The sequence below is a fragment of the Xenorhabdus ehlersii genome (genome assembly GCF_003610465.1).
Lineage (GTDB): Bacteria > Pseudomonadota > Gammaproteobacteria > Enterobacterales > Enterobacteriaceae > Xenorhabdus > Xenorhabdus ehlersii.
The window spans coordinates 461,374-519,044 of the sequence record NZ_RAQI01000003.1 but is presented as its reverse complement, the minus strand read 5'-3'; the positions used below and the strand labels follow the sequence as shown (position 1 = coordinate 519,044).

General features: G+C 42.1%; 52 protein-coding genes, 2 tRNA genes and 1 pseudogene (2 of these 55 only partly in view). 28 read left to right on the top strand and 27 right to left on the bottom strand.

What is annotated here, in order from left to right; genetic code table 11:
- From tyrR to pspA, 6 genes and pseudogenes are all read right to left on the bottom strand, one after another.
- Positions 1–449: pseudogene (gene tyrR, locus BDE27_RS12860) on the bottom strand (transcriptional regulator TyrR); it reaches 1,133 nt to the left of the window's first position.
- A gap of 128 nt (positions 450–577) precedes the next feature.
- Positions 578–1,666, bottom strand: a complete 1,089-nt coding sequence (locus BDE27_RS12855) for a YcjF family protein (protein ID WP_099132881.1) — start codon at positions 1,664–1,666, stop codon at positions 578–580.
- A complete protein-coding gene (locus BDE27_RS12850; protein ID WP_099132880.1) occupies positions 1,663–3,060 on the bottom strand; it encodes a YcjX family GTP-binding protein in 1,398 nt (465 codons plus the stop codon). Before BDE27_RS12850 ends, BDE27_RS12855 begins: the two co-directional genes overlap by 4 nt.
- Positions 3,061–3,170: 110 nt before the next feature.
- Positions 3,171–3,533 (bottom strand): envelope stress response membrane protein PspC, encoded by a 363-nt coding sequence (pspC, locus tag BDE27_RS12845; RefSeq protein WP_099132879.1) that lies wholly within the window; start codon positions 3,531–3,533, stop codon positions 3,171–3,173.
- The gene (gene pspB / locus BDE27_RS12840; RefSeq protein ID WP_099132878.1) at positions 3,533–3,760 is read right to left on the bottom strand and encodes an envelope stress response membrane protein PspB; all 228 of its coding nucleotides are present in this window, start codon (positions 3,758–3,760) and stop codon (positions 3,533–3,535) included. The genes pspC and pspB overlap by 1 nt, the downstream gene beginning before the upstream one ends.
- 32 nt (positions 3,761–3,792) lie before the next feature.
- The gene (pspA, locus tag BDE27_RS12835) at positions 3,793–4,464 is read right to left on the bottom strand and encodes a phage shock protein PspA (protein WP_099132890.1); all 672 of its coding nucleotides are present in this window, start codon (positions 4,462–4,464) and stop codon (positions 3,793–3,795) included.
- A 218-nt stretch (positions 4,465–4,682) separates the two neighbouring features.
- Between pspA and pspF the strand changes: the two genes are divergently transcribed.
- From pspF to fabI, 7 genes are all read left to right on the top strand, one after another.
- Positions 4,683–5,690: a phage shock protein operon transcriptional activator gene (pspF, locus tag BDE27_RS12830; RefSeq protein ID WP_099132877.1), complete on the top strand. Its 1,008-nt coding sequence runs from the start codon at positions 4,683–4,685 to the stop codon at positions 5,688–5,690.
- A gap of 280 nt (positions 5,691–5,970) precedes the next feature.
- On the top strand, positions 5,971–7,710 hold the full coding sequence (gene sapA, locus BDE27_RS12825) for an ABC transporter substrate-binding protein SapA (RefSeq protein ID WP_099132876.1): 1,740 nt from the start codon (positions 5,971–5,973) through the stop codon (positions 7,708–7,710).
- A complete protein-coding gene (gene sapB / locus BDE27_RS12820) occupies positions 7,707–8,672 on the top strand; it encodes a putrescine export ABC transporter permease SapB (protein WP_099132875.1) in 966 nt (321 codons plus the stop codon). Before sapA ends, sapB begins: the two co-directional genes overlap by 4 nt.
- Positions 8,659–9,546 carry a putrescine export ABC transporter permease SapC gene (gene sapC / locus BDE27_RS12815; RefSeq protein ID WP_099132874.1) on the top strand — a complete coding sequence of 296 codons (888 nt, stop codon included), beginning with the start codon at positions 8,659–8,661 and terminating at the stop codon, positions 9,544–9,546. The genes sapB and sapC overlap by 14 nt, the downstream gene beginning before the upstream one ends.
- Entirely contained in the window at positions 9,546–10,538 is a 993-nt protein-coding gene (sapD, locus tag BDE27_RS12810; protein ID WP_099132873.1) for a putrescine export ABC transporter ATP-binding protein SapD, read from the top strand. Before sapC ends, sapD begins: the two co-directional genes overlap by 1 nt.
- The gene (gene sapF, locus BDE27_RS12805; protein ID WP_099132872.1) at positions 10,539–11,348 is read left to right on the top strand and encodes a putrescine export ABC transporter ATP-binding protein SapF; all 810 of its coding nucleotides are present in this window, start codon (positions 10,539–10,541) and stop codon (positions 11,346–11,348) included. It abuts the gene before it with no gap.
- Positions 11,349–11,554: 206 nt separating this feature from the next.
- Positions 11,555–12,343 carry an enoyl-ACP reductase FabI gene (gene fabI / locus BDE27_RS12800; protein ID WP_074019434.1) on the top strand — a complete coding sequence of 263 codons (789 nt, stop codon included), beginning with the start codon at positions 11,555–11,557 and terminating at the stop codon, positions 12,341–12,343.
- A gap of 54 nt (positions 12,344–12,397) precedes the next feature.
- Here fabI and pdxY read toward each other — a convergent pair whose 3' ends face one another.
- The 4 genes from pdxY to anmK all read right to left on the bottom strand — a co-directional run bounded on the left by pdxY (position 12,398) and on the right by anmK (position 16,745).
- Entirely contained in the window at positions 12,398–13,276 is an 879-nt protein-coding gene (pdxY, locus tag BDE27_RS12795) for a pyridoxal kinase PdxY (RefSeq protein WP_099132871.1), read from the bottom strand.
- A 105-nt stretch (positions 13,277–13,381) separates the two neighbouring features.
- Positions 13,382–14,653 carry a tyrosine--tRNA ligase gene (gene tyrS / locus BDE27_RS12790; RefSeq protein ID WP_099132870.1) on the bottom strand — a complete coding sequence of 424 codons (1,272 nt, stop codon included), beginning with the start codon at positions 14,651–14,653 and terminating at the stop codon, positions 13,382–13,384.
- Positions 14,654–14,878: 225 nt separating this feature from the next.
- The gene (gene pdxH / locus BDE27_RS12785) at positions 14,879–15,532 is read right to left on the bottom strand and encodes a pyridoxamine 5'-phosphate oxidase (protein WP_099132869.1); all 654 of its coding nucleotides are present in this window, start codon (positions 15,530–15,532) and stop codon (positions 14,879–14,881) included.
- Between the two features lie 103 nt (positions 15,533–15,635).
- Positions 15,636–16,745: an anhydro-N-acetylmuramic acid kinase gene (gene anmK, locus BDE27_RS12780; RefSeq protein ID WP_099132868.1), complete on the bottom strand. Its 1,110-nt coding sequence runs from the start codon at positions 16,743–16,745 to the stop codon at positions 15,636–15,638.
- A 351-nt stretch (positions 16,746–17,096) separates the two neighbouring features.
- Here anmK and BDE27_RS12775 point away from each other — a divergent pair, with 351 nt between their 5' ends.
- Positions 17,097–17,570, top strand: coding sequence for an outer membrane lipoprotein (locus tag BDE27_RS12775; RefSeq protein WP_099132867.1), 474 nt, complete (start codon positions 17,097–17,099; stop codon positions 17,568–17,570).
- An 83-nt stretch (positions 17,571–17,653) separates the two neighbouring features.
- Here the strand turns inward: BDE27_RS12775 and slyA are convergent, their stop codons facing one another.
- Together slyA and BDE27_RS12765 are read right to left on the bottom strand one after the other, a co-directional pair.
- Positions 17,654–18,091, bottom strand: a complete 438-nt coding sequence (slyA, locus tag BDE27_RS12770; RefSeq protein WP_099132866.1) for a transcriptional regulator SlyA — start codon at positions 18,089–18,091, stop codon at positions 17,654–17,656.
- 678 nt (positions 18,092–18,769) lie between these two features.
- Positions 18,770–19,009, bottom strand: a complete 240-nt coding sequence (locus BDE27_RS12765; protein ID WP_099132865.1) for a DUF1289 domain-containing protein — start codon at positions 19,007–19,009, stop codon at positions 18,770–18,772.
- A 242-nt stretch (positions 19,010–19,251) separates the two neighbouring features.
- Between BDE27_RS12765 and gloA the strand changes: the two genes are divergently transcribed.
- Positions 19,252–19,659: a lactoylglutathione lyase gene (gene gloA, locus BDE27_RS12760; RefSeq protein WP_099132864.1), complete on the top strand. Its 408-nt coding sequence runs from the start codon at positions 19,252–19,254 to the stop codon at positions 19,657–19,659.
- Between the two features lie 179 nt (positions 19,660–19,838).
- A complete protein-coding gene (gene rnt / locus BDE27_RS12755) occupies positions 19,839–20,498 on the top strand; it encodes a ribonuclease T (protein WP_099132863.1) in 660 nt (219 codons plus the stop codon).
- Between the two features lie 71 nt (positions 20,499–20,569).
- On the opposite strand, the gene BDE27_RS12750 is transcribed toward rnt, so the two are convergent.
- Positions 20,570–20,944, bottom strand: a complete 375-nt coding sequence (locus BDE27_RS12750) for a Grx4 family monothiol glutaredoxin (RefSeq protein ID WP_099132862.1) — start codon at positions 20,942–20,944, stop codon at positions 20,570–20,572.
- Between the two features lie 364 nt (positions 20,945–21,308).
- Here BDE27_RS12750 and sodB point away from each other — a divergent pair, with 364 nt between their 5' ends.
- The gene (gene sodB / locus BDE27_RS12745; protein ID WP_099132861.1) at positions 21,309–21,887 is read left to right on the top strand and encodes a superoxide dismutase [Fe]; all 579 of its coding nucleotides are present in this window, start codon (positions 21,309–21,311) and stop codon (positions 21,885–21,887) included.
- A gap of 504 nt (positions 21,888–22,391) precedes the next feature.
- Entirely contained in the window at positions 22,392–23,417 is a 1,026-nt protein-coding gene (purR, locus tag BDE27_RS12740; protein ID WP_099132860.1) for an HTH-type transcriptional repressor PurR, read from the top strand.
- A 3-nt stretch (positions 23,418–23,420) separates the two neighbouring features.
- On the opposite strand, the gene punR is transcribed toward purR, so the two are convergent.
- Entirely contained in the window at positions 23,421–24,329 is a 909-nt protein-coding gene (gene punR / locus BDE27_RS12735; protein WP_099132859.1) for a DNA-binding transcriptional activator PunR, read from the bottom strand.
- 123 nt (positions 24,330–24,452) lie between these two features.
- On the opposite strand from punR, the gene punC reads away from it, so the two are divergent.
- Entirely contained in the window at positions 24,453–25,634 is a 1,182-nt protein-coding gene (punC, locus tag BDE27_RS12730; protein ID WP_099132889.1) for a purine nucleoside transporter PunC, read from the top strand.
- A 317-nt stretch (positions 25,635–25,951) separates the two neighbouring features.
- Positions 25,952–27,103: a cyclopropane fatty acyl phospholipid synthase gene (cfa, locus tag BDE27_RS12725; protein WP_099132858.1), complete on the top strand. Its 1,152-nt coding sequence runs from the start codon at positions 25,952–25,954 to the stop codon at positions 27,101–27,103.
- A 79-nt stretch (positions 27,104–27,182) separates the two neighbouring features.
- Here cfa and BDE27_RS12720 read toward each other — a convergent pair whose 3' ends face one another.
- Positions 27,183–27,827, bottom strand: coding sequence for a riboflavin synthase subunit alpha (locus BDE27_RS12720; RefSeq protein ID WP_099132857.1), 645 nt, complete (start codon positions 27,825–27,827; stop codon positions 27,183–27,185).
- A gap of 287 nt (positions 27,828–28,114) precedes the next feature.
- Between BDE27_RS12720 and BDE27_RS12715 the strand changes: the two genes are divergently transcribed.
- From BDE27_RS12715 to BDE27_RS12690, 5 genes are all read left to right on the top strand, one after another.
- Positions 28,115–29,488, top strand: a complete 1,374-nt coding sequence (locus BDE27_RS12715) for an MATE family efflux transporter (RefSeq protein ID WP_099132856.1) — start codon at positions 28,115–28,117, stop codon at positions 29,486–29,488.
- A 160-nt stretch (positions 29,489–29,648) separates the two neighbouring features.
- Positions 29,649–29,725, top strand: a tRNA-Val gene (locus BDE27_RS12710).
- Between the two features lie 34 nt (positions 29,726–29,759).
- Positions 29,760–29,836 (top strand) — tRNA-Val (locus tag BDE27_RS12705).
- A gap of 519 nt (positions 29,837–30,355) precedes the next feature.
- Positions 30,356–31,765 carry a pyruvate kinase PykF gene (pykF, locus tag BDE27_RS12695; protein ID WP_099132855.1) on the top strand — a complete coding sequence of 470 codons (1,410 nt, stop codon included), beginning with the start codon at positions 30,356–30,358 and terminating at the stop codon, positions 31,763–31,765.
- A gap of 410 nt (positions 31,766–32,175) precedes the next feature.
- Positions 32,176–32,412, top strand: a complete 237-nt coding sequence (locus tag BDE27_RS12690) for a major outer membrane lipoprotein (RefSeq protein WP_047770169.1) — start codon at positions 32,176–32,178, stop codon at positions 32,410–32,412.
- A gap of 90 nt (positions 32,413–32,502) precedes the next feature.
- Here the strand turns inward: BDE27_RS12690 and BDE27_RS12685 are convergent, their stop codons facing one another.
- The 3 genes from BDE27_RS12685 to ydiJ form a co-directional block, all read right to left on the bottom strand.
- Positions 32,503–33,570 (bottom strand): L,D-transpeptidase family protein, encoded by a 1,068-nt coding sequence (locus BDE27_RS12685; RefSeq protein ID WP_099132854.1) that lies wholly within the window; start codon positions 33,568–33,570, stop codon positions 32,503–32,505.
- A gap of 167 nt (positions 33,571–33,737) precedes the next feature.
- Positions 33,738–34,151 carry a hotdog fold thioesterase gene (locus BDE27_RS12680; protein ID WP_099132853.1) on the bottom strand — a complete coding sequence of 138 codons (414 nt, stop codon included), beginning with the start codon at positions 34,149–34,151 and terminating at the stop codon, positions 33,738–33,740.
- Complete coding sequence (gene ydiJ / locus BDE27_RS12675; RefSeq protein WP_099132852.1) at positions 34,148–37,219, bottom strand: D-2-hydroxyglutarate dehydrogenase YdiJ; 3,072 nt, start codon at positions 37,217–37,219, stop codon at positions 34,148–34,150. The genes BDE27_RS12680 and ydiJ overlap by 4 nt, the downstream gene beginning before the upstream one ends.
- Positions 37,220–37,431: 212 nt before the next feature.
- Between ydiJ and ydiK the strand changes: the two genes are divergently transcribed.
- Positions 37,432–38,541, top strand: coding sequence for an AI-2E family transporter YdiK (ydiK, locus tag BDE27_RS12670; protein ID WP_099132851.1), 1,110 nt, complete (start codon positions 37,432–37,434; stop codon positions 38,539–38,541).
- Positions 38,542–38,988: 447 nt separating this feature from the next.
- Here ydiK and ppsA read toward each other — a convergent pair whose 3' ends face one another.
- Positions 38,989–41,367, bottom strand: a complete 2,379-nt coding sequence (gene ppsA / locus BDE27_RS12665) for a phosphoenolpyruvate synthase (protein ID WP_099132850.1) — start codon at positions 41,365–41,367, stop codon at positions 38,989–38,991.
- A 188-nt stretch (positions 41,368–41,555) separates the two neighbouring features.
- Here ppsA and ppsR point away from each other — a divergent pair, with 188 nt between their 5' ends.
- From ppsR to BDE27_RS12630, 7 genes are all read left to right on the top strand, one after another.
- The gene (ppsR, locus tag BDE27_RS12660; protein ID WP_099132849.1) at positions 41,556–42,419 is read left to right on the top strand and encodes a posphoenolpyruvate synthetase regulatory kinase/phosphorylase PpsR; all 864 of its coding nucleotides are present in this window, start codon (positions 41,556–41,558) and stop codon (positions 42,417–42,419) included.
- 157 nt (positions 42,420–42,576) lie between these two features.
- A complete protein-coding gene (locus BDE27_RS12655; RefSeq protein ID WP_099132848.1) occupies positions 42,577–43,623 on the top strand; it encodes a 3-deoxy-7-phosphoheptulonate synthase in 1,047 nt (348 codons plus the stop codon).
- A gap of 297 nt (positions 43,624–43,920) precedes the next feature.
- Positions 43,921–45,996, top strand: coding sequence for a TonB-dependent hemoglobin/transferrin/lactoferrin family receptor (locus BDE27_RS12650; RefSeq protein WP_099132847.1), 2,076 nt, complete (start codon positions 43,921–43,923; stop codon positions 45,994–45,996).
- Between the two features lie 75 nt (positions 45,997–46,071).
- Positions 46,072–47,145, top strand: coding sequence for a hemin-degrading factor (locus tag BDE27_RS12645; protein ID WP_099132846.1), 1,074 nt, complete (start codon positions 46,072–46,074; stop codon positions 47,143–47,145).
- Complete coding sequence (locus BDE27_RS12640) at positions 47,142–47,960, top strand: heme/hemin ABC transporter substrate-binding protein (RefSeq protein WP_099132845.1); 819 nt, start codon at positions 47,142–47,144, stop codon at positions 47,958–47,960. Before BDE27_RS12645 ends, BDE27_RS12640 begins: the two co-directional genes overlap by 4 nt.
- On the top strand, positions 47,957–48,958 hold the full coding sequence (locus BDE27_RS12635; protein WP_099132844.1) for a FecCD family ABC transporter permease: 1,002 nt from the start codon (positions 47,957–47,959) through the stop codon (positions 48,956–48,958). Before BDE27_RS12640 ends, BDE27_RS12635 begins: the two co-directional genes overlap by 4 nt.
- Positions 48,958–49,752 (top strand): heme ABC transporter ATP-binding protein, encoded by a 795-nt coding sequence (locus BDE27_RS12630; protein WP_099132843.1) that lies wholly within the window; start codon positions 48,958–48,960, stop codon positions 49,750–49,752. Before BDE27_RS12635 ends, BDE27_RS12630 begins: the two co-directional genes overlap by 1 nt.
- A 115-nt stretch (positions 49,753–49,867) precedes the next feature.
- On the opposite strand, the gene BDE27_RS12625 is transcribed toward BDE27_RS12630, so the two are convergent.
- Positions 49,868–50,410: a hypothetical protein gene (locus tag BDE27_RS12625; protein WP_339352838.1), complete on the bottom strand. Its 543-nt coding sequence runs from the start codon at positions 50,408–50,410 to the stop codon at positions 49,868–49,870.
- 334 nt (positions 50,411–50,744) lie between these two features.
- Here BDE27_RS12625 and BDE27_RS12620 point away from each other — a divergent pair, with 334 nt between their 5' ends.
- On the top strand, positions 50,745–51,140 hold the full coding sequence (locus BDE27_RS12620; protein ID WP_099132841.1) for a helix-turn-helix domain-containing protein: 396 nt from the start codon (positions 50,745–50,747) through the stop codon (positions 51,138–51,140).
- Between the two features lie 118 nt (positions 51,141–51,258).
- Here BDE27_RS12620 and lplA read toward each other — a convergent pair whose 3' ends face one another.
- The 7 genes from lplA to arnA form a co-directional block, all read right to left on the bottom strand.
- Positions 51,259–52,275 (bottom strand): lipoate--protein ligase, encoded by a 1,017-nt coding sequence (gene lplA / locus BDE27_RS12615; protein WP_099132840.1) that lies wholly within the window; start codon positions 52,273–52,275, stop codon positions 51,259–51,261.
- A 74-nt stretch (positions 52,276–52,349) separates the two neighbouring features.
- Positions 52,350–52,853 (bottom strand): C40 family peptidase, encoded by a 504-nt coding sequence (locus BDE27_RS12610; protein ID WP_370588255.1) that lies wholly within the window; start codon positions 52,851–52,853, stop codon positions 52,350–52,352.
- A gap of 40 nt (positions 52,854–52,893) precedes the next feature.
- Positions 52,894–53,280: a 4-amino-4-deoxy-L-arabinose-phosphoundecaprenol flippase subunit ArnF gene (gene arnF / locus BDE27_RS12605; protein WP_099132839.1), complete on the bottom strand. Its 387-nt coding sequence runs from the start codon at positions 53,278–53,280 to the stop codon at positions 52,894–52,896.
- Positions 53,277–53,627 carry a 4-amino-4-deoxy-L-arabinose-phosphoundecaprenol flippase subunit ArnE gene (arnE, locus tag BDE27_RS12600; protein ID WP_099132838.1) on the bottom strand — a complete coding sequence of 117 codons (351 nt, stop codon included), beginning with the start codon at positions 53,625–53,627 and terminating at the stop codon, positions 53,277–53,279. Before arnE ends, arnF begins: the two co-directional genes overlap by 4 nt.
- Positions 53,624–55,285 (bottom strand): lipid IV(A) 4-amino-4-deoxy-L-arabinosyltransferase, encoded by a 1,662-nt coding sequence (gene arnT / locus BDE27_RS12595; protein ID WP_099132837.1) that lies wholly within the window; start codon positions 55,283–55,285, stop codon positions 53,624–53,626. The genes arnE and arnT overlap by 4 nt, the downstream gene beginning before the upstream one ends.
- 5 nt (positions 55,286–55,290) lie before the next feature.
- The gene (gene arnD, locus BDE27_RS12590; RefSeq protein WP_099132836.1) at positions 55,291–56,184 is read right to left on the bottom strand and encodes a 4-deoxy-4-formamido-L-arabinose-phosphoundecaprenol deformylase; all 894 of its coding nucleotides are present in this window, start codon (positions 56,182–56,184) and stop codon (positions 55,291–55,293) included.
- A gap of 41 nt (positions 56,185–56,225) precedes the next feature.
- Positions 56,226–57,671: the 3' portion of a bifunctional UDP-4-amino-4-deoxy-L-arabinose formyltransferase/UDP-glucuronic acid oxidase ArnA gene (arnA, locus tag BDE27_RS12585; RefSeq protein ID WP_099132835.1), read on the bottom strand. 540 nt of this gene lie beyond the right edge of the window; the window shows 1,446 of its 1,986 coding nt (coding positions 541–1,986); its start codon lies off the right edge, out of view; the stop codon is at positions 56,226–56,228.

Below are 57,671 nucleotides of genomic sequence, written 5' to 3'. Positions count from 1 at the left end.
AGTTGTGCTGAATGTAGTTGATGATGCTCACTTTCAAGCCAGCTAAGGAAATTGTAATTGCTAATCAAATGACCAATGTTTTTTTGGCTAATTTTTTCTTTACTGACACCAAACAATGCCAAAGCCGCGGAGTTAGCCAGTTCAACATTGCCTTTCATATCAATAGAAAAGATAGGTTCAGGAACTGATTCCAACAGCATCCACATCGCCCTATGCTCTTTCTCTGACGGCATAAAGGCAACTGTTCTGACATCAATGACGCCATTGATACGGCGAATTTCTGCCATCAACTCACGGAAAATATTGAAATCAATTTGAGTGAAATTAAGGTAAATACGACGTGTAGGAGAAATTTCAATTCCTTTCAGGTCAATATTTCGTAAAACCAGTAAATCAAGTAATTCGCGGGTTAACCCAATTCGATCCTGACAAGTAACTTCCAATCGCATTTTTCTGACCTTATTTACACGATGTTCTTAACTGTCTGAAATGTTACCCGTTACTATCCAATAGATGAAGCCCTTGTCAGCAAAAGTTTACAAGAAAACAAGATGTCACTCTGGTATGACAAACGCTATTAATTTGTTACTTTGCCGGTATCTGTATCTTTGGCTGTTCTTTTGTTTTTCATTGGTAACGTACTTTTAAGCTGAGTAAGTAATTGGTGACGAAAATCTCCTAACTTCGGTTTATCTCCATCAATCCATGGCAAAGGCCGACATAATTCCATTGCCTTGATGCCCAAACGGGCTGTAAGCAACCCTGCACCAATCCCTTGTGCAGCACGTGCAGAAAGACGAGCTGCAATGTCCTGTGACAACCAGTCCATACCCACTTCTCTGACTAATTCTGATGCTCCTGCAAAGGCAATATTCAGCAATACTAGCCGAAATAAGCGAATGCGGCTGAAATAACCTAACTCGATGCCATAAAGCACTGCAATACGATTAATGAGTCGAATGTTTCTCCACGCAATAAAAGCCATATCCACGATAGCCAATGGACTGACCGCGATCATCAAAACTGATTCCGCAGCTGAGCGGCTGATCTCTTGCCTGGCTTGTATATCCAAGACCGGCTGAACTAATTTACTGTACAGCATGACAATTTCACGATCATTGTGGGTTTCATGCACAGCAGCCTGCCAACGCTGTAATGCTGGATGTTGTTGATCAATTCCGGCCTGTTCTGCTAATTTTTCACAAAATTGTTTTCCCTTGCCGATGCCGTGGCTTTGCAATAGCGTTTTTGCAGTATCTCGCTCTTCTGTACGCTGCCGCAAATAGTAAAGGCGTCGCCATTCTTTGATCACACTGCCTATACCCGCCAACACAATCATGCTGCCTGCCGCTGCGATCCCCAGAGCAATCCAATCATGCTGCTGCCATGCCTGGTATATCCACTGAACACACTGTGCGGCAACACTCATCCCCAACAGCAGTACAGCACCGGAAAAAACTTTTCGCCAAAAACTGTGTTTCGGTTTCAGTGCTGCATTCACCGCACCTTCAAATTCGCTTTCCTTCTCTTCCACTTCTAGTTCTGACATAACCGGATAGAATTCTTTTTCCTGCCCAGTGAATTCTTTTTTTGCTTTTAGTGGTGGTTCGGACGCTGTTTGTACAAGATCGTCAAAATCCATTCGCGGTTTCAACGGTTCGGTCATGTTAGTTTGTCTCCCAATAAAAATTCCATCACGCTATCCATGCGAATATGGGGTAACGGTGTGTTAACATCGACGGGTTTTGGCCGGAAGGATTCGAAATTAAACCCCTGTTTTTGCCAGAATTCACTATTCGGCAAGCGCTGTGGCACTTCTCCCGGAAAAAATGTCAATAACTTATCATCTGACAAGCGATTGCCCTTGATAGCAGGGATTTTTTCACCTTTATGCATAACAATGCCGCTCTCTGTTGCCTGAACAGATGCAAGTCCCACACAATCCATGCTGATCCCTTCAAACGCTGCATTTTGCCACGCTTCCTGTACCAATTGTTGTAAGAGTGAAACGAGATTGGCATGTTGATCTGGCGTAATATGATCAGCTTTGCTAGCAGCAAACAGCAATTTATCGATGCAAGGCGAGAATAAACGACGAAACAGTGTTCGTTTACCATAATGAAAACTCTGCATAAGTTGTGTCAATGCAAGCCGCATATCATTGAATGCTTGCGGGCCACTATTCAATGGTTGCAAGCAATCCACCAAAACTATCTGCCGATCAAAACGCAGAAAATGCTCTTTATAAAACACTTTAACGATATGATCACAATAATAAGCAAAACGCTCGCGCAACATGCCTATGTTGGTGTGTTTATCCGCCCTTGCCAGTTGTGGTTCCCCGATCCTGTCAATATCTGGCCACGGGAAAAATTGCAGCGCGGGTGCTCCCGCCAGATCACCCGGCAAGATAAAACGGCCAGGTTGGATAAAGTAAAAACCCTGCTGCTTACATTGATGCAGGTAATCCGTATAAGCCTGAGCGATTTTAGCAAGTAAATTTTCATCAGCAGGCGCTAGTGGATCACATTGCTGACATAACGCTAACCATGACTTAGCCCAATTCGCCCTTTCCCCTTTCAGTAATCCGTGCATATGCCGTGACCACGCCAGGTAGTTTTGTTCCAGCATGGGTAAATCCAATAACCATTCGCCCGGATAATCGACAATTTCCAGATAAAGGGTGGTAGTTTCCTTGAGGTAACGAAACAGGGAATCTTCAGAACGATAACGCAATGCTAAGCGTATTTCACTCACGCCACGCGTTGGCGTCGGCCAGTGAGGAGGTGTGTCATATAATTCTGTTATATTTTCATCATAGGTAAAACGAGGCACCCCAAAATCTCGCTGTGGCACCCGCTTCACACCAAGCAAGCGCCCATCGCGCACGGCAGAAAACAGCGGCAATCTGGCTCCACCGTGAATATGCAAAAGTTGGTTTACCAAGGAAGTAATAAATGCGGTTTTTCCACTGCGACTTAATCCTGTTACCGCCAGTCGCAAATGACGGTCCATTCCACGATTAACGAGAGCTGTTAGTTCGTTTTGCAACCGTTTCATGTTTCTCCTAAATGGGAATACCGTGAATCAGTCTCATCCGGCCTGTAACCTTGGCAAAATTTAATCTTATTTCCGCTGTTACAGACCAGATCCCATGCTATCCACTGCGCTCAGAGCTGGCGGAAACGGCTGCGCACATTGTAAGTATCAGAAGTCACATAGCGTTCCATTTGACGCAAACGTGCTTCGCTTGTCTTCAATTGGTAATCTATTTCGTCCAACATCTTCTGTGATGATGGCCCTCTATACTTTTCCTCTGCTGAATATCCCGCAGGTGCGGGATCCATGACAAAGGTTAAGATAATATAAGCCAATACCGTTATGCCAAATAGACCAAAGAACAGCGATAATACCGCGATAGTACGAATAAGCGGAGCGGGTACGTCAAAATAGTCTGCCAGCCCGGCACAAACTCCTTTAACTACCCCCTGCTCTGGCAGACGATAAAATTTTCGACGGTATTGATTTGACATTATGACTGTCTCCAATTTGGATGCTCTGCGTCAAGGATATCTTCTAACGTTTTGATCCGTTCTTGCATACGCCTGGCATTCTCGGTCAACTGTTCTAAACGCTGAATTTCACTGTTCCCTAACTGATCCCGATTGCTGTTGCGGTTGCTGTAATGCAGCCACAACCAAATGGGTAAGACAAAAAGCACAAAAATGATCAGCGGGATACCAAGAAATATATAGCCCATTATCTTTCCTTAGTTATGTATGACATATGTCATCATTGAGAATCTTTGATATTCATTTTAGCTTTCAAGGCCGCTAATTGTGCACTGATTTCATCATCTGCCTTCAATTCTGCAAATTGCTGATCGAGTGATTTCTGTTTACCTAATCCAAAAGCTTCTGCTTCCGCTTCCATATGATCTATCCGGCGTTCAAACTGTTCGAAGCGCGCCATTGCCTCATCGATTTTACCACTATCCAACTGACGGCGTACCTGGCGCGAAGATGCTGCGGCCTGATGACGCAGTGCCAATGATTGTTGTCTCGCACGCGCTTCTGTCAATTTATTTTCCAGCTCAGTCACTTCGCCTTTGATGCGTTCCAGTGTCTCATCCAGAATGGACAATTCGTGTGTTAGCGTTTCAACTAAGCTACTGACTTTCTGTTTTTCAATTAACGCTGCACGCGCTAAATCTTCTTTACCCTTGCTTAGTGCCAATTCAGCTTTCTCTTGCCAGCCATCGATTTGGTTTTCACCCATGTTGATACGGCGCAAAAGCTGCTTTTTCTCTGCCAGGGTACGGGCAGAAGTCGAGCGGATTTCCACCAGTGTGTCTTCCATTTCCTGAATCATCAAGCGGATCATTTTCTGTGGATCTTCTGCTTTATCCAGCAGAGAAGAGATATTGGCATTCACGATATCAGCAAAACGAGAAAAAATCCCCATAGTCATAAACCTCTTTCATTAGAATGTATATATGTTATGCCTGTGTATTGTTAAATACGGATATAAGATACACGGTAAGGCACTTAACTAAATACAAGATACATGCCAACTTTTTTGTTTTTCTTATCCAATTGAAATTACTAATATAATTTTTTCTTTGCTTTTTTATTACAATTAGCTAACTTAGTCAAATTAACCAATTTTTGGCGAAAAATACCATGCCCCAGTTCATTGACAACCTATTAGGTGAAGCAAATTGTTTTATTGAAATTTTGGAACAAGTCTCCGCATTAGCGAAGTTGAACAAACCTGTTTTAGTTCTGGGAGAACGAGGAACAGGTAAGGAGTTAATTGCCCGACGTTTACACTATCTTTCTCCACGTTGGCAAGGCCCTTTCATTTCCCTGAACTGTGCAGCACTCAATGAAAATCTGCTTGACTCAGAACTATTTGGTCATGAGGCGGGTGCATTCACGGGTGCTCGTTCAAAACACCAAGGGCGCTTTGAGCGAGCCGACAGCGGAACCTTGTTTCTTGACGAACTCGCTACTGCCCCCATGCAAGTACAGGAGAAATTACTGCGTGTCATTGAATATGGTCACCTGGAGCGTGTTGGCGGTACTCAGTCATTACAAGTTGATGTACGCTTGATCTGTGCCACCAACGAAGATTTACCTGTCATGGCTGCCCGTGGGAAATTCAGGTCTGATTTGCTCGACAGACTCGCGTTCGACGTGGTTCATATCCCACCACTGCGCCAACGGCAACAGGATATTATGTTACTGGCACAGAATTTTGCGATTCAGATGTGCCGTGAGTTAGATCTGCCATTTTTCCCCGGATTTACTGACGAAGCCAAACAACAGTTACTTTCCTACCACTGGCCTGGAAATGTTCGCGAATTAAAAAATGTCATCGAACGCTCTATTTATCGGCATGGTAATAGTGAAAATGAATTAAACACGATCGTCATCAACCCCTTTTCACCATCACAGCAAACTGTTCTCCCATCCACTGAGAGTAAGATGATCAATGAATTCCTTCCCAAATTACCTCTCGATTTAAGACAGTGGCAAAACGACAGCGAAAAGAGTTTAATCATACAAGCTTTGACAGAAAGCCAATTTAATCAGAAAAAGGCCGCTGACAAACTTAATTTGACTTACCACCAGTTCCGCGGGTTAATCAAAAAATACGGTATTGATGTTAATGGCAAGGTAGAGTAGACAGATAAAGAAGATAGTAGAAAAAAAGTAGCCGGCACCCGAGCCGGCTAATAAAAATACTGGAAGCAATGTGAGCAATGTCGTGCCTTATTTGAGATACATACTTGCTATTACAAGGTGTCTCCCTGAAAGCACATGCGAATGATAATACTTATCAATTACACTTGTAAAGTATTTTATTGAGAATTTTTCTCATTATCGTGATCTGTCCGTTGTTTTTGAGCAGAAAGCGTTAATTAAGTTACAATGGCCAAACTCTTTTTTATGACTGGCATTTTATATGCGTTATTTGATTTACTGGATGATATTATTGATTTCCGCCCCTACTCTGGCGACCAGCAATGCTACTCCAGAAACGGCTGCGGAACCCATTCCAGAACCGACTAAAATGATTCCAGAATCGAGGCCAAACAGTACCTCGGAAAGTCTGCCTCATATATCGACATCCTTACGGCAGAACGGTTTTATTTATTGCGTTAATGGCAATTTGAATACGTTTAACCCGCAAATGGCTATCAGCGGCTTGACCGTGGATACGCTTGCTGCACAGATTTACAATCGCTTGCTGGGCGTTGATCCTCTTACCTATCGTCTGGTTCCTGAACTGGCTACTAATTGGAAAGTGCGGGATAACGGGGCAACTTATCGCCTTTACCTGCGTCATAATGTTGCTTTCCAATCAACCGATTGGTTTACACCAACCCGTGCAATGAACGCGGATGATGTTGTTTTCAGTTTCCGCCGTGTTTTCGATAAGACACATGATTATCATGATGTTAATGGTGGTCATTATCCCTATTTTGACAGTTTGCAATTTGGTGATTCAGTTAAGGATATTCGGAAAATCAACCAATATACTGTCGAATTTCGCCTTAATGCACCCGATGCTTCTTTTCTCTGGCACCTGGCAACCCACTATGCTCCTATATTGTCCCAGGAATATGCTGAAAAATTGCAGCAAACAAATAGACAGGGGCAAATAGATTGGAAACCTGTCGGAACCGGCCCCTTCATGCTGGAAGATTATCAGATGGACCAATTTATCCGCCTTGTCCGCCATGATAAGTATTGGAAAGGTAAACCGCGCATGGAACAGGTTGTGATAGACACTGGTGCGGGCGGCACTGGTCGGATCTCAAAATTGCTCACAAGTGAATGCGATGTACTGGCTTATCCCGATGCTAATCAGTGGAATATTTTGCACGAGGATCCAAATCTGCGTCAGACACTACGTTCAGGCATGAATATCGCTTATCTCGCTTTTAATACCAGTAAACCACCATTGGATCAGTTAGCCGTTCGTCAAGCCATTGCTTACGCCATCAATAACCAACGCCTGATGAAATCCATTTACTATGGTACGGCAGAGACGGCGGCCTCTATTTTACCTCGTGCATCATGGGCGTATGATAATCGTGCTGAAATCACCGAATACAATCCTGAAAAATCCCGCAAGATGTTAAATGAGTTGGGATTAAGTGGGTTGGAATTAACTTTATGGGTTCCAACGGCTTCACAATCCTATAACCCAAGCCCTCTGAAAATGGCGGAGCTGATTCAGGCCGATTTGGCACAAGTTGGTATTAAGATGTCTATCCGTCCCGTCGAAGGCCGTTTTCAGGAAAACCAACTCATGGATAAAACCCATGATATGACGCTGGCAGGCTGGTCTACTGATAGCAACGATCCTGACAGTTTTTTCCGCCCATTATTGAGTTGTGCCGCCATTGCGTCGCAAACGAATCTGAGCCGTTGGTGTAACTCAGCTTTTGATGATGCTCTTCATGAGGCCTTATTAAATCAACAACTTGCTTCACGCATCAAAAATTATCATGTTGCACAAGAAATCCTCGCGCAGCAACTGCCTGTATTGCCACTGGCTTATTCGATGCGTCTACAAATCTCTCGTTATAACATTCAAGGATTGGTGCTCAGCCCGTTTGGCAATAGTTCCTTTGACAAAGTCTACCGCGAACAGGAAGCCTCCGTTCCTGATGAAAATAAAAAGGGAAGCAAATGATTATTTATATCCTGCGTCGTTTATTGCTTCTGGTTGTGACGTTGTTTTTTCTATCATTAATCAGTTTCAGCCTGATGTATTTCACACCTCATGGTGCCTTGAGTGGCGCATCACTATCAGATGCCTATGTCTACTATTTCCGTAGCTTGCTCCAATGGGATTTTGGTATTTCCAGAATTAATGGGGAACGAATTATTGAACAACTGTATACTGTTCTCCCTGCCACGATGGAACTGTGTGTCCTCTCTTTTTCCATGGCATTGTTAATCGGTATTCCTCTTGGAATTATTGCTGGCGTCTGGTGCAACAAAAAAGTAGATATCATTATCAGTACATTCGCCCTATGTGGTTTTTCCATTCCGGTTTTCTGGCTGGCGTTACTGCTGACCCTGCTTTTTTCACTGTATTTGGGCTGGCTGCCTGTCTCAGGACGATTCGACTTACTCTATCGGATGGAGCCTGTCACGGGTTCTGCACTGATTGATGCCTGGCTGTCAAAGGCGCCTTACCGCAATGAAATGATCATGAGCGTTATTCTGCATATGGTTCTGCCCGTTATCACGCTGGCCGTTGCTCCTACTACTGAAGTTATCCGTTTGATGCGCAATAGTGCAGAAGAAGTTTCAGGCGAAAATTATATCAAATCAGCAGCAACACGCGGTTTATCACGGCTAACTATCATTCGTCGCCATTTATTGCATAATGCCTTGCCGCCCATCATCCCTAAGTTGGGGTTACAATTTTCAACCATGCTCACATTAGCTATGGTGACAGAGCAAGTCTTTAACTGGCCAGGTTTAGGGCGCTGGCTCATCAGCGCCATCCGCCAGCAGGATTATTCCGCAATCTCGGCGGGCGTCATGGTGGTAGGCACACTGGTTATTTCCGTTAATATTCTGACAGATATTATTGGCGCGATGGCTAATCCCCTGAAGCATAAGGAATGGTATGCCGTTAGATAATTTTTACCGAGAAAAGAAAATGCCGTCGCCATTGAGAGTTATCTGGCGGTTTTTCTATGCTGATATATTAGCAATGACAGGTTTTTATGGGGTGTTAATTTTAATTGCACTGTGCCTGTTGGGCGATCTTTTCGCCCCATATCGGCTTGACCAACAATTCATGTCCCAACTTATGCCACCTTCATGGTCGCATCACGGTAATGTCGCCTTTTTCCTTGGAACTGACGATCTCGGCCGTGATATTTTCAGCCGCCTATTGATTGGCACATCTTCCACATTTGGAGGAGCATTGGTGGTCACTGCGGCAGCAGCCATTGCAGGATTAATCATCGGTAACATTGCCGGCATGACTCATGGTTTGAGATCGGCGGTTATGAACCATATTCTTGATACCTTGCTCTCTATTCCTTCATTGCTACTGGCTATCATTGTTGTTGCTTTTGTTGGCGCCAGCCTGCACCATGCCATGATTGCCGTTTTTCTGGCATTGCTACCAAGAATAGTACGTACCGTTTATACTGCTGTGCATGACGAACTGGATAAAGAATACATTATTGCAGCGCGTCTGGATGGTGCTTCAAACTACCATATTTTACGTTATGCCGTTCTCCCTAATATCACTGCGGTGATAGTCAGTGAATTAACCCGTACCCTCTCTATCGCTATTCTTGATATTGCCGCACTGGGATTTCTCAATCTTGGTGCACAACTGCCATCCCCCGAATGGGGAGCTATGCTGGGAGATTCATTAGAATTGATCTATGCTGCCCCCTGGACTGTTATGTTACCCGGAGCAGCAATTATGCTCAGTGTCCTGCTGGTTAACTTACTGGGTGACGGTCTGCACCGCGCTATTAACGCAGGAGTCGAATGATGCCATTGCTTGATATTCGAAACCTTACCATTGAATTCATGACGGCAGAAGGTCCCGTCAAAGCTGTTGACCGAATGAGTATTTCACTGACAGAAGGTGAAATATTGGGTTTGGCTGGCGAATCAGGCTCCGGCAAGAGTTTGATTGCCAAAGCAATTTGTGGTGTCACAAAAGATAACCTGAAAGTCACCGCAGATCGTTTCCGTTTTAACGATATTGATTTATTGCGCCTGACACCACGGCAGCGCCGTAAGGTGATTGGTCACAATATTTCAATGATTTTTCAGGAGCCACAGTCATGTCTCGATCCATCCGAAAATATTGGTAAACAAATTATTCAATCTATTCCTGGATGGACTTATAAAGGCCGTTGGTGGCAGAGATTTAATTGGCGAAAACGTCGTGCAATTGAGTTGTTGCACCGTGTTGGTATTAAAGATCACTCTGACATCATGCACAGTTACCCTTATGAATTAACAGAAGGTGAATGTCAAAAAGTGATGATTGCCATTGCACTTGCCAACCAGCCACGATTGCTGATTGCCGATGAGCCAACCAATGCAATGGAACCAACGACACAGGCACAAATATTCCGTTTGCTGTCAAGCCTCAATCAGAACAACAACATGACTATCCTGTTAATCAGTCATGACCTGCAAATGATGAGTAAACTGGTCAAACGCATCAATGTGCTGTATTGCGGTCAGACAGTGGAAAGCGCTACACCGGATGAATTGCTGGTGAAACCTTACCATCCCTATACGCAAGCGCTGATCCGTTCAATTCCTGATTTTGGCAGTCCGTTACCACACAAAAGTCGGTTAAACACGCTGTCTGGAGTTATTCCATCACTGGAACATTTACCGGTAGGTTGCCGTTTGGGACCACGTTGCCCTTATGCACAAAAAACCTGTATTGCAACCCCACGGCTACGGGTGATTAAGGGCCATGCATTCGCCTGCCATTTCCCTTTGAATATGGAGGAACCGTAAGTGGTTGAGACATTGCTGGAAGTGAAAAACCTGACTAAAACATTTCGCTATCGAACCGGACTATTTCGCCGTCATCAACTCGACGCCGTAAAACCAGTGAGCTTTACCCTGCAACCAAAAAAAACCCTCGCTATCCTTGGAGCAAATGGTTCCGGTAAATCCACACTAGCTAGAATGTTATCAGGGGTTATTGAACCGACTTCAGGTGAAATTCTGATTAACGCTCATAAGCTGTCTTACGGGGATTATAGCTACCGTAGCCAGCGCATTCGCATGATTTTTCAAGATCCCAGCACATCACTGAATCCTCGTCAGCGCATTGGTCAGATTCTGGACATGCCGTTAATTTTGAATACGAAGTTATCTCCCTCCGAACGGGAAAAACGTATCAACCAAACATTGCGTCAAGTTGGTTTACTGCCAGATCACGCCAATTATTACCCACATATGCTCGCATCAGGGCAGAAACAGCGTGTGGCTTTGGCACGGGCTCTAATATTGCAACCACAAATCATTGTTGCAGACGAAGCCCTGGCGTCCCTTGATCTGTCAATGCGTTCTCAAATCATCAACTTGATGCTGGAATTACAGGAAAAACACGGTATTTCATATATTTATGTCACCCAGCATCTCGGTATGATGAAACATATCAGTGATCAAGTGCTGGTAATGCATCAAGGGGAAGTTGTCGAGCGTGGCAATACAGCGGAGGTTCTGGCCTCTCCGCTGCATGATATTACCCGCAAATTGATAGCCAGCCATTTTGGTGAAGCCCTGTCTGCTGAAGCATGGCGACAAGATATCACCTAATGCTTTTATTGGATGTATTTTAATCACTGATCGGAACAGAATGGGAAACTCACCACATTTTCCTCCGGCATGGTAGAATCATCCCCGTTTATTCACCATAAATACCGTAGTCATGGTTAGAGATTTATTATTTCTGTTTTTCCATGACTTTTGGTGTTTGATCACAAAGAACAATTTTGATCATAAAGAACAATAAGGATACTGCTATGGGTTTCATGACCGGCAAGCGCATTCTCATTACTGGCGTCGCCAGCAAACTGTCTATTGCTTATGGAATTGCCAAGGCAATGCACGATCAAGGAGCAGAGCTGGCTTTCACTTACCAAAATGACAAGTTGAAACCTCGTGTCGAAGAATTCGCCGCATCACTGAATTCAGATATCGTTCTGCCATGTGACGTGGCTGAGGATGAAAGTATCGACGCATTGTTCGTTGAATTAGGCAAAGTATGGCCTAAATTTGATGGTTTTGTTCACTCTATCGGTTATGCGCCAGCTGACCAGCTTGATGGTGATTATGTTAACGCTGTTAACCGTGAAGGTTTCAAAATTGCCCATGACATCAGCGCATACAGCTTTGTCGCAATGGCGAAAGTCTGCCGTAATATGCTGAATCCGGGTTCTGCCCTGCTCACCTTGAGTTATTTGGGTGCTGAGCGTGCAATTCCTAACTATAACGTCATGGGTCTGGCGAAAGCTTCTCTGGAAGCAAACGTGCGTTATATGGCAAATGCAATGGGTGCTGAAGGCGTCCGTGTTAACGGTATCTCTGCTGGCCCAATCCGTACTCTGGCAGCTTCTGGTATCAAAGACTTCCGGAAGATGCTGGCACACTGTGAAGCGGTTACACCTATTCGCCGCACTGTGACAACTGAGGATGTCGGTAATGCTGCTGCCTTCTTGTGTTCAGATCTGGCTGGCGGTATTAGCGGTGAGATCTTGCATGTTGATGGTGGCTTCAGCATTGCGGCCATGAACGAGTTAGAGTTAAAGTAATAGTATGTTAAAAACAGTTCCATCCATAAAATTATGGGTGGGACTGTTTTTTTATTAGTCTATTCTGACAGCATGAAATTGATGTTCTGGAGTAACTATCCTATCTTGTGCGGCAACAATCTGTAATTCATATTCCTCACTCTTTTGCGTTTCCAGCATCACTTCGTAGACCGCTGCTGCAACATGTTCTAAAGCAGCTTGTAATGCTTCATTTGTCAAAGAAGGGATTTTCAATAGATTGGCGAGAAACAAACCACTCGTTAAGTCACCAACACCAACTGGTTGACGTGCCCCTGTATCAATTAATGGACGGCTAACGTGCCAACTATGTTCTTTAGTTACCAAAAGCATTTCAAAACAATCAGCCTGATAACCTGCACGACTCAAATGCTTAACCAATACTAACTTGGGTCCTTTTTCACATAACTCACGCGCAGCAGATATCGCTTGTTCTACGCTACCAATTTTCCGCATCGTCAATGTTTCAAGTTCCAACAAATTAGGGGCAATAACATCACTGGCAGGTAGGGCTTTATCACATAAAAATTCAGCAACGCCTGGAGCAACTATACATCCTTTTTCTGGATGTCCCATGACAGGGTCACAGACATACCATGCATCAGGGTTGGCTTCTTTAACCTGCTTCACGATATCAAGGATATAATTTCCCTGCTCCGCAGAACCAATATAACCACTCAGGACTGCATCACAGGATGCGAGTTTATTAATTTCACCAATTCCCTGCACGATTTCAGTCAAATGTTCCGGCGGCATTACATAACCACGCCATTGAGGATACTGGGTATGGTTTGAAAATTGAACCGTATTTAATGCCCATACGTTCACCCCCATACGCCGCATCGGAAAAACAGCCGCACTGTTTCCGGCATGACCAAAGACAACATGAGACTGAATTGAAAGAACATTATTCATGATAAGACCTAATTTATTATTTTTAATTTATGAATAGATAATATTTATAATGACATCAGATACATTAAGGGCAACATTATCGTTGCCCTTAATAATATCAGTTAATTATTTCCAATTGATAAGGCAATAATGTTTCTTACCACGACGTAATAAGCTATAACGCCCAAATAAACAATCATTATCCGTAAATACATACATAGGTTCGGATTGTTTTTCACCATTGATGGAAACGGCATTAGAGCTAATCATGGTACGGGCCTGCCCACGAGAAGGAACAAATTCGGCGGTGACCAGTGCTTGTTGCAGATCCCCACCTTTTTCAAGTTCTATTGTCGGCATTCCATCTTGTGCCAATTGAGCGAAATCTTCTTCGGTCAAATCAGCAATCGCTCCTGAAAATAAACTCTCAGTGATACGTTTCGCTGCTGCAAGCCCTTCTTCGCCATGCACCAGACCAGTCACTTGTTCTGCCAGTACATATTGGGCACGTGGAGCTTTACCGCTGTTCTTATCTTCTTCTTCCAGCGCATTAATTTCTTCAATGCTCATGAAAGTAAAGAATTTCAGGAAACGGTAAACATCTGCATCTGCTGTGTTAATCCAGAACTGGTAAAATTTGTACGGACTAGTTTTCTTCGGATCCAACCAAACTGCCCCACCTTCAGTCTTACCAAATTTAGTTCCGTCTGACTTGGTGATCAGTGGTACGGTCACGCCAAACACTTGTTTCTGGCTTAAGCGACGAGTCAAATCAATACCTGAAGTAATGTTACCCCACTGGTCTGAGCCACCAATTTGTAATTCAACACCATATTTTCTATTCAAATTTGCAAAGTCATAAGACTGCAATAGGTTATAAGAAAACTCAGTGTACGAAATACCAACATCATCACGGTTAAGACGTTGTTTTACTGCTTCTTTGTTGATCATCTGGTTGACGGAGAAGTGCTTACCGATATCACGCAGGAAAGTCAGCACATCCATTTGACCAAACCAATCGTAGTTATTGGCTAATTCTGCACCATTTTCACCATCAAAGCTAAGGAACGGGGAAACCTGGTTACGAATTTTCTCAACCCACTCTTCGACCGTTGTTTCTGTGTTCAATTTGCGTTCAGTTGCTTTAAAACTTGGATCACCAATCAAACCTGTCGCCCCACCAACCAACGCAATAGGTTTATGCCCAGCAAGTTGGAATCGTTTTAAACACAGCAAGGGAACCAGATGGCCCAAGTGCAAGCTGTCAGCGGTAGGGTCGAAGCCACAATAGAGAGAAACCGGACCTTGCGCCAGTCTCTCAGCTAACGCCTCTTCATCCGTTACCTGGGCAACAAGGCCCCGCTCTTGCAGTTGTTTAATCAGGTTATTGCTAGACATTAATGACTCCATCAGTTTGTATACTTTGCTTATATTTCTATACTCTTCTTTCACGTTGCCGCCTTGTTAGCTACGCTGCAACTTGAAACCTATTGGGTATATAAGCATCTCGTGATAAATCAAGTGCTATAGCATAAAACGCCAGTCATATAAGTGCCAGTATTAAAAACAGTAATTATTTCCCCTACTTTGCAAATCACTGCCTGATTGGCTGTAATTTGCAATTTAAGGAGCCAAACGGTCAACATTCCACTTATCACCATCACGTTGATACAGGAAACGATCATGAAGACGATGGGCACCTCCCTGCCAAAATTCAACTGAGTCAAATTTGACCTTAAATCCGCCCCAAAAACTTGGGAGAGGTACTTCACCATTTTGGAATTTCTGTTTCAGCTCCAAAAACTTCCCTTCCAAAATGCTTCTGGCTGAAACCTTTGAGGATTGCTGGGAAGCCCAAGCTGCAATTTGGCTATCCCTCGGACGGCTATGAAAATATTTTACAACCTCAACCGGAGATAAACGCTCAGCTCTGCCGAGAAAACTGACCTGTCGTTCCAATTGATACCAGGGAAAGTGGAGACTAATCCGGTTATTCTGGGCCAGATGTTTTGCCTTGCGACTGCCAAGATTGGTGTAGAATATCAAGTTATTAGCATCAAAATGTTTTAATAGAACGATGCGTTGATAAGGCTGCCCATATTCATCTACTGTAGCAATACACATTGCCGTCGGATCGCTGAGCTTCGCTTCACAAGCCTGCTTTAACCAACGTTCAAAAAGTTCAATCGGTTCTTCGGTAAGATCTTTTCGCCTTAACCCACCACGTATATATTCACGGCGCAGTTCTGCGATATCTGTTTCATTATTTTCTGACATTTCTAACTCTCGATTTATTAATGAGTATTAGCATATCATTGTTATCTGTTAGCTAACGGTCTTCTAATAATGATCATCTGTTAACTGACCATTATCCAACCAATTATCTGACAACTGGGTAAATTGCCCCTAAAATCGTTTCTCTATCCGCCCCTGTGACTGATGGTAAATTACCAGACAACCCAGACATTGTTCGGAATGACAGCCAGGCAAATGCCAGTGCTTCCATATCGTCACCACTCAAACCATATTTGTCTGTCGTAGCTACTTCAGTACCCGGCAATAAAACCGATAACCGATTCATCACGAGTGGATTACGCGCCCCGCCACCACATACCAAAAGACGGTCACACCCACCACTCAACATAATTTGCTGAGCAATGCTTACAGCCGTGAGTTCAGCCAATGTGGCTTGAACATCCACTGGTGCAACATCAGGGAAATCAGCCAACTGTTTCTCCAACCACGCCATATTAAAGTACTCACGCCCTGTGCTCTTCGGTGCAGTACGTGCGAAATAGGGATCAGAAAGCATTTTTTGGAGTAAAGATTCATTAACAGTACCTTCACTGGCCCACTGTGCATCTTTATCGTAAGGCAACTGCTTATGCCGCCATGTCCAAGCATCCATCAGCATATTGCCCGGTCCGGTATCATATCCTTTAACGGCTGAGTTAGGCAGAAGTGCTGAGATATTTGCTATTCCGCCAATGTTTAAAATAATCCGCCTTTCTGTCGGATGTCCCAATACAGCCATATGAAATGCGGGTACTAAAGGAGCTCCCTGCCCACCATAAGCCATGTCACGCCGTCTGAAATCACCGACCGTTGTAATATTGGTAAGTGCTGCTACACGGTTATTGTCACCGATTTGCATGGTAAAAGGTTTTTCACCATCCGGCTCATGCCATACGGTCTGCCCATGACATCCGATTGCTATAATATCATTTGCAGTCAGCCCTGCTTTATTCAGTAACCCTTGAACAGCTTCCGCAAAGAGAGTGCCAAGTTCATAGTCAAATCTTCCGACCATTGATAATGTCGTCTGCTGTCCTTGACAAATGGATAGCAATTTTTGCTTAAGCTCTTGCGGAAAAGGATGGCTATAACTCACTTGCTGAGTAACAATTTTATCACTAATCTCCGCCAAAATAACATCAACCCCATCCATGCTGGTGCCAGACATCACACCAATATAACGTCCTGACTTCATAAATACTCCTCTATTAAATAATGGATCACATTTAACATGTGGATTACATTTAATCTTGCGTAAACTATAAAACACATCTATTCGGACTATATATGTTTAATGATCATTATCAGAGATAAAATCTGAGTTTTGGAAAGCTCTTCACAAAACATGCTAAACTTTTGGTCAGGAATTATTCCTTTCAGAGTTCATCGTGAACATTTATTATATGTAAATATGCATTATTAGTAGCCGGCAAATTTATTAGTTCTGCTGCTAACAATAGTATCTACTACTGAGAATAGTAGCCGAACACTTGGTGATAAGTTTATTCTCAAGCTTCCCTATCGGGCATTAAAATTAGGAGTGATTATGTTAAAACGTTTCCTGGTTGGCGCAGTTGTAGTAACCACGTTGTCTGGCTGTGCAGACATGGGAGCACTTTCTAGTGATACTTACTCTATTGGTCAAGCCAAACAAGCTCAAACTGTGACTTATGGCACCATTCTATCTGTACGCCCCATCACGATTAAAGGCAAGCAAGCTGGTGATCCTAATATGTTAGGTCTCATTGGTGGTGCTGTTTTGGGAGGATTGCTAGGTAATACAGTTGGTGATGGTTCTGGTCAAAGGCTTGCCACAGCTGCAGGTGCTATTGCTGGCGGCCTGGCTGGTCAAAGAATCGAAGGTGCTTTAGACCAAACGAAAGGTATTGAGCTAGAAATTCGTATGGACAGCGGAAAAAATATCATCATAGTACAAAAGTTAGACAGCACCGTATTCAGCAGAGGGCAACGTGTCAGGATCGCAAACAGCGGAGATTCTTTGACTGTATCACCACTCTAAAATGTTTAAATAACGCAAGACAAAAAATCGCGGTTTACCAGTAACAAGATCTGGGCCGCGATTTTATTATTATAGATTAATTTTTATATTACCTGTTTGTGCAATTGGTTAATATTTTTTTCAATTTTCTTTATTACAGAAGCAAGCAGAATTAACTCATCATGAGTAATTCCCTCCAAAATTTCTTTTCTTGTAGAACCAATAACACTATCCACTTCTCTAATAAAGTTTTCCGATTCTTTGGTTAATTTGATTCTTTTTGCACGTCGATCATTGGCACATGTATGGCGTGTAATCAGTTTCTTTTCTTCTAATTGATCAAGCGTTCTCACCAAAGATGGTTGCTCAATACCAATAGCTTTTGCGAGCTGTATCTGGGACTGCTCTGGTGGTAGTTGACTAATATTGTATAGAGTAACCCAATGCGTCTGAGTTAATTTCAACGGTTTCAAACGATGATCAATTAAAGCGCGCCAGATACGGACTAAACGTGCCAGATCTGATCCCAATGTCAATTCCAATTACCCCTCCTTATAATTAGAGACTCATATAACATCAATGAATTATCCAATCAGTTTATTCATATGAATAATGGATACGCACTCTATATCATGCTTACATTAGCAGAGTCAGCAATTTCGCTAATTACCTAATTAGTATCGCGTTGGCTTGTTACTTAAAGTTGACATCTTCGTCGCCCTAAAGAGCGAAATTGTACGGCGCACCGAATAAAATCGCGCATTAATCCACCAACGATATAAACTGTATAAAATAATCCTTCAACTAAACTATTGTAAGTTTAAATATCAACAAAAAAAGTACAATCCCCCAAAATATATACATTTCAACTCGGTTAAAGTTCTATAAGAATAACCGCCATCCAAGTACTAATCTATATATTTTTACATTAATATCATTTTTCTCTTACAGAGATTGATAACATCAAAATAAATAACATAAAAAACAATAAGATAACAAAACAGTTTCTTTTTTGTTCAATAAATAATTCTTTAATAAGAAATTTTTACTGAAATGATTAAGATAGACAACAGAAGTGATATTTTGAAATGACTTATGTCAAATAAAAGAAATGTAATATAAATAATATATCATTTATGGCTAGTAATATTTCTTATTTTTGCGATCATCCTAAACTATAATTCATATAAATGATATTTTTTAGCCAATTCAGAGTGGAATTAAAATAAATCGGGTTGTCTTGGAATAATATTTCTTTCCTCTTCCTTTCTTCTCGGCTCTCTTAGTTTTCTCTGACGACATAACCGCAATATTTCTCTTTTTTCACTATCCGATAATTTCGTCCATATAAATCGCTCTTTCCTACTACGATAACATCCTCGGCAAAAACCACGGGGATCAGATTCACAAACTCCCCGACAAGGGTTTGGAATAGCAAAAAATTCTAATTGTTTAGCCATCTCATCCCCCTACATCCAGGCTTATCAAGCATTCCCATAATGAGGCCGTTTATTGACCAGTATAAACTTCGCCCTTGTCATTTCAAAATAAAATGGTAACAACTTAAAGGTAAACAAACCGGATAATTTGAATTATCTGATCTATACACGCTATAGTTAACCAATCATATGCAGATATGTGAGCCAAGTTTTTGTAATAAAGCTATGTTTCGCAATAAAACTATAAAGACCAAGAGGTAATCATGCGTTTACTCCACACTATGATCCGGGTTGGCAACATGCAGCGCTCAATTGATTTCTATACTCAGGTAATGGGTATGCGTTTACTTCGCACCAGCGAAAATCCAGAGTATAAGTATTCTCTCGCGTTTGTTGGTTATACCGATGAAAGTCAAGGCGCAGTCATTGAGCTAACCTATAATTGGGATGTTGAAAACTACGAAATGGGAACCGCATTTGGACATATCGCCTTAGGTGTTGATGATGTTGCAGCAACCTGTGAACACATCAAACTTGCAGGAGGGAAAGTAGTTCGCGAAGCAGGGCCAGTTAAAGGTGGAACAACCGTCATTGCATTCGTTGAAGATCCTGATGGCTATAAGATTGAACTCATCGAAAATTCAAGTGCCAGCAATGCATTAGGCAACTAACTCTATCAATAACTATCGAGTTATAGTTAGAAATTATTTAAATACCTAAATAAGGGCATCTTGCCCTTTAATTCCCCACCGAATAAGCATTACTTCTGCAAGACACACCAAATTTTGTCATAATGCCCACTATTCCAAAGTTAAAAAATAGAATCCTGAAGCTAAGAACTGAAAATCAGATGTCTAATCAAAATGATCAAAATATGCTAAGTGGGCGCTTTCGTGGCTACTATCCCGTTGTCATTGATGTCGAAACCGCTGGTTTTAATGCGCGTACAGACGCTTTGCTTGAAATTGCTGCAATTACTTTAAAAATGGATGAAGATGGTTGGCTAACACCTGCCAATACGCTACATTTTCATATCGAGCCTTTTGAAGGGGCTAATCTTGATCCTGCCGCTCTCGCTTTCACTGGCATTGATCCTACAAACCCCTTGCGAGGCGCTGTCAGTGAATATACTGCCTTGCACGCAATTTTTAAAATGATCCGCAAGGGCATGAAAGACACGAATTGTAACCGTGCAATTATGGTCGCCCATAATGCCAATTTTGATCACAGTTTTGTCATGGCTGCTGCTGAACGTGCTGGTTTGAAACGCAATCCATTCCATCCGTTCGCTACTTTTGATACCGCTGCACTCAGTGGCTTGGTTCTTGGCCAGACAATTCTTGCCAAAGCCTGCATCACAGCGGAAATTCCGTTTGACAGCAATCAGGCCCATAGCGCACTTTATGATACGGATCGAACTGCCCTGCTTTTCTGTGAACTGGTTAATCGCTGGAAACGTCTAGGTGGTTGGCCGCTACCATCTACTGATGCAGCCAGCTGCGAATCCTAAAAAAGCAAGCCCCATACCAATTAAAGTATGGGGCTATGAAAAGTAGCCATTATTCAGATGAATAACTGACCTTATTCCTGCTCACGATACTTGTCGGCAGTCTCTTTGATCAGTGTTTGTAGTTCACCGCGTTGATACATCTCAACAAGAATGTCACAACCTCCCACCAACTCACCATCAACCCAAAGTTGAGGAAAAGTCGGCCAATTAGCATACTTAGGTAATTGAGCTCGGATATCTGGATTTTGCAGAATATCCACATAAGCAAAACGTTCACCACAAGCTGATAAGGCCTGAACTGCCTGTGCAGAGAAACCGCAGCTTGGCAATTTTGGTGAACCTTTCATGTACAACAGAATTGGGTTTTCTCTGATCTGACGTTCGATTTTTTCAATGACTGCATCAGCCGTTGTATCAGTAACCGTGTTAGTGTTTATATTAGTCATTTTTGCTTCCTTAAAAACTGCAAGCGCTATTTATTAGCATAAGATAAAGATTGATTCAGAATACCACTTTCTACGCTAATTTTTCTACCGTGAACTTTATATGGCAAATTTTTGCCATGACTTGCAGTAAATGATCATTAAATATTTCCACTCCAACTGACTGTATTCAATCCATGTTAAGTTTAGTTCTGCACCAGTTCGCAGCGTGATAGCATCTTTTTCCCTGTTATTTAGCAGAAAAGTTGTTAAGATAATTATCAAAATAGTAACACGATAATAAGCTTAAATTTGCCCTGCCCATGGTTAGTGTCTAAGCCATGGTTTGCGGAGCCAAAAACCCGATATTAATAAAAAGGAGCATGCAATGTCTTTTGAATTACCAGCATTACCTTATGCCAAAGATGCCCTGGAACCACACATTTCTGCAGAAACCCTGGAATACCACTACGGCAAACATCACAACGCTTATGTTGTAAACCTGAATAATCTGATTAAAGATACTGAGTTTGCCGGAAAATCTCTGGAAGAGATTATCAAAACATCTGAAGGTGGTATCTTCAATAACGCAGCACAAGTTTGGAACCATACTTTCTACTGGCATAGCCTGTCACCAAATGGTGGTGGCGAACCAACCGGAAAAGTAGCAGACGCTATCAACAATGCTTTCGGCTCTTTTGCTGAGTTCAAACAGCAATTCACTGACGCAGCCCTGAAAAACTTTGGTTCTGGTTGGACTTGGTTAGTCAAGAAAGTTGATGGCACTCTGGCTATTGTTAACTCTTCTAATGCAGCAACCCCATTGACTGGCGAAGATAAGCCAGTACTGACCGTTGATGTTTGGGAGCACGCATATTACATTGATTACCGCAATGCACGCCCTCAATATTTAGAGCACTTCTGGGCTCTGGTCAACTGGAAATTTGTTGAAGAAAATCTGGCTTAATAAGATTCGTTCTTAATACTAGCTTGAAATAATAAGGGCAGGTTTTCCTTCATGCGCGGAATTTCGTATGCTGGAGACCCCCCCCTTTAAAGTAAGTGGGACTACAAATTCTTCTTTTAGATCTTGATCAGATCAGGCAGAGGCTCCCCAGAAAAACAATCATGATTAATGCACTACTGGCGGCCAATAATCCCAATTTCAGATCTGTATCCATAGAACATCCTCAATGTGAAAATTAAGACACTTCAACATCCTAAATTTTAAGCAGTTATTTGCCATATTATCTAAAAATCATACCGCAATATTTAATCCATACTCTTTATAGCATCGATTATTGCTTTCACTTTTGAGCTAGATCAGACAAAATTCAAGGTTTACCGCTAAATTATTGCCAACCATCACCCTGTATATAAATATATTGGTAAACGATTAACAAATAGCTATACCCGACAAGAAAGATAAAGGGTATATAAATTAGACCAGAAGGTCAGGAGTCCTTTTTTCATGGCAACGATTAAAGATGTGGCTAAACGCGCTGGTGTTTCGACTACAACCGTATCCCATGTGATCAATAAAACCCGTTTCGTCGCCGAAGATACAAAGGCCGCAGTTTGGGCCGCTATTAAAGAATTGAACTATTCTCCCAGTGCCGTTGCCCGCAGCTTGAAAGTTAACCACACCAAATCCATTGGATTGCTGGCAACATCAAGTGAAGCACCCTACTTTGCTGAGATTATAGAATCGGTTGAAAATAGCTGCTATAGCAAAGGTTATACATTGATTTTATGTAATTCTCATAACAACCTTGATAAACAGAAAGCTTACCTCGCGATGCTGGCACAAAAACGAGTAGATGGTTTGCTGGTAATGTGTTCAGAATATCCTGAGCAACTTTTGAACATGTTGGAAGGCTATCGTAATATTCCTATGGTAGTCATGGATTGGGGAGAATCCAGAGGCGATTTTACCGATGCAATTATTGATAATGCCTTTCATGGTGGTTACCTGGCTGGCCGTTATCTCATTGAACGTGGTCATCGTGATATTGCATCTATTCCTGGGCCATTGGCAAGAAATACTGGAGGAGGGCGCCACCAAGGTTTCCTTAAAGCACTAAAAGAAGCCAATATCGCTATTCGGGATGAGTGGATTGTACAAGGTGATTTTGAACCTGAGTCCGGTTATCAAGCTATGTACAAGATCCTGAATCAAAAACATCGTCCAACTGCTGTTTTTTGTGGTGGAGATGTCATGGCTATGGGAGCAATTTGTGCAGCCGATGAGTTGGGATTACGCGTTCCACAAGACATTTCAATCATCGGTTATGATAATATTCGCAATGCCCGCTATTTTACGCCAGCATTAACAACCATCCACCAACCCAAAGAGCGTTTAGGGCAAATGGCCTTTTCAATGTTACTGGACAGGATCGTCAATAAACGTGAGGATGCACAAACTATCGAAGTCCACCCACGCCTTGTTGAACGGCGCTCTGTTGCAGATGGACCTTTTATCGATTATCGCCGCTGACGGTTAATTTTCTTGCAGCCATTCGGCATTAAGCGTTTCGCTATCCCCCAGATAATCAAGTAACCAGCTTAATGCCGGTGAATGGCTTTTTTGCGACCATGTTAAGCAGCATGGGCTGTCAGGCAATGGTTGTTCAAGTTCAAGTGTAATCAACTTGCCTTTACGGATCAGCGGTTGCGCACGGTGTTTAGGCACCATACCTACACACAATCCATCCATCAAGCAACTTAATCCAACATCCCAATCAGGGACAATCAGTCTCCGCTGATTATCCAAAGCCCATGTATCACGCTTAGGCAAACTGCGTGAGGTGTCTTCAAGACATAAACTGGGATAAGGCCGCATTTGGTCATCATTCAATTTTCCCGATATTACTGCCAGTTCGTGTTCAGGACTGGCTACACACAACCAAGGCATGAACCCCATATCCCTGAAGCTATATCGCTCACCAACAGGGGCAGCACGTGTCGCTCCGATGGCGACATCCACCCGTCCATCCACCAAAGCATCCCACACGCCATTGAAAACTTCAGGATAGATAAGTAATTCAATATCTGGAAAATGGCGATAAAAATCCAAAATTAGCCGAAGCGTTCGCTCTGGTTTTACTACCTGATCAACCGCAATACTAAATTGTCCCCGCCAACCATTGGCAACCTGTTGGCACTGGTGCCGAGTGTGATTCATTTTTTTGATAACAGAACGCGCTTCTTTGACAAAAATTGCCCCCGCTTCCGTTAAATCAACATCACGATGACGACGTTCAAACAGAGGTACTGCCAGCCATTCTTCAAGCTGTTTTACCGTATAGCTGACAGCAGAAGGCACACGATGAAGTTCTGATGCAGCCGCGCTGAAACTTCCTGTTCTGGCAACAGCATCAACGACTTCCAGAGAGTATTCAGACCACATATATCTTCCTTTCAATTTTTTTCACAACATGGTGCAAATATTACCGTTTCACAAGTAAAAATCATGCTATATAAAATAAGCCAAATATTTCCTTATCCACTACAAAACCTGATTATTAACACAATGACAACAAATAAAAACTCCATTCCATTTATGTCTTATCTCGCGGGTTTAAGCATGTTAGGCTATCTGGCCATTGATATGTATCTGCCCGCTTTTGATACAATGAAAGCAGAATTAGGTACATCAACTAATGCTATTAGTGCGAGCCTTAGCATTTTTCTTGCCGGATTTGCTTTTGCACAACTTTTATGGGGTCAATTGTCTGACCGTTTAGGCAGAAAACCTGTTCTTATTATCGGCCTATCCCTGTTTTCCATTAGTTGTTTAGGTATGCTTTGGATAACGGGTCCGATCCAGTTATTGGTATTGAGATTTATGCAAGCGGTTGGCGTTTGTTCCGCTGCGGTGACTTGGCAGGCTTTAGTCGTCGACAGATATGATGCAGAGCGTACCAAACGTGTTTTTGCCATGATCATGCCTTTGGTTGCTCTTTCCCCTGCTCTTGCTCCTTTGTTGGGCGCATGGCTATTGACACATAATGGTTGGAGAGTCATTTTCCTTGTTTTAATGATCGTAACGATATTGCTGTTAATACCAACATTTTTTCTGACTAATAAGCGTACTAGTATCGAAACCCACGCTGATAAAAAGGCAGTTTCTTTCTTTACGTTATTAACTTCCCCAGTTTTTAACGGAAATGTATTGATCTATGCATCTTGCAGTGCCGGTTTTTTTGCCTGGCTAACGGGTTCACCAACAATTTTGAAAGATATGGGTTATGACCCTACCGATATTGGCTTAAGTTATATTCCCCAAACTCTGGCATTTATGATTGGCGGGTATGGTTGCCGTATCTTACTGGAAAAAGTAAAAAGTGAAACGGTATTCCCATTTCTGTTGGTGGGCTATGCTGTAAGCATGATCATTATTTGCTTGATTTCCATATTAAGTGAACCTTCATTTATAGCCATTCTTATTCCTTTTTGTGTGATGGCGGCAATGAATGGTGCATCCTATCCAATTGCAGTAGCAAATGCTCTGTCTGTTTATCCTCAGGATAGTGGTAAAGCGGCTGCATTACAAAATGCCCTGCAATTGGGCCTCTGTTTTGTTGCGAGTATGATCGTCTCTGTATTTATGGAATACCCTCTTTTATCGACGACAACAACAATGGCGCTTACGGTTGTTCCAATGTCTGTCGGTTATTGGCTGCAAAAACAAGGTGTTGAAAAAAACCACTAAACATGAATACAATAATTCTCCAAAAAAATAATAGTTAAGAACATTATTATCTAAAGGTTACACCATTATGTGACCTTTAGATGATTGTTTAAATACTATTTCACTCATATACTCATACGGATTCATTATTCTAAAAACTCGGAATTTGAGGTCTCTCAGAGCATTGACGCTCTATTTAATTTCAGGATGAATAGGCAATATGTGCTTTTCAATGCAATTTCTATATTATTTTCCAATAAACCTTCGGGGTTTTATATAATAAAAATCAGCTACAAAGTGACACCTCAAAATTCCATCACACAAATGTTGGAGAGTATATGAGTTCGTCTTTCGTTGAAGGTAAAAAAATAATCACTGATCCTTGGCATAGGATCGCCCATGAATTGCTTCAGGAAACTGATATTGATATCAATGGTAAGCGCCCTTTCGACATACGGATTAAAAATCCTGACTTCTATAAACGCGTATTGAAAAAAGGCTCCTTGGGTCTGGGTGAGAGTTATATGGATGGCTGGTGGGAATGTGATCGCCTTGATATTTTCTTTTACAAAGTATTACGGGCAGGTTTAGAACATCGTATTCCTAAAAATGTCAAGGATATCTTCAAGATAATTATCTCTCGTATATTTAATTTACAATCTCCCAAACGTGCCTGGATTGTAGGTGAGGAACATTATAATTTAGGCAATGACCTGTTTACCCGGATGCTTGATCCTCACATGCAATATTCTTGCGGTTATTGGAAAGATGCCAACACACTAGAAGAAGCACAATCCCATAAGCTGCGCCTGATTTGCGAAAAACTACAATTGTCCCCAGGCATGACTTTATTGGATATCGGTTGTGGATGGGGAGGTTTGGCTGCCTATGCGGCAGAAAACTACGGTGTATCTGTTACAGGGGTAACGATTTCAGCCGAGCAACAGAAGTATGCACAGGAACACTGCAAGGATCTAAATGTAAAAATTATCCTTGAAGATTACCGAAACCTCGACCTTCAGTTTGATCGCGTTGTATCTGTCGGCATGTTTGAGCACGTAGGCCCTAAAAATTATGACAATTATTTCAATATAGTGAAAAAGAACTTAAAACCTGATGGTCTGTTCCTTCTCCATACCATCGGTTCCAATATTGATAAATTAGGTTCCGATGCATGGATCAGCAAATATATTTTTCCCAATGGCTGCTTACCATCGATCGCCAAAATTGCCAAAGCAACTACCGGAAAGTTTGTCATGGAAGATTGGCACAATTTTGGGGCTGATTATGACCGGACATTGATGGCATGGTATGAGCGATTTATCGCCAGTTGGCATGAAATAGAGCATAACTATAGCCCACGCTTCAAACGGATGTTCAGTTATTACCTGAACGCCTGTGCAGGTGCATTCCGTGCAAGAGATATACAGTTATGGCAGATAGTCTTTAGTCCGCGAGGCATTGAAAAAGGATTGAGAGTACCTAGATAGCTCCCCATAACGGAATGCTTGAAGCTACAGAAATCGTATTTCTGTAGCTTTCGTGTTTTATCGAATCTAGAAAGATTTTTTATTGCTCTTCAGTCTGTGACAATAATTTTTCTTGTTCTTTCTGAGACAGAATCCGTTCAACGGTATCTACAATCGCTTGGGTTTGTGGATCAATTTCAATATTAACCTTTTCACCGAGACGTTTTTTGCCCAAAGTTGTACGTTCCAATGTTTCTGGAATTAAATGAACACAGAAGCGATTATTGACTACATCTCCAATTGTTAGGCTAATTCCGTCAATACCAACAAATCCTTTATGCAGGATATATTTCATTAACTGTTTATCGTGAATTCGAAACCATATTTCATGGTTATTTTCAGAAGTGAAGATCTTGGCAATTTCTGCTGTTGTAATAACATGACCGGACATCAAATGCCCACCAATTTCATCACCAAATTTAGCAGCCCTTTCCAAATTAACTAAATCACCTACCCTAAGTTCGCCAAGGTTGGTCAGACGCAATGTTTCTTTCATTAAATCAAAACTGATTAAATCACCGTCGATCTTAGTTACAGTCAGACAACAACCGTTGTGGGAAACAGAAGCCCCCGTTTCAATTCCGCGTAATAATTCAGCCGGAAATTTAACAACATGGGTCCGAAAATGCATTTTTTCATCAATAGCAACTATCGGTGCTTTTCCCTGAACAATACCTGTAAACATGGGAACCTCTTTAATAATTTCATCTAGCGGATTAGTTTAACCCACTCACCACTTTTAAACATTACTTAAATACCATTTTGTTTAATACATTATTTTGGTTGAGTTTAGTTTCAGTTGAGTGTTGCTTCAATCATGTTGAGTATAAACATCGTGCAATGATTGGATTAATAAAATGAGTCCTATACAATATGACAGCTTATAAGCGATATATTTTCCATTAACATCGTTTGCTCGCAAAAATATTTCTTGTTTTTCTCGTTAATTTTCAATCAAAAAAGGTGTAGTACGTGCAGAAATATTTAAATGAAGCGCGTAGTTTGCTCGCTTTAGGGATCCCTGTCGTCATCGCACAGTTTTCACAAACTGCGATGGGTTTCGTCGATACCGTCATGGCTGGTAAAGCTGGTGCTATTGAAATGTCAGCGGTTGCTGTTGGTACATCAATCTGGCTGCCAACCATTCTGTTTGGCCAAGGTTTATTGCTCGCCTTGACACCAATCGTGGCACACATGAATGGATCTGGTCAGAGAAAAAATGTTGCAGGCCAAATTCAGCAAGGATTTTGGCTTGCAACTTTCCTCTCTATCTTGACCATCGCAATACTGTATAACAGCCGATTTGTTATAGAAGCACAACATAACGTCGATCCTGTATTGGCACAAAAAGCCACGGAATTTATCCATGCCATCATGTGGGGAGCGCCAGGTTATTTGTTTTATCAAGTTTTACGTGGTCAATGTGAAGGGTTATCGAAAACCAAACCAGCAATGGTCATAGGCCTTGCCGGACTACTGGTCAATATTCCCGTTAACTATATTTTTATTTACGGTAAATTTGGTGCGCCTGCATTAGGTGGTATCGGTTGTGGTGTTGCAACGGCAACCGTTTACTGGGTTATGTTCCTGTTGCTATTTGCCTATGTGAAGCACTCTCCTTCTCAAAAAGATATCCAAACATTCAACAAATTTGTGGGACCTGAATGGCATACGCAAAAACGTATTGCACTGCTTGGCCTGCCTATCGCTTTAGCGATGTTTTTTGAGGTTACTCTGTTTGCTGTCGTCTCGTTGTTGGTCTCTCCACTCGGTGTCGTGGCCGTTGCAGGGCACCAGATATCACTCAACTTCAGCTCCATGATGTTTATGTTTCCACTGTCATTGGGGATAGCGGCCACCATTCGCGTTGGCTATAACCTGGGCCAACAATCAACAGAAGGTGCTAAGGTATCCGCATATACGAGTATTATTGTTGGCTTAATTATTGCCTGTATGACAGCGACCTTCACGATACTGTTTAGCAAACACATTGCGTTTATGTACAACGATAACCCTGAGGTCGTTATTCTTGCCTCCCACTTAATGCTGTTTGCTGCTATTTACCAACTTTCTGATGCAATTCAGGTCATTGGATCAGGAGTATTGCGCGGGTACAAGGATACACGTTCTATTTTCTTTATCACTTTTATTGCTTATTGGCTCTTAGGACTACCTAGTGGCTATATTCTGGCATTGACTGATTATGTAACTAAGCCGATGGGACCACAGGGTTTCTGGATTGGGTTTATTATCGGTTTAACCGCATCAGCATTCATGATGGGTTACCGTATTTTATGGACACAAAAACAGCCAGCCCATTATGTTCTGAAACGTTCTACTCGTTAATTCAGTATATTAAGTTACCAACACAAGGGGAAAAAGCTGCGAATTCATGCTAAAAGATGTAAATGCGAGCAGTTGAACAAGAATTTGCATTTTTCCCCTTGCCAGAAGGCTCAGTGCTCGTTAATATTCGTCCCCGTTGTCAGCCACAGAAATTTAGATTGCGTCCGTAGCTCAGTTGGTTAGAGCACCACCTTGACATGGTGGGGGTCGGTGGTTCGAGTCCACTCGGACGCACCAAATATCCGGTTGACAGAAAATAGAATCTTGATGTGCGTCCGTAGCTCAGTTGGTTAGAGCACCACCTTGACATGGTGGGGGTCGGTGGTTCGAGTCCACTCGGACGCACCATATCTAATTCATCACTTCACACCTTTCTTATACTAGTTACCTTTTCCCAATTTTTTCATTCCAATATCCTCTTGTACTCATGAACTAGATTGTTGTCCAATCTACTTGTGTATTAAAAACTCAATTTTATTTTATTTGCGCAACAACTCTCTGATTTCTTTCATTATGAACCATGGCTATCTCCTCTTTTCTGTATGGAAATCCTTTCAAAAGCTATTTTTTGATTCATTTCACAGAAATTAGTCTCTATAATACGCCTATGTCATAAGTTGAATGGTTTCAGCTAATTAATTTACCGAATCCAGAAAAAATTACAGATGATTAGTCGAACTAAATCCGTATATCTGCACATACCGAACTTCACGCTGAAAAACCATTTGACTCTTACTACTATTCACTTTCTATTGCTATCCGTTTTTCACTATGTTGCGCAACTCAAAACACCTGATGATGCGGGCATAAATGTGAATGGCCAGCGATTCTCTCTTTTAATCCATTAAAATCAGTAGATAGATTGTCATGAAAAAAACCAAAATTGTTTGTACTATCGGGCCAAAAACAGAATCCGAAGAGAAATTGACCGAACTGCTTAATGCTGGTATGAATGTGATGCGCCTGAACTTTTCTCACGGTGACTACGAAGAGCATGGCCAACGCATTAAAAACATTCGCGCGGTCGTAGCAAAAACTGGCAAAAAAGCCGCCATCTTATTGGATACTAAGGGTCCTGAAATCCGTACCATGAAGCTGGAAGATGGCAATGACGTCTCCCTTACAGCGGGTCAAACCTTCACCTTTACAACAGATAAATCTGTTATTGGCAATCGAGAGTGTGTCGCTGTGACTTATGTCGGTCTGCCAGAAGATCTGAAACCAGGAAACACTATATTGGTTGATGATGGTTTGATCGCCATGACAGTTAAAGAAACTACCGCGACTGAAGTCATCTGTAAGGTATTGAATAACGGTGATTTGGGTGAAAACAAAGGCGTTAACCTGCCAAATGTTTCTATCAACCTGCCTGCACTGGCAGAAAAAGATAAACAGGATTTGATCTTCGGTTGTGAGCAAGGCGTGGATTTCGTTGCAGCATCTTTTATCCGTAAACGTTCAGATGTACTGGAGATCCGTGAGCACCTGAAAGCTCATGGTGGCGAACACATCCAAATCATTTCCAAAATCGAAAATCAGGAAGGCTTGAATAACTTCGATGAAATTCTCGAAGCGTCTGACGGCATCATGGTTGCTCGTGGCGATCTGGGTGTTGAAATCCCGGTAGAAGAAGTTATCTTCGCGCAAAAAATGATGATCGAAAAATGTAATGCAGCTCGTAAGGTTGTTATCACTGCCACCCAGATGCTGGATTCAATGATCAAAAACCCACGCCCTACCCGCGCTGAAGCCGGCGACGTTGCTAACGCTATTTTAGATGGTACCGATGCGGTAATGCTTTCTGGTGAAAGTGCGAAAGGAAAATACCCTGTTGAAGCTGTTTCCATCATGGCAACAATCTGTGAACGTACAGATCGCGTTATGGGCAGCAAAATTGAGCATACCAGAACTCAGAAGCTGCGTGTTACCGAAGCAGTGTGCCGTGGTGCGGTTGAAATTGCAGAAAAATTGGAAGCGCCATTAATTGTCGTGGCAACATATGGTGGTAAGTCTGCAAGATCTATCCGCAAATATTTCCCTAATGCCTCAATCCTTGCGTTGACAACGAATGAAATCACTGCTCGTCAATTGCTGTTGGTCAAAGGTGTTTCCACTCAGATTGTCAAAGAAATCGCCTCTACCGATGATTTTTATCGTATTGGTAAAGAAGCTGCATTGGCAAGTGGTATGGCACACAAAGGGGATATCGTTGTCATGGTTTCCGGTGCATTAGTGCCAAGTGGCACCACAAACACTTCCTCTGTTCACGTGCTATAAGCTTAATAAGCTAAACAACAGCGCTGTCTAAACTTGGGCAGTACCAGGATCATAAAGAAGCCCATATTTGTATTATGCAGATTGGGCTTTTTATATTTCTATAGCACACCATCATCATAGTGAACTTTACAAATTAATATTCTTCTTTCAAAATGCTGTTCAATACAAGAATATTTTACTATTTTCACTCAATTATGTTTATATCTGCTGATCTCTTATATAACAATAATTCATGTTGATTTAACAATATTGATTCAATTATCCTTTTATTATCAAAATAATTAAACAAATAAGTCACACTTTGTTTATGCTGAATTTTTTTCGTAGCAAAAATTTATTCTCTTTCTAAAATAGTTTGTGTAATACTTAGATGGCTACTTGGAGATTAACTTAATCTAGAGGGTAATGTGATGAATCGTACTAAAGTTGTATTTGGTGCAGTAATTCTGGCTTCTACTCTGTTAGCGGGTTGCTCAAGCGCAACTAAAGTTGAACAACTCGCCTCTCAGGTTCAAACACTCGGTTCTAAAGTTGACCAGTTGAGCAGTGATCTCAGTTCTATTCGTTCTGATGTACAATCAGCCAGAGACGAAGCTGCTCGCGCGAATCAGCGCCTTGATAACCAAGTTCGTTCATACAAGAAATAATCTTTATAGTAGGTAAAATTGTTGATAACAAATGGCGTACAGTGGTACGCCATTTCTATTTTTGCTTACCACCCTATATTTCTCAATTTCTTAGGTTTCAGGTTGATAAATTGGCCCAGGTTGATGTAATGGCGGTATCTTAGCTGGTTTAATTTCGGGGTCGGCCGTTTCTTCCCTATCTTCAATTGGCCTTAACATCGCCTTTTCCGCTTGGCTATTGGTAGCCAGCCCTGTATTCACCTGTACTGGCATTCCTGAACGACGAATAATGCCTTGATCAACACGGAATTCATCTGTTTCACGATTATTAATGAACTTCACTAAGCCTTCAGAACGTGGGATAGGCATTGTTTGTGGATCATCTGTCTCTTTATTAGAAAGCGGCTGATGAACTTCCACATAGCGCTTACCATCTGGCTCTGTGGCATATTTCACCGGCTCATTAATGACTTGGACACGCGTTCCTCGTGGAACAGTCTGAAACAGAGCTTCGATATCATCAGGTCGCAAACGAATACATCCTGAACTGACACGCATACCAATGCCAAAATTTGCATTTGTACCATGGATTAAATATTCGCCACGCCCAGCGGCCAAACGTAGGGCAAAATCCCCCATTGGATTATCTGGACCTGCGGGTATTACGGCAGGCAAAATAATTCCCCGACTAGCATAATCCTTACGAATATTAACGGTTGGTGTCCATGTCGGGTTCTTAATCAATTGGCTGACTGACGTTGTCATAGTCGGCGTGTTGCGCCCAAGTTGACCTATTCCAATAGGGTACACAACAACATAATTTTTCCCCTCAGGGTAATAATAGAGCCTAAGTTCGGCCAGATTGATAATAATTCCTTGACGAACAGTGTCTGGAAGCAGCATCTGTGATGGAATAATTAACTCCGTGCCAGATTTAGGTAAATAAGGGTCAACACCAGGATTTGCTTCCAACATCGCCAGTAATCCTATTTGGTATTTGGCTGCAATGGATTCTAACGGGCGCCCGTCATCGGGCACAATATAGGTAGAATTTTTGCCAATCAGACGGCTATTAGCAGGAGGCAATGGATACTCGATAGCATGGGCGATATTAGTCAATCCACTTAACGACAACATGCCAATCAAGAACATGCCGATAACAGTTAAAAATCGCTTCATACGTGCTTCCTGAAAATGATACTTGAATGTTTGTGGTTAATTAATAGCCTACTTTGCAAAACTATTCTATCTCATTCGTAGTAATCAAAGAGAGGGTTATATTATCCGGCTGTTCCCGCCAGCTATAATACTGACAGGAACAAAAAACAACAAAACAGGTAGGATAGCTAAGATAAAATGGCTGTTGTCAGACGAGATGTGCAACATAATTGTTGCTGATCATTGTAGATATCAATCTGCCAGACCTGGTGTGAACGGCCAAGATGGACAGGTTTACAAACCCCTTTAACCATACCTTCACGAACAGATTTAAGGTGGTTAGCATTAATCTCTACTCCCACCACTTTCTGTTCACCTTCCGAACAGAGATAACCTGCAATCGAGCCAAGTGTTTCAGCCAATACCACAGATGCTCCGCCATGCAAGATCCCGAACGGCTGTTTAGTTCGTTGATCGACTGGCATTGTTCCTTCGATAAAATCATCGCCAAGTTGGGTAAATTCGATCCCTACATGTTTTACCATACACTCACCATTAAATTGATTAAGTGTATTTACATCTATATTACGTTTCCAAATCACGGCATTATCTCCAATAAGGCTTGTAATGGATGTTTAAGTAATTTTCCTTCTATGCGCTTCACCTGACTGCGACACGAATACCCTGTACTCAGGCAATGTTCTAAGGATAGATTTTTCAGTGCCGGAGCCCATGAAAGCTTGTAGATGCCAATGGATCTCTCCAGATTTTTCTTTTCATGACCATATGTACCCGCCATGCCACAACAGCCGACACTGACATGATTCAATTGATGACCAAAATAGCAGAAGATATCAGCCCATTGTTTACCGCTATTAGGCAATGCTGTCACTTCGGTACAATGGCCAAGTAGATACCAGTTATGTCTGGATATTGAATTATCGTTTTTCTCTTGTGACATTTTTTCCGGCAGAATGCTGGTTAGCCATTCATGTACCAACTGAACTTTAAAATTCCCCCTCCGTTCACCAAGAATAGCGTTGTATTCATCTCGGTAGCACAGAACTAAAGCAGAATCGACACCTACCATAGGAATATTCAGGCGCGCTATCCGATTAAGGAAGTCAGCCGTTTTTCCCGCGGTTTTAGCAAATCGATTCAAGAACCCTTTGACATGCTGTGCTTTTCCATTAGGCGAAAATGGCAATAAGACCGGTTTATACCCCAGCTTTTCTGCCAGCAAGACAAAATCAGTGACCACTTTCGCATCGTAATAACTTGTAAAAGGGTCTTGGACAATAAGCACATGTTGGTCACGCTGTAGTAATGATAAGCCTTCCAACTGTTCCAGCGTTGTCCTTGCTGCATAATGACCAGCAAGTTGCTGCTGCAATGTCGGGTAGGAGAGTAACGGCAGATCAGCCATGCCAATGGTATGCTGGCTGATTCTTTGTACCCACAGTTGTTTCAGGAAAAAATTAAATACTCGCGGTGCTTTTGCCATCAATGGCGTACTGTGTTCAACATTAGCAACAATATGATCACGCAATGGGCGCAAGTAGCGGCTGTGATACAACGCTAAGAAGCGTGAACGAAACGAAGGAACGTCGATCTTGATCGGACATTGTGTTGAACAGGCTTTACAGGCTAAACAACCTGACATAGCTTCTTTAACTTCATGTGAAAAATCATATTCACCTCGCCACGCCCGCCAACTATGACGGGTTTTTTCAATCAATCCCCGCAAACTGGGGCGCGTTTGCTCCAGTCCATGCTCCAACAATTTGGGTTCAACCCCCTGCTCTGTCAAAAGCCGCAACCACTCTCTCACCAAGGTCGCCCTGCCTTTAGGGGAATGTATGCGATGCTGGCTGATTTTCATTGATGGACACATTGGGCTTCTGACATCGAAATTGAAGCATAATCCATTACCATTACATTCCATCGCTCCGCGGAATGCATTCCTGACATTGACAGGAATAATGCGGTCGTAAGTCCCACGCTTGGCTGCATCAACTTTCATCATTGGGGCATCGACTTCAATTGGTGGACAGATTTTCCCCGGATTTAGCCGATTGAGAGGATCAAACGCCGCTTTTATTCGGCGCAGTTCGTTATACAAGACCTCACCAAAAAAGGCAGGGCTATATTCTGCCCGAAAACCCTTTCCATGTTCTCCCCATAACAAACCGCCATATTTGGCCGTCAAATGAACAACTTCATCAGAAATTTGTTTCATCAAGATTTCTTGCTGAGGATCACACATATCCAACGCAGGACGCACGTGCAAAACACCGGCATCTACATGTCCAAACATGCCGTAATTCAGTTTGTGATTATCCAAAATCTGGCGAAATTCAGCGATATAATCGGCAAGATGTTGAGGAGGAACACAGGTATCTTCGACAAATGGAATGGGTTTAGCTGGACCTTTACTGTTGCCTAACAGTCCGACGGATTTTTTCCGCATGGCATAAATGCGCTCAATATCCCTCAAATCATGGCATATCTGATAGCCAATAATGCCCGCCTGATTTTTTTCCATCAATTCATCAAGGCGTAAGCAAAGCGCCTGCAACTGCTGATCAATTCTCTGTTCATCATTACCACTGAATTCGACAATATTCAGGCCTTGCATATCTTTATCAGGCACATCAGTAATCAATTCTTTCACTGAGTGCCAGATGATATCTTCACGCGCCAGATTGAGTACCTTAGAGTCTACCGTCTCAACTGAGAGCGCTTTGGCTTCTACCATAAAGGGGGCATTACGTAGGGCAGAATCAAAGGAATTATATTTGACATTCACCAGTCGTCTGACTTTAGGTAACGGCGTGATATCCAGTGTCGCCTCAGTAATGAAGGCCAGAGTACCTTCAGAACCCGTCAAAATACGGGTGAGATCAAAAGACTGCATATCGTCGCTGAATACATGGCGCAAATCATATCCCGTCAGGAATCGATTGAGTTTAGGGAATTTCTCAATGATTAATTTCCGTTGTTCACGGCAACGTTCCAATACCGTTTTATAAACACAACCAACGATACTCTCTTCTTGGGCAATCGATTCCGCCAATGCTGTGCTCATAGGACGGGTATCTAACATTTCCCCTCCCAATAAAACAGCACGTACACCCAGTACATGATCCGAGGTTTTGCCATAAACCAGCGATCCCTGACCGGAAGCATCCGTATTGATCATGCCGCCTAACGTAGCACGATTACTGGTTGAAAGTTCTGGAGAGAAAAAATAACCGAAAGGTTTTAGATATTGATTAAGCTGATCTTTGATAACACCGGCTTCTACCCTTACCCACCCTTGCTCTGTGTTGATTTCCAGAATGCGGTTCATATAACGGGACATGTCCACCACAATACCCTTGTTAAGTGATTGCCCATTCGTACCAGTTCCCCCGCCGCGTGGGGTAAATGTCAGCGCCTTAAAACGCTCCTCTTCTGCTATTCTTGTCAGCAGCACAACATCGGCGCTGGAACGGGGAAATACAACAGCTTGTGGTAACAGTTGATAAATACTATTATCTGTCGCCATAGTCAGCCTATCAGCATAGCTACTGGCGGTGTCTCCAGTAAAACCCGCTTCTTTCAGTGCAGTCAAATAGTTCTGTGCCAGTTCACTGACATAGGGGGCTTGTGATATACGTGGGATCATTGGCTAATTGCCCCTTATTCTAATAAATATCCACATTGCTTTATCTATATACTATCTTGGATAACGTAACTCAGACAATTTTCTGGTTTCTGAGCAGACAGGCTTTCAACCATATCACAATATTTATCGATTTTGAGCAACCAATGAAATAACGTTATATTTAATTACCGTTGTTACTGCCAACACTATTTAATTACCTGAGAAATGATTTCATGGAAAAATCACAATCATACCAAGATTTACCTAAGTTGTTATTCGCTCTACTCTTCATTTTATTACTCATTACCACCAGCTTTTGGGTCTTAAGTCCCTTTATTTTAGGATTTATTTGGTCAGGAATGGTGGTTATCGCAACTTGGCCATTATTGGAAAAATTACAACAACGATTATGGGGAAAACGCTGGATTGCGGTTTCTATCATGACGTTACTGTTAGTTTTATTATTTGTTATCCCTATTGCGTTACTTGTCAACAGCCTGGTAGAAAACAGTGCGCCATTGATTGAATGGGCAAAATCTCCTTCCTCTTTCCAACTTCCACAACTGGAATGGCTCCATCGAGTACCTGTCATTGGCAAAGATTTATATCTTAAATGGCAGGATTTGATTGCTGACGGCAGTAACATGCTTCTCAACAAAATTCCCCCTTACATCGGTAAAGCAGCAACATGGTTTTTTACCCAAGCCGCTAATGCAGGACGCTTTCTTTTCCATCTGGCACTGATGGTCATGTTCAGCGTATTACTTTATTGGAAGGGTGATCAGGTTATGCTGAGCATCCGCCATTTTGCTATCCGGCTGGCAGATAAACGAGGTGATGCCGTAGTGTTGCTGGCTGCCCGATCCATCCGAGCCGTCGCTCTTGGCGTGGTGGTAACGGCATTGGTTCAAGCCATTGCAGGCGGAATTGGGTTGGCAATTGCCGGCATTCCGTATCCAATGATATTGACAGTACTGATGTTTGTATGCTGTGTTGCCCAGCTTGGTCCTCTGCTTGTTCTCGTTCCATCTATTGCATGGCTTTATTGGACGGGAGAAACAACCTGGGGAACTATTTTAATTATCTGGAGCCTGGTATTAACCACCATGGATGGTGTCCTACGCCCTTTCCTGATCCGTCTTGGTGCTGACTTGCCGATGGTATTAATTCTTACTGGTGTCATCGGCGGGATCCTTTCATTAGGTGTCATTGGGCTATTTATTGGGCCTGTTGTATTGGCTGTTTCTTACAGTTTACTATTGGCATGGATGAATGAAGTTCCTAAACCCGAAGGAAAAATGACAGATATGGAAAAACATTTCGGGAAAAAGCACGTCAAATAATTAAATCATTGCGCGAAAAAAATAGTATTTTCGCGCAATTATAAAAATGGTGAATATATCATCAAAACCGCATCTAAAATATAAAGTTATTTTTCGTAAAAAATAAAACCCACCAAGAAAATTGTTGCAAAAAAGTTATTTTTATAAAGTTTCTTTTCTAATCTCTATTTATTAAGAGGATTCTTAATGAATAAACTCACCTATTAAATTAGTATTCACTCCATCGAAACAAATTTTTCCCAGAGTATTGCCACCTCAGCTTATAACGCCATAGGCTGGGTTCAATGAAGTATATATATATTGCTGTGTGTAGTCTTTGCCTGTCAGCCCATGATAGGCTTTTTTTTTGGAGGGCATTCCAAAAAATCATGTAACACAGAATATAAAAGCCTGAAAGTATCTTAACAGGCTTTTATATTTGAATTAAATGCTATTAGTTATTTCCAGTTAATTATTTTCAGCTAAAGCAATCCACGTTTTCACAACTGTATCAGGATTCAATGATAAACTGTCAATTCCTTCCTTCATTAACCACTGAGCAAAATCTTCATGATCCGAAGGCCCTTGTCCACAGATGCCAACATATTTCCCCTGCCGTTTAGCCGCTTGAATTGCCATGGAAAGCAGTTGTTTTACCGCTTCATTACGTTCATCGAATAATTCGGATACCACACCAGAATCGCGATCTAATCCCAGAGCCAATTGCGTCATATCATTTGAACCAATTGAGAAGCCATCGAAATATTCGAGGAATTGATCTGCTAACAACGCATTCGATGGAATTTCACACATCATGATGACTTTCAAACCATTCTCACCGCGTTTCAAATCCTGAGATGCCAATTCCGCTATCACTGCTTCCGCTTGAGCAACAGTACGCACAAACGGGATCATCACCTCAACGTTAGTTAATCCCATCACATTACGTACCCGCTTGATCGCCTCGCACTCCAAAGCAAAACATTGACGGAAGCTGTCAGAAACGTAGCGCCCTGCCCCACGGAAACCCAACATTGGGTTTTCTTCCTGTGGCTCATACATGCCTCCACCCACCAAGTTCGCATATTCATTGGATTTAAAATCTGATAAGCGAACGATCACACGTTTGGGCCAGAATGCTGCCGCTAACGTTGCAATCCCTTCCGTCAATTTCCCTACATAAAACTCAATAGGATCATCATAACCAACCATCAACGATTTAATTTGCTCTTGCAGCTCAGGAGACTGTTTGGAATATTCAAGCAAAGCACGAGGATGCACACCGATCATTCGGTTAATAATAAACTCCAGTCGAGCCAGACCAACCCCTTCATTTGGTAAACAGGCAAAATCAAATGCACGATCAGGATTGCCTACATTCATCATGATCTTCACATCCAACTCCGGCAGTTTATCAATTTGGGAACTCTGAACACTGAAATCTAGTTTATGCTGATAAACGTACCCCGTATCACCTTCCGAACAAGAAACCGTTACCTGTTGACCTTCTTGTAAACGTTCAGTCGCATCGCCACAACCAACAACGGCAGGAATACCTAGCTCACGAGCAATAATGGCGGCATGGCAGGTACGTCCACCACGATTAGTGACAATAGCGGCTGCTCTTTTCATGATCGGTTCCCAATCTGGATCAGTCATGTCAGTGACCAGTACATCCCCCACTTGAATGCGATCCATCTCACTAAGATTGTGGATAACCTTGACTGTTCCAATGCCGATACGATGCCCAATTGCTCGACCTTCCACCAATACATTGCCTTGCTCATTGAGTTGGTAACGTTCCATGACCTGCTGATTTGATCGGACAGTTTCAGGACGGGCTTGAACAATATATAACTTACCATTATGCCCATCTTTCGCCCACTCGATATCCATCGGACGACCATAATGCTTCTCAATCAGCAAAGCCTGTCTGGCTAACGCTTCCACTTCACTATCAGCCAAAGAGAAACGATTGCGCAATTCCTCTGATACAGATTCCGTACGCACTTGCTTTCCATGCTCTTTGCTATCTGCATAAACCATACGTATTTTTTTAGAGCCAAGATTACGGCGCACTATTGCAGGGCGATTATTCTTCAACGTCGGTTTGTGGACATAAAATTCATCAGGGTTTACTGCTCCCTGCACAACCATCTCCCCCAGACCATAAGCTGATGTAATGAACACAACCTGATCAAAACCTGATTCAGTATCAATTGTGAACATCACCCCAGACGAAGCCAAATCAGAACGCACCATACGCTGTATACCGGCAGAAAGTGCAACACCGCGGTGGTCATAACCCTGATGGACACGATAAGAAATGGCACGATCATTAAAAAGTGATGCAAAGACATGCTTGATAGCCACCATCACCGCATCAATGCCTTGCACATTCAAGAAAGTTTCTTGCTGTCCAGCAAAAGAAGCATCCGGCATATCTTCCGCGGTTGCAGAAGAGCGCACGGCGAAAGAAGCATCAGACTCGCCTTCAGACAATTGCAGATAGGCATCACGAATATCTTTTTCAAGTTGAGCCGTAAATGGCGTATCAATCACCCACTGACGGATTTGCGCGCCAGTTTTAGCCAACTGATTGACATCATCAACATTGGTTTCATCCAGCAATTGATAAATACGCTGGTTCACACCACTTTGTTCCAGAAAATCATTAAATGCCTGTGCAGTTGTGGCAAAACCATTGGGAACAGACACACCAAGTTCAGCCAGATTGGTGATCATCTCGCCAAGCGAGGCGTTTTTACCACCAACCCGATTAACGTCGTTCATACCTAATTGGTTATACCAGAGCACATTGCTTGAGGTGAGGCCACTATTGGACATTAGAAACTATCCTTTTTACATTCGGAGGTACAAATCGGAAAATTAAAGCTGCTCTTCACAGCAGGAAATAGCCTAGCACATTGTCTTGCCAGATATAGAAAGGTGAATCGATCAACCCAACAATATTATTTTTTACGGGTATAATCTGGAAAAAATTCTAAGGGCATAACGATAAAAGAAGAGAGACAATGATAGAAATCCATTCTTCCCAAACAGCTGAAAATGAAATACTGGAACGCAGCGTATTTTTTATTTCTGATGGAACGGCAATCACCGCAGAAGTATTAGGTCATGCCGTGTTATCCCAATTTCCAATTACTATTACTTCCTATACCTTACCTTTTGTGACGAGCAAAACCAGAGCAGAGGAAGTCAGAGATCAAATAAACGCGATATATCAGCAAACCCAAATCAAGCCATTAGTTTTCTATTCCATTATTTCGGATGAAGTTAAAAGCATTATTACCCGTAGTAACGGATTTTGTCAGGATATTGTTCAAACATTAGTTGCACCATTACAGCAAGAAATTGGCCTGAAACCCAAACCAGAATTACACCGAACTCACGGCTTATCGAAAAAAAATCTGGGGCAATATGATGCACGCATTGCTGCCATTGATTACACTCTCTCCCATGATGATGGTATTTCATTACGTAATCTTGATCAGGCTCAAGTCATTATTCTTGGCGTATCTCGGTGTGGAAAAACACCAACCAGCCTCTATCTTGCCATGCAATTTGGTATTCAGGCTGCAAACTATCCTTTTACCGCAGATGATATGGATAATTTGCAGTTACCCGCCGCTTTAAAATCCTTTCAGCATAAATTATTTGGCCTGACAATTAGCCCAGAAAGGCTTGCAGCTATCCGTGAAGAACGGCATGAAAATAGCCGTTATGCTTCATTACGACAATGTCGGGTTGAAATTGCTGAAGTTGAGGCTTTATTCCGAAAAAATAAGATCAATTACCTGAATACCACTAATTATTCTGTCGAAGAAATTTCGGCCAAAATTATTGACAGTATGGGATTAAAACGCCGTATGTTCTGATTTCAAAACATAACATGTTTAACAATATTTATTCACGACACTTTCTCGCGCAAATATCATGATTGTCTGTTGAATTTACTGGGGGTTGAGTTATTGTGATCCCCCAGTTATTCCAGACTCTGTCACAATATGAAGTAGAATCCGAGAAAGAAAGTATATGTACAAAACAGATGAGTTAAGAACCTACCGCATTGATAGCCTGATCACACCTAAAGCGCTTGCAGAACAATATCCTATATCAGACAAAATCTTACAAAATGTGACATTGTCACGAAAGCGTATTGAATCCATCCTAACAGGCGAGGATCAACGTCTATTGGTCATTATTGGTCCCTGCTCCATTCATGATACTGATGCAACCCTTGATTATGCTTCTCGCTTACGCACCCTGCGCAAAAAATACCAGCAAAATCTAGAAATCGTGATGCGTACTTACTTCGAAAAACCGAGAACCGTTATTGGTTGGAAAGGCTTGATTTCAGATCCCATGTTAGACGGCTCTTGCCAGGTTAATAAAGGGATCTCCCTTGCCCGTAAGCTGTTAATTGATATCAATGAATTAGGCGTCCCGACCGCTACAGAATTTCTGGATATGGTCACTGGTCAATACATTGCCGATTTAATCAGTTGGGGAGCGATTGGCGCCAGAACAACAGAGAGCCAAATTCACCGGGAAATGGCCTCTGCCTTGTCATGCCCAGTTGGTTTTAAAAACGGGACAGATGGCAATACGCTTATCGCTATTGATGCAATACGTGCGGTACGAGCCAAGCATATGTTTTTGTCCCCAGATAAAAACGGTCAGATGACTATTTATCAAACCAGTGGCAATCCCTATGGACATATTATTATGCGTGGTGGGAAAAAACCGAATTACAGTGCTGAAGATATTGCAGCAACCTGCCATAAATTACGTGAATTTCACTTACCTGAACGTTTGATTGTGGATTGCAGCCATGCTAATTGCCAGAAAATTCATCGTCGTCAATTGGATATAGCAAGAAATATTGGTGAACAGATCCAATCTGGCTCAACAGCGATTGCTGGTGTTATGGCTGAAAGCTTTTTAGTCGAAGGAACCCAAAAAGTTATCAAGGGAGGATCTTTGACATACGGTCAATCTATTACCGATCCATGCCTTGGTTGGCAGGATACGGAAGAATTTATCAATATTCTTGACGAAGCGATGAGAAATCGTTCCTGAATCCTTTCTTTGTTTTGGCTCCTACCGACTATCGGGAGCCAATAATCAGAAAAAAACACCTTAAAATCAAAATATTAATTCAAAATTTCAGGTATAGAAAAAATAACTTGAAGTTAACCACCATTGAAACGATAATTATTCTCAATATCAGAATAATTATTGTTCAATAAAATAAACTACATTGATTGTTAACTCTGACGCAATAAAAAATCTAACAAATTCACTGCTGAATAACAGTGATATATCAGTTAATTGAGTTCATAAGAACACGCTATTTCACCATGGAAATTGACTTGCATGACTTTAATTAAATCACCAAACTTGAAACTGTCTACATTAAGTGCACTCATCTTCGCGAGTTTATCTTCTGCGTATGCCACAACAGTACCTTCGGAAACAGTACATTCCAAGAAAGAGAAATCTTCCAAAGACACTGTAACTGTCTATGCCACTGGCAACCAACGTGACAGCTTTGAAACCCCTATGATGGTGACAGTCATTGAAGGCAATTCAGCCAGCAATCAGGTTGCTGGCAACGCAAATGATTTACTGCACAATATTCCGGGCGTTGATGTCGCTGGTATTGGCCGTGCCAATGGACAAGATATTAGCATTCGAGGTTATACCCAAAAAGGGGTTTTGACTCTTGTTGATGGTATTCGGCAAGGAACTGACACCGGGCACCTCAATGGTGTATTCCTCGATCCCGCTTTGATTAAGCAGGTGGAAGTTGTCCGTGGCCCATCAGCACTACTATATGGCAGTGGTGCCTTGGGTGGTGTTATTGCCTATCAAACAGTCGATGCCGCAGATTTATTGGAAGAAGGCAAAAATACTGGTTTTCGTGTCTTTAGCCGCGCAGGGAGCGGTGACCACAGTCTGGGATTTGGGGGAGCTGCATTCGGTAAAACAGAACAGCTTGATGGATTAGTTGCATTTGGCACCCGTGATGTGGGCAATATCCGCTTCGGTAATGGCGTAAAAGATCATAATGACGAAACCATTGGTAACGCGTTGGTAAAAGGCTCTTGGAAAATAGACGACAACCAAAAACTCAGCGGCAACTTGCGTTATTACCGTAATGAAGCACATGAACCGAAAAATCCACAACTTCCAGACAAAGATGACAGTCAACGGGTAGATCGCACCACTGCACAACGTGATGCTAAATTGTCTTATCAATTAAATCCTGCAGAATATAGCTGGTTAAACGCCAAAGCTGATATTTATTATTCCGATATAAATATTAATAACAGAAGCAAAGACAAGGTCTTTGAAGGCCGTAAACAAGAAACTTATGGTATAAAACTTGAAAACCGCTCCCATTTGGGAAGTACTGCCTTTGCTGCCCACCAATTTACCTATGGTGGTGAAGCTTATAAACAAAAACAAAAGCCAAGTAGCAGTATTGTAAAGGGTTTTCCCAACGCCGATATCCGTTTTGCATCTGGCTGGGTTCAAGATGAAATGACCCTGCGTGATTTACCTGTTTCATTTATTGTGGGTACACGTTACGACAATTACAAAGCCACAAATAGCAAATATGACGACATCAGTGCCGATAAGTGGTCATCAAAAGGCGCTATTAGTATTACCCCCACAGATTGGTCAATGCTATTTGCCTCCTATTCCCAGGCATTCCGTTCCCCGACCATGGGTGAAATGTATAACGATTCAGAACATTTCTATATGCCTCCAAAGAAAGGCAAAGGCGGCCCTGGAATTACAAATTATTGGAAACCAAATCCAAATTTACGCCCTGAAAGCAATGAAACTCAGGAATACGGTTTCGGGCTGCGTTTCGATGACCTGTTTGCCAACAACGATGGCCTGAAATTTAAAGCCAGTTATTTTGATACTCAAGCGAAAGATTACATATCTCTCACTATAACACCTGATATGAGGTTTACGACATCTTTCAATATTCCAAAAGCCAAAATTTGGGGTTGGGATGTTTCTATGACGTATGATTCCGATTGGTTCTCCTGGAACCTTGCTTACAATCGAACTACGGGTAAGAACGAAGAAACTGGGGCATCTATTGGAGCACTGACCCCTGATACCCTAACCAGCACATTGGATATTCCATTATCTGACACCGATTTTTCTATTGGATGGGTCGGTAAATTTACCCAGCATACCCAAGTTAAAGGGGTATATGGCACCAATAGGGATGAATACGGTCGGAAGGTTTCTCAATACGCAGGTTATGGCGTCAATGACTTCTACGTTAGCTATCATGGCACTGGAACATTAAAAGGGCTAACTACCTCCGTTGTACTGGGTAACGCTTTCGATAAAGCCTATTACTCATCACTGGGAGCGCCACAGCATGGTCGTAATGCCAAACTGTTTGTAAGCTACCAGTGGTAAAAGAACAAATAGACTATTCTCTCGATTTTAGAACAAAATTGTTTTTAAACACCGTTTTTTAAGGAGCTAGCAACTGTGAATCAGTCACTTTATGAACGTTACCTACAAGCCAAGGCAGAAAACAAAGCTAAATATGCACGCGATCTGGCTGCTTACCTTAACGTCAGCGAAGGAGAATTATTGCATAGCCGTGTCGGTATCGACGCAAAACGTTTGAATATTGACGCTCCTACCCTGCTTCAGGAACTGGCAGCAGTTGGCGAAACCAAGGCGATTACCCGTAATGACTTCGCCGTTCATGAGCATATTGGACGCTACGAAAATACCAAATTTAGCCCACATGTTGGTTTGATCCTTAATCCGCGTGAGCTTGACTTGCGTCTATTCTTCGACCACTGGAGCAGCGTTTTCTCTTTGGTTGAACCCGCCAAAAATGGTGTGCGTCACAGCATTCAATTCTTTGACCGCCAAGGCGATGCGTTGCATAAAGTCTATGCCACCAGCAACACTGATATGGCTGTATGGGATGCACTGATCGAAAAATATCAGACTAGTGAAAATCCAACGCTGGAAATTCAACCGGAAGAAGTGCCTGAATATGCAGAAGTTACGGAACAACTGAAAGCGCAGCTAGATGAAGAATGGCGTGCCATGACTGACGTTCATCAATTCTTCATCATGATGAAACGTCATAATCTTAGCCGCCAGCAGATTTTCAATGCAGTTAAAGATGATTTGGCTTATCGTGTGGATAATTCAGCACTCACTCAAATTGTGGAAGTTGCCTATAAAGATCAAAATGAAATCATGATCTTTGTTGGAAACCGTGGTTGTGTCCAGATTTTCACGGGTAAATTGGAACGCCTGATGCCTTATCAGGCAGAAAATTCCGCCCAGAAATGGCTCAACATTTTCAACCGTAATTTCACTCTGCACCTGATTGAAAGTGCCATTGCAGAAAGCTGGGTTACCCGTAAACCAACCGATTGTGGCTTCGTCACCAGCCTTGAGTTGTTTGATGCCAATGGCAACCAAATCGCACAGTTATACGGCCAACGCACTGAAGGTACTCCTGAACAAGCTCAATGGCGTGAACAAATTGCTGCTTTACCTAAACTGCAACCAGAACAGGAAACTTGTGTAGCATGAAAAAATGGCTTCTAACATTTATGCTTGCCATCTCTTTCAATGTGTTCTCTGCTGAACGCATTGTTACCATTGGTGGCGATGTGTCTGAAATCGTTTTTGCACTTGGCGAAGGACAGCACGTTGTCGCAAGGGACAGTACCAGCCAAAATCCCAAGGAACTGCTTTCCTTACCCGATATCGGGTATATGAGAGTATTGAATTCAGAAGGGATTCTATCCATGCGCCCATCACTGGTGATTGCAAGTGAGTCGGCTCAACCTTCCCTGGCACTCAAGCAAGTCGAAGATTCCGGTGTAAAAGTCATTAAAGTGACCAGCGAAACCTCGTTAGAAGCCGTTCCTGCAAAAATCATGACCGTCGCCAAGGCGGTCAACCAGGAAAAACGTGGCGAAGCATTGATTGCCCAATATCGGCAGCAACTCGCAGATATCACCACGTCAGATATTTCCACCAAAATCGTCTTTGTCATGAGTCATGGGGGTATCATGCCAATGGCGGCTGGTCAGAAAACCGCAGCCGATCAAATTATTCGTGCCATTGGTGCAAAAAATGCGATGCAAGGCTTCCAAGGATATCGTCCTTTATCACAAGAAGGTGTTATTGCCAGCAAGCCGGACTTACTGCTAGTCAGTACCGAAGGGCTAAAGACGTTGGGTGGGATGGATAAAATTTGGCAACTTCCTGGATTAAATTTCACACCGGCAGGAGAGAAAAAACAGGTCGTGGTTGTTGATGAAATGGGTCTACTTGGGTTTGGTCTGCAAACGCCTGCTGTGATGAAGCAAGTCCGTGATGCTGCGGAGAAAGTGCAATGAGTCATTCCCGCTCCCCCAGTCTCGGTGTGATCGTACTGAGCTTATTGTTATTCCTGCTGGCAATTAGTTCAGCAAATATGGGGGCATTGCCACTTTCCTTTAAAACACTGTGGGAATCCTCTTTGGATGATCCACAGTGGCAAATCTGGTTAAATATTCGGTTACCACGTATTTTGCTGGCGATCCTCGTTGGAGGAGCGCTGGCTATATCTGGGGCCGTAATGCAAGGGTTATTTCGTAACCCTCTGGCCGATCCCGGATTATTAGGGATCAGTAGTGGTTCAGCACTGACCGTCGCAATGTTTATTGTGTTGCCTTTCGCCTTACCTGCCAGCATTGCGTTGTACGGACATATTATTGCAGCGTTTATCGGCAGTTTATTGGTATCGTCCCTGATATTCATTCTCAACAAATATAACCACGGCAACCTGTCAAAACTACTCCTTGCAGGCATCGCCATTAATGCACTATGTTCGTCATTTATTGGTGTATTGAGCTATATCAGTAACGACCAACAATTACGCCAATTTTCCATTTGGATGATGGGTTCACTCAGTCAAATAGAATGGCCAACACTCGCTATTGCTGCATCACTCATTATTCCTGTTTGTATACTGACAATCAGTCAGTCACGTAAACTCAATTTGCTGCAACTGGGTGATGAAGAAGCGCACTATTTAGGCATTAATGTCCAACGCACCAAATATCAATTATTATTGTTAAGTGCCTTGTTAGTCGGATGTGCCGTTGCTTTGACTGGTGTCATTGGTTTCATTGGGTTAGTTATCCCACACCTTGCCAGGCAGCGATTTGGGGGGGATCATACTTGGCTACTACCGATATCTGCCCTGGGTGGTGCCTGTCTTCTGTTAAAAGCCGACACATTAGCCAGAACATTAGTCTCTCCTGCTGAAATGCCAGTAGGCCTTATCACTGGTTTGATCGGAGCCCCCTATTTTTTATGGCTTATCCTTAAGCCATCAAGAAATCGTTCATAATGGAACCCAGCATGTCAAATAATTTACTTGAAGCACAAAATTTAAATTATTTCATCGGGCAGCGTCAGATAATCAAGGATGTTTCCCTTTCCCTGCGTCAAGGGGAAATTGTAGCAATTATTGGCCCAAACGGGGCGGGGAAATCAACACTGTTACGTCTATTGACCGGCTATATCTTACCCAGTTCAGGAGATTGTCTGTTAAAAGGAATTCCCATTTCCCGATGGCCAACTCAGCAACTGGCTCGCATTCGTGCAGTCATGCGGCAATATAGCGCCCTCTCCTTTCCATTTAGTGTAGAGGAAGTTATTGCTATGGGACGTGTTCCCCATGAAAGTGCCCACAACAGAACCGCTATTGATGAAGCGATTACATTGACCGAGTGTGAAGCGCTGAGAAACAGAAATTATCAGCAATTATCTGGAGGGGAACAACAACGGGTTCAACTGGCAAGAGTTTTAGCTCAACTTTGGCATCCTAAACCTACCGAATCTTGTCTGTTTTTGGATGAACCCACATCAGCATTGGATCTTTATCACCAGCAACATACATTGCGATTGGTTCACCGCCTGACACGAAAGCATCCCATCGCTGTCTGTTGTGTACTGCATGATTTGAATCTGGCGTCACTTTATGCCGATAAGATTATCTTGTTGCACAAAGGCCGACTAGTAGCCTCCGGCACTCCACAAGATGTACTGCGTGACGATATTCTTAAGCAATGGTATCAAGCCGATTTGGGCGTTATGCAGCATCCTGAAACTCATCAGCCACAGATCTATCTCCGACAATAAAAGGCTAGCGTTTATTCCCTTTTAATTAATGAGATGCAGATAAAAGGGCAAATTTTGCCGTGATCGGCGAAATTTGCCTCAAATAAGTAAAAATTAAGTTCATAACAGATTGAAATTAATTAATATTTTTATAAATACGCTGTTTGCGGGCTGAAGGCAAATACCAAAGTGTGGCAATAAAACATAGAGCATAACCCAACATTTCACAGCCTTCTTCCACCATATTTTTAACCGTCCGGTTAAAATGTTCATCCATCAATCCCTGCCATAGCGCCCCCATGCCAAATAAACGGGAAAACACCAGTACACACAACAGGCCACAAACCATCATGGAATAACTTTGGTGACGTGTGAAATAGACGAGTCCAGAGAGAGTTTGCCACCCATTTTTGCAGGCATACCCAATACAGACTAAAGCGAGTGGAATGGCAAACCATGACCACGCACCATGAAAGAAGAGATTATCAAAATAGATATCTAATTCTCTAATCAGAAGACAACTGAAAAAACCAGCCATTAATACCAATGCAGGGCGCAGATTTACATTTTTCTTTACTTCATAAAACAGTAAAGCAGCAATAATCAGCAAAGTTAACTCCTGAAAAATCTCAGTCAGTGAGTCTTCCTGTACACCGTTTTTCAGGTAATTAACATCCAAAAAGAGTAAACCAGTGACTCCCGCTATCACTAATGCGTAAAAAATAAAAAAAAACCAGTTTTCTGATTAAATAGATAATATCCGATTGCATTATATCCTCGTTTATAATTAATAACGCGGGGCATAATACCACTTACACTAAAATCTGATGAACATCTGGTGCGCTGGTTTATTTTATAAGAGAAAAAAATAAATCATAGGTAACAGTTAGTAACCTGAAACCGCACATTTTGCGTATACGATAAAAAAGAAATTCTTAAAATGGCTCACATAATAATAACTAATTATTTATCAGTATATTTTTAGCAAAACCCCACCCATGTGGAAGGTAAACATGTTAGAAAATGTTATCAACGATATTGTAAGATGGTTAGAAAGCCAACTTCAACAAACTGAAGGTATCAAAATAGATGCTATAGCCCATAAAAGTGGTTATTCAAAATGGCACTTACAACGAATTTTTAAGGAGTTGAAAGGCTGTACATTAGGTCAATATGTGCGTCTCCGTCGCCTCCATGAAGCAGCCAGATCTTTGCGTGAAGGTAATTTGCCCATTCTTGACATTGCTCTTCAATACGGCTTTAGCTCCCAAGCTACATTTACCCGAATATTTAAAAAACATTTTAATACTACGCCCGCTAAATTCCGGGAAAATGGACATCTGCCTGAGTTCAAAACATTTTTGTATTGTGAGGAATATATCCCGAAGTATAAATACTGCGAAGAATAAGTACGAAATAAAAAATAGTCTGCCTATACTTCAAAATTATATTGGTATTAAGTATTACCCTTTATGGTCAGTTTCCTTGTCGTTGGCCATTTTTTACATTTTATCGAACGTTATTCAATTACTTCAGTTCATTAACCAACCAGTGGTATAATTGCTGCAATTCGCTGTCCAGAGGGGAATATTGCTCACTAATTTGCAGGATCACTTGCCCAACCGCTTTTGGTTGATACAGTACTCCAATCAATTTTTCAGACAATAATTCAAGCGGAGCGGGTTCCAAACTGTCAGTGAACACTTGACAACGGCTAATCACACCATGTTCAACATCAACATGTAATTCAATTCCTCCCCAACGGAATCGAGTATCCAATACATGGCTAAATGCAGGAGCCTGACCAAAATTCCATTCCCAACTACTTTGTTTAGCAAAAATATCACTAAAACCGGGTAAATCAGGCAAAACCTGAGGGGAAATCACTTCCGTTTTGACTGTCTCACCGAAATATGCAAAAAATGCATCAATAATCCCCTGACAAACTCTTTCATGCGTGATATCAGGCAATAACTCAGCCAAATTCATAACCCTGGAACGAACTGAAGTGATACCCTTCGTCTGTAACTTTTTAGGATCCGGATTAAGATAATCAGCAAGCCGATTTAGGTCTGTATTAATCAACAACGTTCCGTGATGAAAACCTCTGTCTTTTGTTTCCTTATATGCGGAGCCAGAAATTTTACGTTCCCCTTCCGGGGAAGATAGAACCAAATCATTGCGACCAGAAGCGGTTGCATGAATTCCTGCTTTTTTCAAACCTTCCAGGATGATTTGTGTGGAAACCATTTTGTTATATTCTGGTTTACCTGCCATAAAAGTAAAACAGGTATTACCCATATCATGAAAAACCGCGCCACCTCCACTGCTACGCCGAGCCAGTTTGATTCCATCTTGTTCCATTTTTCGAGTGTTACACTCTTTCCATGGATTCTGCGCCCGTCCCACCACAACAGTATCGGCATTACGCCATAAAAACAAAACGCGCTGATTTGGAGGCATTTGTCGAAAAATACATTCTTCAACAGCAAGGTTAAACCAGGGATCATGAGAATCTGAAAACAATAGACGTAATGAGGACATTTGTGACTCCAGCAAAAATAATAGTGCTTTAAGATATCATAAAGCACTGCCGGAACAACGAGATAGAAGTGATGTTAAATCCTACGAGCTTGCCAAAAAACACGACGCCAATACACATTATCAAGAGAAGAACGTATTACGCCTTTACTTGTGGATGCATGAATAAACGCATTGTTAGTATCGTAAATACCTACATGCAACCCACTTTTTCCACTGCCGGTTTTGAAAAAAACCAGATCACCAGGCATCAGATCATCTTGGCTTATCCGTGTGCCTATTTGGGTTTGTTCACTTGTTGTCCGGGGAAGCTGGATATTAAAACGATCAGAAAAAGTCCGGTACACAAAGCCAGAACAGTCAATACCATGCCTATCCATGCCACCATAGCGATACGGCGTATTCTGCCATTGCTCAAGTTGATCTTTTAACTGAGCAATGACCATTATCGGATCAGAGAGAGCGGTCTTCAGCGGAAACGAATTAGGCTTGGAAACAGGGTTGGTGCAACCAATAAGAAAAAAACTCAATAACAAGCATAAATGCCTTATTCTTATTACTATCCGATTTCCCTCAATCATCATTTTTCCTCAATCACCACATAGAAACGACAAACTTTAACTATTTTGTTTCCAGTCTACTGATTAACCAAACGCCCAATAAGATGAAAAAAACGCCCAACGTTTTTAACAGTGAGATAGTTTCACTAAACCAAGGTAATAAAGCCACCATTAAATAAACAAAGGCATAACTCAAGCTAATAATAGGGTACGCTTTATTCAATGGCAGATATTTCAATGTGAAAAACCAACATAACATGGATATTATATATCCCGCCAATCCTGCCACAATCATCAGCAAAGAATTGTGATTTGCCCAAAGCCAGTTGATATCCAGCCAATGCATTGATAACGAAAGTTCCGGCAGATGAGCAACTCCCCACTTCAATAACAATTGTGCTACAGTGATCAACAAGACACTCGCCATCCCCCAAAGATAACCTTTCATTGACTCAAGCTCATCAATAAGATCCCGAACATAATGGCAAAAACCCCCATCCAGTGCTTTAACCCCACCTTTTCCTGATACAAAAATTGCCCAATCAAAGTCACTATGACAAAATTTATACTAAGCATAGGGTAAGCAATGCTCAGTGGAAAAAATTGCAATAATCGTAACCAAAATATCATTCCTATACTCAACAGAAGAATAGCACTGGATAGCCATATCACCATCAATACCACTTTATGCGGGGTATCTTTTTTCTGCCAACAAATAACTGCCTGCTTCTGGCATAATTGCCCCGCACAAGTAAGCAAGATAACCAAAATCAATAATATTATATTGCTGCTCATGGCTGTTTCTTATAAATCATAAGCACGAATCTATGATTACGACGCACAAAATCCGGTTCCGGTAATTCAGACAATTCACCTTCTGAGGGTAATAGAAAAACAATAGCGACTTGACCTTTTTTACGTGCTTTCGCTAGCCACGCAGGAAATTCTTGCTCCGTGATATATCGATATTGGCTATCAGGGTAAGCAAGGCCATATTCTAACTCCCCAGGACGATCAAACAGATAAATATCACTGCGTTTCAATTCCCACGCAATCGCTGCCCCCACTCCAACAGATTGAGACAAGATATATTTACTGTCAGCCAACTCTTTTTCGTTTTGCTGAATGAAATGCTGGGGAAGTTTCGAATTTATCGTCTTATCGGGCAAAGCACTACCTATAGATAAGTTGAGCATAATTGAACAAGTGGCAGCCCATAGCCAATATTTACCCTCGCGAATAAAACAAAAATAACCAATCCCACCCCAAACCCCAAAGGAAATAATTCCCACAATCCATTTTAGCCATTCGTCGGGTTGATAAAGTGGGGGATCTTTTAAGGTTTCCAGAATAAAAAGTACCAAAATGGCAAGCAATCCAATGAAGACATTCACCAATCCGTTTATTTTCAATACGTTCATGTTGCCATTTTTGACACAATCAACACCATACTTTGCCATCATCATTGCTAAGGGGCCGATAAAGGGTAAAACGTAAGTTGGCAGTTTTCCTTTTGCGATGCTGAAAAATACAAATGGAACAACAAACCAGCAAAACAAGAAAAACATTTCTGGGTGACTTTTTTTCTCTTTCCAGCTTTTGATTAAAGCACCTGGTAGTAATCCTAACCACGGGATCACGCCTAAGATCAATATGGGTAAATAATACCAAATAGGTGCAATATGCTGAGCTTTCTCAGAAGCAAAACGCTGTATATGCTCTACCCAAAAGAAATAATGCCAGTAATCCGGCTCACGCGTAGCAATTGCAATCACCCACGGTAGGCTGATCAAAATAGCAAAAATCACGGCAAGAGGCCCAAAACGAACCATTTCCCAAAAGCGTTTCTGGTATATCGTAATGGGTAGCATGGCAATCACGGGTAACGCCAATGCCAGAAATCCTTTTGTCATAAAAGCCATCCCACAGGTCAGCCCCAGAACAGACCATGCCAAAATTCGTTCTCGGATCGCCACCGCCTTAAGCGCCCAATAACAGCTCACGATCCCCGCTGTAATCCATAAAGAAAACATAGGATCAAGGACACTGTAGGTTCCAATGGAAAAAACAATAAACATGGAAATGTAGATCAGGCTGGAAACGAAAGCAGTCTGGCGGCATTGCCACATCATCATTGCTAAACGATAAAGAAGAAGTACGCTGATTAGGATACTAAGCACGGAACCAAAACGGACAGCAAAATTATTGTCACCAAAAATCCACTGGCTAATGTTGTTGATCCAATATCCTGCTACTGGTTTTTCAAAATAGCGAATGTCCAAGAAGTAAGGTACGATCCAATCCCCACGTTGCAGCATTTCCCGGCTAATTTCAGCATACCGAGTTTCATCCGGCTGCCATAATAAACGACTATCCAGAGGCAATAAGTAAGTAAGAACAAAAAAAAGAGCCATCAGAACGGCTCCTGCTTTACTCGTTCGGGTGTTCAACATCTGTGTTATACCTCTTGTTGGCAACCTAACCAGCCTTCACGACCAGGAAAATCCGAACGAACAATTTTCCCAACAGGGAGCGTATCCCTATTTTCTGGTAAAAAATGGCTTAATTTACAGAACTGAATATCTTGTTGATGAAGCATGTCCAGCAATGTCTCAAATTGTGAAGATTTCGCCATACCTTCGACTTCGGTATGGATCGTATAAACAGAAACCCCATGATCATTTTTAATCGCTTCAAGGATAAAGTGATTAAAATCTGCATCGCTGACTTGTGTTCCAACAACTTCATCATAGGTAGGTAATGTGACAGGAATTTGTACAGTTCCCACTTGTCCATCGGGCAAGAGTGGCCTGAATGGATGTGTTCCGCGGCAATCACTGTTGTAATCAAAACCAAAATGTTGTTTAACCGCCAGCACACGCTCATCAGCTCGCCAACCCGCAACGGCTGAGCATGTAACGGCTTTTCCTGTTGCCTTTTCCAAAGCATCAACACCTAACTTCACTTGTTCTGTTAATTCCTTCTCCGACCAACACCCTACTTTTGCCTGCCAACCTTGATGATCCCATGCATGTAAACCCACTTCATGGCCTGCATCCATTGTTTGCTTCATCAAATGCCCTAAATCTTTTGCGATTTTTTTTCCCGGCCAGGCTGTACCAGCCAATAAAATATCCAGGCCATAAAGAGACACCGCATTTGATCTCAGCATCTTCCAGAGAAACTTCGGACGCAACAGGCGCCATAAATGACGCCCCATATTGTCCGGACCAACACTGAAAAAAAAGCTGGCTTGAATATGGTGCTTGTGTAAAACTTCAAGCAACCGTGGTACACCTTCCTTAGTGCCTTGATAAGTGTCCACATCAATTCTCAAACCAACTTTTTTCATTACGTTATTCCCACTCTCTTCCTCGTTTTCCAATTAGCTTTTTAGTTTTTCCCTTTAGATTCTTCAACTGCTCCACGCAGAAAGAAATCCAATGTTTCATCAATGGTTTGCTTCATATCAATAGTGGGTTTCCAACCTAACAGACACTCTGCATTTTTAATACTGGGTTTACGGTGTGCAACATCCTGATAGCCTTGCCCATAATAACTGCTGCTTTCGATCTTCTTGAATCCAGCAAATGGGGGAAAGTGCCCTCGCAACTCATGTTGCTCAAAGCTATCTAATAACATTTCGGCCAGTTGGCGAATGCTCGCTTCATTTGTTGGATTACCGATGTTGATTATTTGGCTATCGCATAGCCCATCCCGGTTTTCGATGATCCTGAACAATGCTTCAATACCATCATGGATATCCGTAAAACAACGTTTTTGCTCTCCTCCATCCACCAGTTTAATTGGAGAACCTTCCACCAGGTTCAAAATCAATTGGGTAATGGCCCTTGAACTACCAATACGCGCTGAATTTAGGTTATCCAGCCTTGGCCCCATCCAGTTAAATGGACGAAATAAGGTAAATTTCAAGCCCTCTTGTGTACCATATGCCCAAATAACTCGATCAAGTAATTGTTTTGAAACTGAATAGATCCAACGCTGTTTATTAATAGGTCCAACAATCAGACGCGAAGTATCTTCATCAAATTCTTTATCATCACACATACCATAAACTTCGGATGTTGATGGGAAAATAATCCGTTTATTGTATTTAACACAATAACGAACAATTTTAAGGTTCTCTTCAAAATCCAGTTCAAAGACTCGCAAAGGATTACGGGTATATTCAATCGGAGTTGCAATTGCCACCAATGGCAGAATGACATCACATTTTTTGATGTGATATTCAATCCATTCAGTATGAATGCTGATATCACCTTCAATAAAGTGAAAGCGAGGATTACCAATAAATCGTTCAATCGCAGAAGAACCAATATCCATCCCGTAAATGTCATAATTGCCATCACTCAACAATCGTTCAGTCAGATGGTTACCAATGAATCCATTGACGCCCAAAATAAGAACACGCTTACGACGACTGACTTGGGCTGTTGCTTTAGGACCAACATGAACCCCTGCGACAATGCCCATCTCAAGAGCTAATCGATTACCTTGAACATAAAGCCCTGACTCCCCTTGGCCGCTAATAATTTCCAGCGCACCATCACCACAAGCAATCACAAATGGATCAGTCGAGAGTACGATTCCCGGGCGTTTTCCGTGGGACTGATTAAGTGGCCGTGAACGCCAAATCGTAATCTTACGTTCACCGAGAAAAGTAAATGCCCCTGGGTATGGTTCTGTCACTGCCCTAACTAAGTTATTAATCTCTTTGGCAGACTTATTCCATACTATTTCACCATCTTCAGCGGTGCGGCGGCCAAAATAAGTTGCCTGGCTTTCATCCTGTGGAATTGATGGATAATGACCTGATTT

Bases quoted from the DNA above. Each gene is read 5' to 3' on its own strand.
- pdxH (WP_099132869.1), bottom strand. From the start codon at position 15,532: ATGTCAGAAAATAATGAAACAGATATCGCAGAACTGCGCCGTGAATAT.
- punR (WP_099132859.1), bottom strand. From the start codon at position 24,329: ATGTGGTCTGAATACTCTCTGGAAGTCGTTGATGCTGTTGCCAGAACA.
- BDE27_RS12720 (WP_099132857.1), bottom strand. From the start codon at position 27,827: ATGTTTACAGGTATTGTTCAGGGAAAAGCACCGATAGTTGCTATTGAT.
- sapA (WP_099132876.1), top strand. From the start codon at position 5,971: ATGCGTTATTTGATTTACTGGATGATATTATTGATTTCCGCCCCTACT.
- BDE27_RS12775 (WP_099132867.1), top strand. From the start codon at position 17,097: ATGTTAAAACGTTTCCTGGTTGGCGCAGTTGTAGTAACCACGTTGTCT.
- cfa (WP_099132858.1), top strand. From the start codon at position 25,952: ATGAGTTCGTCTTTCGTTGAAGGTAAAAAAATAATCACTGATCCTTGG.
- arnD (WP_099132836.1), bottom strand. From the start codon at position 56,184: ATGAAAAAAGTTGGTTTGAGAATTGATGTGGACACTTATCAAGGCACT.
- BDE27_RS12630 (WP_099132843.1), top strand. From the start codon at position 48,958: ATGGAACCCAGCATGTCAAATAATTTACTTGAAGCACAAAATTTAAAT.
- purR (WP_099132860.1), top strand. From the start codon at position 22,392: ATGGCAACGATTAAAGATGTGGCTAAACGCGCTGGTGTTTCGACTACA.
- pspF (WP_099132877.1), top strand. From the start codon at position 4,683: ATGCCCCAGTTCATTGACAACCTATTAGGTGAAGCAAATTGTTTTATT.
- BDE27_RS12750 (WP_099132862.1), bottom strand. From the start codon at position 20,944: ATGACTAATATAAACACTAACACGGTTACTGATACAACGGCTGATGCA.
- BDE27_RS12655 (WP_099132848.1), top strand. From the start codon at position 42,577: ATGTACAAAACAGATGAGTTAAGAACCTACCGCATTGATAGCCTGATC.
- sapC (WP_099132874.1), top strand. From the start codon at position 8,659: ATGCCGTTAGATAATTTTTACCGAGAAAAGAAAATGCCGTCGCCATTG.
- pykF (WP_099132855.1), top strand. From the start codon at position 30,356: ATGAAAAAAACCAAAATTGTTTGTACTATCGGGCCAAAAACAGAATCC.
- sapD (WP_099132873.1), top strand. From the start codon at position 9,546: ATGCCATTGCTTGATATTCGAAACCTTACCATTGAATTCATGACGGCA.
- pspB (WP_099132878.1), bottom strand. From the start codon at position 3,760: ATGGGCTATATATTTCTTGGTATCCCGCTGATCATTTTTGTGCTTTTT.
- anmK (WP_099132868.1), bottom strand. From the start codon at position 16,745: ATGAAGTCAGGACGTTATATTGGTGTGATGTCTGGCACCAGCATGGAT.
- sapB (WP_099132875.1), top strand. From the start codon at position 7,707: ATGATTATTTATATCCTGCGTCGTTTATTGCTTCTGGTTGTGACGTTG.
- lplA (WP_099132840.1), bottom strand. From the start codon at position 52,275: ATGTCCTCATTACGTCTATTGTTTTCAGATTCTCATGATCCCTGGTTT.
- BDE27_RS12620 (WP_099132841.1), top strand. From the start codon at position 50,745: ATGTTAGAAAATGTTATCAACGATATTGTAAGATGGTTAGAAAGCCAA.
- BDE27_RS12855 (WP_099132881.1), bottom strand. From the start codon at position 1,666: ATGACCGAACCGTTGAAACCGCGAATGGATTTTGACGATCTTGTACAA.
- ppsR (WP_099132849.1), top strand. From the start codon at position 41,556: ATGATAGAAATCCATTCTTCCCAAACAGCTGAAAATGAAATACTGGAA.
- tyrS (WP_099132870.1), bottom strand. From the start codon at position 14,653: ATGTCTAGCAATAACCTGATTAAACAACTGCAAGAGCGGGGCCTTGTT.
- arnT (WP_099132837.1), bottom strand. From the start codon at position 55,285: ATGTTGAACACCCGAACGAGTAAAGCAGGAGCCGTTCTGATGGCTCTT.
- pdxY (WP_099132871.1), bottom strand. From the start codon at position 13,276: ATGAATAATGTTCTTTCAATTCAGTCTCATGTTGTCTTTGGTCATGCC.
- gloA (WP_099132864.1), top strand. From the start codon at position 19,252: ATGCGTTTACTCCACACTATGATCCGGGTTGGCAACATGCAGCGCTCA.
- BDE27_RS12635 (WP_099132844.1), top strand. From the start codon at position 47,957: ATGAGTCATTCCCGCTCCCCCAGTCTCGGTGTGATCGTACTGAGCTTA.
- fabI (WP_074019434.1), top strand. From the start codon at position 11,555: ATGGGTTTCATGACCGGCAAGCGCATTCTCATTACTGGCGTCGCCAGC.
- pspA (WP_099132890.1), bottom strand. From the start codon at position 4,464: ATGGGGATTTTTTCTCGTTTTGCTGATATCGTGAATGCCAATATCTCT.
- sodB (WP_099132861.1), top strand. From the start codon at position 21,309: ATGTCTTTTGAATTACCAGCATTACCTTATGCCAAAGATGCCCTGGAA.
- BDE27_RS12610 (WP_370588255.1), bottom strand. From the start codon at position 52,853: ATGATTGAGGGAAATCGGATAGTAATAAGAATAAGGCATTTATGCTTG.
- arnE (WP_099132838.1), bottom strand. From the start codon at position 53,627: ATGAGCAGCAATATAATATTATTGATTTTGGTTATCTTGCTTACTTGT.
- BDE27_RS12850 (WP_099132880.1), bottom strand. From the start codon at position 3,060: ATGAAACGGTTGCAAAACGAACTAACAGCTCTCGTTAATCGTGGAATG.
- BDE27_RS12650 (WP_099132847.1), top strand. From the start codon at position 43,921: ATGACTTTAATTAAATCACCAAACTTGAAACTGTCTACATTAAGTGCA.
- BDE27_RS12640 (WP_099132845.1), top strand. From the start codon at position 47,142: ATGAAAAAATGGCTTCTAACATTTATGCTTGCCATCTCTTTCAATGTG.
- BDE27_RS12690 (WP_047770169.1), top strand. From the start codon at position 32,176: ATGAATCGTACTAAAGTTGTATTTGGTGCAGTAATTCTGGCTTCTACT.
- pspC (WP_099132879.1), bottom strand. From the start codon at position 3,533: ATGTCAAATCAATACCGTCGAAAATTTTATCGTCTGCCAGAGCAGGGG.
- arnF (WP_099132839.1), bottom strand. From the start codon at position 53,280: ATGAAAGGTTATCTTTGGGGGATGGCGAGTGTCTTGTTGATCACTGTA.
- punC (WP_099132889.1), top strand. From the start codon at position 24,453: ATGACAACAAATAAAAACTCCATTCCATTTATGTCTTATCTCGCGGGT.
- BDE27_RS12765 (WP_099132865.1), bottom strand. From the start codon at position 19,009: ATGGCTAAACAATTAGAATTTTTTGCTATTCCAAACCCTTGTCGGGGA.
- ydiK (WP_099132851.1), top strand. From the start codon at position 37,432: ATGGAAAAATCACAATCATACCAAGATTTACCTAAGTTGTTATTCGCT.
- ydiJ (WP_099132852.1), bottom strand. From the start codon at position 37,219: ATGATCCCACGTATATCACAAGCCCCCTATGTCAGTGAACTGGCACAG.
- rnt (WP_099132863.1), top strand. From the start codon at position 19,839: ATGTCTAATCAAAATGATCAAAATATGCTAAGTGGGCGCTTTCGTGGC.
- ppsA (WP_099132850.1), bottom strand. From the start codon at position 41,367: ATGTCCAATAGTGGCCTCACCTCAAGCAATGTGCTCTGGTATAACCAA.
- BDE27_RS12685 (WP_099132854.1), bottom strand. From the start codon at position 33,570: ATGAAGCGATTTTTAACTGTTATCGGCATGTTCTTGATTGGCATGTTG.